A 41,463-nucleotide genomic window follows, 5' to 3' on the forward strand; every position below is an offset into this window, starting at 1 on the left:
TTCGCGAGCGCGGCCATGACGGTCGCGGGCAGCGGCCCGGCCGGCACGCGCGCCGCCGTCTTCGCGATGCGTTTGGACTTCGCGCCTCCGCGCGCGGCGCGTTCCGGCGCCTGCGCCTGCGATTCCGCTTTCGAGCCGCCGCGCGCGAAGGCGACGGGGACGTGGGCGAAAGCGACGGCAGCGAGCGTGACGGCGAGCGCGGCGGACGTCAGGCGTGCGGAGAGGAAGCGGAGAGCGGGAACGGCGAGCGGCATGTTTTGGTTGACGTGAATTCGCGGAACGGGCGACATGAATCGGCGCGACCGGCGCCGCGCAAAGCGGTCATTGTAGACAAGCTGGCTTGCGGTAGTCGTACGAATCGCCATCGCGCCGGCCGGCATCGTTAAGTCCGGTTTAAGCGCCGCGCGGATAAAATGGGTCGCGTCTGAAAAGACCGCACACCCAACCATAAAGGCAAAGCCATGCGAATCCTGCTTGTCGAAGATGACCGGATGATCGCCGAAGGCGTGCGCAAGGCATTGCGCGCGGACGGCTTCGCGGTCGACTGGGTCCAGGACGGCGAAGCCGCGCTGATGGCCGTATCCGGCGAGCCGTACGACATGATGCTGCTCGACCTCGGCCTGCCCAAACGCGACGGCTTCGAAGTCCTGAAGACGCTGCGCGCGCGCGGCAACGCGCTGCCGGTTCTGGTCGTGACCGCGCGCGACGCCATCGCGGATCGCGTCAAGGGACTTGACGCTGGCGCGGACGATTACCTCGTCAAGCCCTTCGATCTCGACGAACTCGGCGCGCGCATGCGGGCGCTGATCCGCCGTCACGCGGGACGCGGCGAGTCGCTCGTGCGTCACGGCGAACTGACGCTTGATCCGGTCGGCCATCAGGTGACGCTGGCGGGCAATCCGGTGGCCTTGTCGGCGCGCGAATTCGCGCTGCTCGAAGCGTTGATGGCGCGGCCCGGCGCGGTGCTCTCCAAAAGTCAGCTCGAAGAAAAAATCTACGGCTGGGGCGAGGAAATCGGCAGCAACACGGTCGAGGTCTATATCCACTCGCTGCGCAAGAAGCTCGGCGCGGACCTGATCCGCAACGTGCGCGGACTCGGCTACATGGTCGCGAAGGACGCCTGATGCGGTCGATCTGCCGCCAATTGCTGATCTGGCTGCTCGCGCTGGTGATCGTCGGCGTGGGCTTTGCCGGCTGGCTGATCTATCGTCAGGCGCTCGCCGAAGCCAACGAACTCTTCGATTACCAGCTTCAGCAGATCGCGGCGGCGCTGCCGTCGGAACCGTTTTCGTCGGTGCTCAGTTCGCGCAGCGAAAGCGACGAAGGCGTCGTCATCCAGATATGGAATCGCAACGGCGTGCTGATGTACTACTCGCATCCGCGCGTGCCGCTCGCGCCGCACGCGGAACTCGGCTTTTCCACCGAATCGACGCCGCGCGGCGAATGGCGCGTGTACAGCGCGATCGTCGGCGATAACGTCGTGCAGCTCGCGCAACCGCTGTCGATCCGCAATCGCGTCGCGGCGGGCGTCGCGTGGCGGACCTTGTGGCCGCTCGTCGTGCTGTTGCCGCTGCTGGGCGTCGCGATCTGGGTGATCGTCGGACGCGGGCTGATGCCTTTGCAACGCGTGACGCGCGCGCTCGATACGCGTCATCCCGAAGCGCTCGATCCGCTGTCCGATCAACGGCTGCCGCAGGAAGTGCGGCCGGTGGTGCGCGCGCTGAACGCGCTGCTGTCGCGTCTGTCGACCGCGCTCGATACGCAAAAAGCCTTCGTCGCCGATGCCGCGCACGAACTGCGCACGCCGCTCGCCGCCGTGCAGATTCAGGCGCAACTCGTCGCCCGCGCGCAGGACGACGCCACGCGTCGCGAGGCGCTGGAGGATCTGCACGAAGGCATCGCGCGCGCGACGCGGCTCGCCGAGCAATTGCTGGCGCTGGCGCGATCGGAACCGGACGGCAAGGCCGTCGACACGCAAGTCGATCTGAACGTGCTGCTCGACGACTGCGTGCGCAACTACGTGCTGGTCGCGCAGCAGCGCGGCGTCGATCTCGGCATCGAATCGAGCGAACCGGCGATGGTGACCGGCGACCCGGATTCGCTGCGCGTGATGTTCAACAATCTCATCGATAACGCGACCAAATACACGCCCAAAGGCGGGCGCGTGGACGTCGCCCTGAAAGTCGAAGATGGGCATCCGGTCGTCGATATTTCGGATTCCGGTCCGGGCATTCCTCAAGAAGAACGAGAAAGGGTGTTCGACCGGTTTTATCGCGTGGGGGAAGGGGAGAACCGCGCGCGGACGGATATCGGCGGCAGCGGGCTCGGTCTCGCGATCGTGAAGCGGATTGCGAGCCTGCACGGTGCCGAGGTGCAACTGGGTGAATCTCGCCGAGGCGGGCTGCAGGTGACGGTCGCCTTCGAGCCCGATGAACAGGCGTATCGAGCCGGCCGCGCCTGATTGGTCTTGCCGACACGGCCAATGTCGTGCCGATGCGACGATCAAAATCGATTCAAAAGCATCTCTTATTCGAGACTTGTCTTATTGACTGAAAATCTTCTGCGCTGACTGTGTGCCGCTGCAGCGAATGTTGGCTGAAAACATTCTGGAGAGAAGCAGAATTCAATCAGTCATGCCAACTTTTAAGAAAATATTGACGTATAAAGATTACCAATAGGCACGAATATGGGACTTCTCTCATGTTCTGGCTGGACGTTGTAACCGAATATTCGAATCCGCGTGATTACCCGCGTTCGAAGATTTGGCCCGTGTGGCTGAATTTGCATTTTTTGTCATACGTTCTCAGGCCAACATGACCAGCTTTTCTCGCAGTCCTGCATTCAAAAACGAATTTCCGATCAACAAGATTTTCAAGCGCAAGCACGCCGCTATCGGTTTGGCGGTGACGGCCGTGATGACGTCGAGCATTTCTGCATTCGCTGCGGGACCCACCGGCGGAGCGGTACAAGTTTGCTCACCTGATAGCAATGGCCAGTACTACGGTTCGACAGGTCTGTCAGCCGGCGCGCCCTGCGGCGCGATTGGGGGGCGTCCGTATAACACGAGCGGCGTGACCCTCGTCGGCGATACGAGCACCTGGGCCGATTATGTTTCCGTCGGCAATGGTCAAGTCGCGATTGCCGCGACGAACAAGATCACCATGAGCCAGTATCTCAACATGACTGGCAACAAGTTCACCGGCATCGCAAATGGTGATGTCACCGCGACGAGCACGGACGCGGTGAACGGCTCGCAGTTGTTCACGACCAACCAGAACGTTGCGCAGAACACATCCGACATCGCACAGAACAAGTCGGACATCGCGCAGAACACCTCCGACATCGCGCAGAACAAGACGGACATCGCCGGCAATACCACGGCGATCAACAACCTGAACAACGGCACGGCCGGTCTGGTTCAGCAAGCAGCGGCCGGCGCGAAACTGACGGTCGGCAAGGATACGGACGGCACGACGGTCGACTTCGCGGACAAGAGCGGCAACACGCGCTCGCTGGCGAACCTGTCGGCGTCGAGCCTCGACGCGGTGAACGGCTCGCAACTATATGCGACGAATCAGCAAGTCACGCAAAACACGACCGATATCGCCAACCTGAACGACCAGATCAACAGCGGCGCGCTGGGTCTCGTTCAGCAGGATGCAACGACGCGCAATATCACCGTGGCGAAGAACAGCGACGGCACGATCATCAACTTCACCGGCACGGCGGGCGCGCGCGTTCTGGAAGGCGTGGCCAATGGCGCAGTGAACAGCGCGAGCCAGCAAGCGGTGAACGGCTCGCAACTGTATGCGCTCGCCAACTCGACGGCGGCTTCGCTCGGCGGCGGCGCGACGGTCAACAGCGACGACTCGATCACGCAGCCTTCGTACTCGGTGAACGGCCAGACGGTGAATAACGTCGGCGACGCGCTGTCGAACCTCGACGGTCGCGTGTCGCAGAACACGTCGGATATCGCCGATATCAACAACTCGCTGAACAACGGCACCGTCGGTCTGGTTCGTCAGGATCAAACCACGCGCAATATCACCGTCGCGAAGGACACGGACGGCACGGTCGTCGACATGACAGGCACGCAAGGCACGCGCACGGTGACGGGCGTGACGGCCGGCGCGCTCACGGCCGACAGCACCGACGCGGTGAACGGTTCGCAGCTCTATCAAACGAACCTGAACGTGACGAACCTGCAGGATCAGGTGACGAACATCGCTTCGGCATCGTCGGTGATCGCTTCGCAGAAGACGGACACGCCGGCTATTGCTTCGGGCGCCAACTCGACGGCCATCGGCAACGGTTCGAAGGCGACGGGCAGCAACTCGGTCGCGCTCGGCAGCGGTTCGGTCGCCGACGAAGACAACACGGTGTCGATCGGTTCGGAAGGCAACGAGCGTCGTCTGACGAAAGTCGCGCCGGGCGTCAAAGGTACCGATGCCGCCAACATGAACCAGTTGAACGCGGTGCAGAACAGCGTCAACACGACCGCGCGTCAGGCATTCTCGGGCGTCGCGGCGGCAATGGCCATGCCGAACCTGACGCCGAGCCAGCCGGGCAAGACGGTGGCATCGGTGGGCGTGGCGAACTACAAGGGCTACACGGCCGTGGGCGTGGGCGCGACGTATCGCTCGGCCAACAACCGCTGGCTCGTGAACGCGGCTGCATCGATCACGCCGAGCGGCGACACGGGCGTGCGCGGTCAGGTCGGCTACGAGTTCTAAGCGCGTTTCAGCCGATCATCGCGACCGGCGCAAGCAGTTCGAAGTAAAACAGTAAGCAGCAAGAAGGGTGGCTTCCCGCAAGGGTGGCCGCCCTTTGTCGCTGGAAGTTCCCGCAGGATCGATCAACTTTTAAGAAAGCTTTAAGCGACGCCTCGTAATCTTCGTTCATCAGTCAAGCGTATGAAACCACGCGTACCCGTTCTCAGGAGCACACGATGAATTCGAAGATCCTCACCCGCAGCGCCGCCGCAGTGGCCGTTGCCGTCGCCGTGTCGGCGGGCTACGTGGCTGGCCATAACAATGTTCCTGCGCCGCAAGTCATCTTGCCCGCGCAAGCCGCGATGATGCCCGCCGAAGCCGCCGCGAAAACCGGCATCCCCGATTTCTCCGGCCTCGTCGAAACTTACGGTCCGGCCGTGGTCAACATTAGCGCGAAGCATGTGGTGAAGGAAACCGCCGCGCGTCGCGGCAATGCGAATCAGGTGCCGATGGATCCGGACGATCCGTTCTATCAGTTCTTCAAGCGCTTCTACGGCAACGTGCCCGGCTTCGGCGGCGGCGACGGCGGTCAGGGCGGCCCCGGCGCGGATCGTCCGAGCGAAGGGCTGGGTTCAGGCTTTATCGTCAGCAACGACGGCTACATTCTCACCAACGCGCACGTGGTCGACGGCGCGAACGTCGTCACCGTCAAGCTGACGGACAAGCGCGAGTTCCGCGCCAAGGTCGTCGGCTCCGACAAGCAATCGGACGTCGCGGTGCTGAAGATCGACGCGAAGAATCTGCCGACCGTGAAGATCGGCGATCCGAACGGCAGCAAGGTCGGCCAGTGGGTCGTCGCGATCGGCTCGCCCTACGGCTTCGACAACACGGTGACGTCGGGCATCATCAGCGCCAAGTCGCGCGCGCTGCCGAACGAAAACTACACGCCGTTCATCCAGACCGACGTGCCGGTGAATCCGGGTAATTCGGGCGGCCCGCTGTTCAATCTGCAAGGCGAAGTGATCGGCATCAACTCGATGATCTATTCGCAGACGGGCGGCTTCCAGGGCCTTTCGTTCGCCATCCCGATCAACGAGGCGATCAAGGTCAAGGACGCGCTGATCAAGACCGGTCACGTCGATCGCGGCCGGCTCGGCGTGACGGTGCAAGGCATGAACCAGACGCTCGCGAATTCGTTCGGCATGACTTCGCCTGCTGGCGCGCTCGTCAGTTCGGTCGAACCGGGCGGACCGGCCGCGAAGGCGGGCCTGCAACCGGGCGATGTGATCACCGCGCTCAACGGCCAGCCGGTCGCGGATTCGACCTCGCTGCCGTCGCAGGTCGCGGGTCTCGCGCCGGGCACGTCGGCCAAGGTGACGGTGTGGCGCGACAAGAGCTCGAAGGATCTCGACGTCACCATCGGCGCACTGAAGGACGCGAAGATGGCCAGCGCCAAGTCCGGCAACGGTGGCGACGACAGCGGCGCGGCCGCGCAGGACGCGCGTCTGGGCGTCGCGGTGCGTCCGCTTACGCCGGAAGAGAAGCAGCAGGCGTCGGTATCGCGCGGCTTGCTGGTGCAGCAGAGCAACGGCGCGGCCGAAAGCGCGGGCATCCAGCCGGGCGACGTGATCCTCGCGGTGAACGGCCAGCCGGTCACGTCGACGCAGCAATTGAAGACGATGATCTCGCACGCCGGCAACAGCATCGCGTTGCTGATCCAGCGCGACAACGCGCAGATCTTCGTTCCGGTCGATCTCGGATAAATCGTGAAGACACGCGATGCGGGCATGAAGCATGCTTTCGGCTTTTACGGCGCCCCATCGCGTGAATACCACGGATCGGGCCTTGATAACGATCGGCTGCCGCGCCTCGCTCGCGGCGGCATCGGAAAAAAGGAGCACACAATGAAAAGGACGACCACGGGAAAAATCGCCATCACGCTGCTGACGGCGGCGCTCACCGCCGGCATGGCGGGCGGCGCGTACGCGCAGGCCTCCGGCACCACTGGCGGCAGCACCAGCGACACGAGCAGCGCGGGCAATGAAAACGGCGGCGGCCTGCCGCAAATCCAGCAGCAGGGCGACGTCTCCTACACGTCGGGCGGCGTCGGACTCGACGAATCGCATGCATTGCAACGCGAACAGGCGCACTGGCCGCTGTCGATGCGCTTCACCGGCCCGACCGCGGATTATCTGTCGAACGTGCATTTGCGGATCGTCGGCAAGGGCGGCGAAGTGCTGAGCGCCGAAGCGATGGGCCCCTATATGCTCGTCAAGCTGCCGGCCGGCAGCTACACGGTGTTCGCGAAGTACAAGGATCAGGAAAAGAAACAATCGGTGAACGTGTCGGGGCCGGGCAAGGCCAAGGCGGCGTTCCACTGGAGCATCCAGTAAGTCGCGCGTGATGACCGCGACGGCCGCCACGGCCGAATAGGGCACGAACCGGCCGCCGAAACTTGTCTCATAATGAAGCCACGGGCATCGAGCCCGTGGCTTTTGGTTGTTCTGCGCACGCCGGAGGGCACCACGATGAGTACGGATCTGAACGAAGGTCACGAAGCGGGGCATCGCATCGCGATCAAGCCGAACGCCAGGCGCTGCCGCGTGATCCATCAGGGCGTCACCTACGCCGACACGCACGCGGCGCTGACGCTCGCCGAAACGGGCGCGCCCGACGTTCACTATTTTCCGCGCGCCGACGTGAACATGGCGCGTCTCGAACGCTCGATTCATACGTCGCACTGCCCGCACAAGGGCGACGCGACGCACTATCATTTACTGACCGAAGAGGGTCCGATCGAAAACGCCGCCTGGAGCTACGAGTCGCCGCTCGACGGCGAGGGGCAGATCAAGGGCTATCTGGCGTTTTATCCGTCGCGTGTCGATCGCATCGACGAGACTTCTTAGCGAGCCGCCGTACAGACGCATTCCGCTGCATATCCGATAACGCAAGCATGCAGTCCCGGCCCGGAGGCTCGGATGGAAGTCACCGAAGCGTTACGCGTTCCGCTCGATCCGGCGCAGGTCCGGACGGCGTTATCGGATCTCGCGCTGCTGCGCGCCAGCCTGGACAATTGCGAATCGTTCACACGCACGCCGAGCGGCGAATATGCGTTGACGCTGGTCATTCCGCTCGGCGCGTTGCGGGCGCGCTACGACATTCGCGCGCATCTGGCCGGTCATACGCGGCATGAGTCCGCACCTCGGTTCGACGATCACGAAGACGCCCAGACGCTGAGCTTCAAGGCGCGCGGCGAAGGCGTCGGCTCGTTGCGCGGACAAATCGCCGTCGCGCTGAGCGCGGAGGACGACGGGACGGTGACCTGCATCGAATACACGATCTGGGCGACGGTTGCCGGGCCGCTCGCCGCCTTGTCGCCGCGTCAGATCGAAAACGCGCTGCGCGAAGGCGCCGACGATTTTTTCGCGGAGTTCTGCGAAGTGGTGCGCGCGAAACACGGCTTGCCGGCGGATCGCGGCGTGGAAGAGCGACGCCATCTGTTTCTGCGGCCGGGGATGATGTCGGCGGCGTTTTCGCGTCGATCGGGCGCGAGCGCGCGAGCGCGCGGGCGCTCGGCGGGCCATCGGGCGATGCGGCGGCGAGCGGCGTGCTGCGGCATCGTCTGCCGAGACACGCGCTGTTGCGCCGCCGCGATCCGTCCGACGAGCGTCATCCGCTCGGGCTGCCCGGCTGGGCGTGGATGACGATGCTCGTGTGCGTCGCGCTGTTCGCGTTTCTGGCGCCGCGCATCGGCGTGCAATGACACCCGCGATCAGCGCCAATCCTTTAGCGCGGCGATAATCTCCGGCATCCAAACTAAATCGGGAATACGCCATGCCGCGCCGCGCCTTGATCGTCATCGACGTGCAGAACGAATACATCACGGGGAATCTGCCGATCGAATATCCGGACGTGAACACGTCGTTCGCCAATATCGGCCGCGCAATGGATGCCGCCGATGCCCACGGCGTGCCCATCGTGATCGTGCAGAATTTCGCGCCCGCCACGGCGCCGATTTTCGCGCGCGGCTCGAAGGGCGCGGAATTGCATGAATCGGTGGCATCGCGGAAGCGGGCGCATTACGTCGAGAAGAGCTTGCCGAGCGCGTTCGCGGGCACCGATCTGGCCGACTGGCTGAAGGCGAACGAGATCGATACGATCGTCGTCGCCGGCTACATGACGCACAACTGCGACGACTCGACCATTCGTCAGGCCGTCCACATGGGCTTGTCGGCGGAGTTTCTCGTCGATGCGACCGGCAGCGTGCCGTACGACAACCGCGCGGGACGAGCGAGCGCGGAGGAAATCCACCGCGTCTTCACCGTGGTGATGCAATCGCGCTTCGCGGCCGTCCTCACGACGGACGAATGGATCGCGGCGCTCGATTCCGGCGAGCCGCCCGCGCGCGACAACATCTACACGTCGAATCAGCAGGCGCGCTTCGGCGCACGCTGACGCGCTTATTTACGCCGCGTTCGCTTCCGCCAGCAACGCCGGACTGCATCGCAAGGCATCGAAACATGCGTCGATAAGCGATTCCGAGTCGCGCTCCGGCACGACGCGGTCGGGCAGCATCAGCGAATCGTGCAGGATGCCGGTGAACATGCAGTGGAGCATGACCATCGCGCGGCGCGTGTCGAGGCGGGCGGGCAATTGCTGTTTGTCGACGGCATTGCGCAGCGCGCACTCGATGCGCTCCATGCCGTCGCGCATGTTGTTCTGATGCCTCTCGCGAACCGGCCCCATTTCCTCGACGAACTCGCACTTCATGAACAGGATGTCGAATATCCGTCGCCGCTGCTCGTCCGACGTGATGTTCCGCATGCAGTAGATGAACAGTTCGCGCAGCTTCGCGAGCGGGTCTTCCTCCTTGCCGTCGAGCGTGCTCTCGATCAGTTCGTCGAGCGGCAGCAGGCTGCGATCGAACATCGCGTTGAACAGATCGCTCTTGTTGGTGAAATGCCAGTAAATGGCGCCGCGCGTGACGCCCGCCGCCTGCGCGATATCCGCGAGCGTCGTGCGCGACACGCCTTTCTCGTAAAAGACGCGCTCGGTCGCGTCCAGTACCTTGTTGCGCGTCTCCTGCGCTTCTTCCTTCGTTCGTCTGACCATGATGTGCGGCCCGATGGCCGGCTGCCCCGGTTTGTCGATATTTTGTCTAACTGGATACAACGTCAAGCAAATTTCGCCTAACACGCAGTAAGATTGGTTTGTGCCAGTTTTTTACATTCATTCGCGAATGTATATACAATACCACCCACCGATCAGTAGCCCAAGTACCAGCGGTTGCGTGGTTCGAACTGCGCCTGATTTTTGAGATGGCCCGTTTTCGCCGTCCTCGCGCTTCAGGCGGTGTGTTTCAGCGCCGCACGGACCTTTGAATAACCGGCCGATGGCCGGCGTCAGCTCCACTGGTTTCAATTGCTTTTGGTCAGCGTCAGCGTCTTGCGACGCACGTGTACGGCTTGCCCGGGGAAGGCCGCCGTGCACTCACTTCACTTCAGTCTTAGACAGAGGTCGCTCCATGCGCGTCGAACGGGTTCCATTCCGCTTAATTACCGCCGCGACGGCTGCCGTGTTCCTGGCCGCCTGCGGACAAAAACAGTCAGCACCTCCGCCGCAAATGCCCGAAGTGGGCATCGTCACTGTCCAGCCGCAGTCCGTTCCGGTCGTCGCCGAATTGCCGGGCCGCACCAGTGCCTTCCTGGTCGCGCAAGTGCGCGCGCGGGTCGATGGCATCGTGCTGTGCCGCGAGTTCACGGAAGGCGATGACGTCAAACAGGGCCAACGCCTCTACAAGATCGACCCGGCGCCGTATATCGCGCAGTTGAACAACGCGAAGGCGTCGCTCGCCAAGGCGCAAGCGAACGTCGCGACGCAGAACGCGCTGGTCCAGCGCTACAAGGTCCTGGTCGCCGCCAACGCCGTGTCGAAGCAGGATTACGACAACGCCGTGGCATCGCAAGGTCAGGCCGTCGCCGATGTCGCCGCAGGCAAGGCCGCCGTCGACACCGCGCAGATCAACCTGGGCTACACCGATGTCGTCGCGCCGATCACGGGCCGCATCGGTCTGTCGCAGGTGACGCCGGGCGCGTACGTGCAGGCGAGCGCCGCGACGCTGCTCTCGACCATCCAGCAACTCGATCCGATCTACGTCGACCTGACGCAATCGAGCGTCGACGACCTCAAGCTGCGTCGCCAGATTCAGGAAGGGCGACTGCAGACCGAAGGCATCCACGCCGCCAAGGTGAACCTCGTGCTCGAGGACGGCCGCACCTATCCGGAAGAAGGCAAGCTCCAGTTCTCCGACGTGAGCGTCGACCAGAGCACGGGTTCCGTGACGGTCCGCGCGATCTTCAAGAACAAGGATCGCGTGCTGCTGCCGGGCATGTTCGTGCGCGCGCGCATTCAGGAAGGCACCAACGATCACGCGCTCGTCGTGCCGCAAATCGGCGTGACGCACGATCAGAAGGGCCAGCCGACCGCGCTCGTCGTCGACAAGGACGACAAGGTGCAACTGCGCCAGCTCGTCACGAGCGGCACGTACGGCCAGAACTGGGTCGTCGATACCGGTCTGAACGCGGGCGATCGCGTGATCGTGAACGGCGTCGAGAAGGCCAAGCCGGGCATGCAGGTGAAGCCGGTTGACGCGAAGCTGCCGTATCCGGTCGCGGGTGGAGCGGGTGCATCGGGCGCGCAGGCTGCGTCGGCGCCGGCAGGCGCATCGGCCGCCGGCACGCAAGGTCAGAACGACACCGCGAACGGCGCGACTGGCGCGGCTCCTTCGTCGGCCACGGTCGCCTCCGCCGCGCAATAAAAGGGAGCCTGTTCAATGGCCAAGTTTTTTATCGATCGCCCGATTTTTGCATGGGTGATCGCCATCATTCTGATGCTGGCGGGTCTCGCGTCGATCTCCACGCTGCCGGTCGCGCAGTATCCGACGATCGCGCCGCCTGCCATCCAGATCAGCGCGACGTATCCGGGCGCATCGGCGAGCACGGTGGAAAACACCGTGACGCAGGTGATCGAGCAGCAGATGAGCGGTCTCGACCACTTGCTGTATCTCTCGTCCACCTCCGATGACTCGGGCACGGCGACCATCACGCTGACGTTCGCGGCGGGCACGAATCCGGACATCGCGCAGGTGCAGGTGCAGAACAAGCTGCAGCTCGCGACGCCGCTGCTGCCGCAAGTCGTGCAGCAGTTGGGCACGAAGGTCACGAAGTCGTCTTCGAGCTTCCTGCTGGTGCTGGCGTTCGTGTCGCAAAACGGCAGCATGAGCAAGTACGACCTCGCGAACTACGTGGCGTCGAAGGTGCAGGATCCGTTGTCGCGGATCGACGGCGTGGGTACGGTGACGCTGTTCGGCTCGCAATACGCGATGCGAATATGGCTCGACGCCAACAAGCTGACCAACTTCGCGCTCACACCGGTCGATGTGACCAGTGCGATATCGGCGCAGAACGTGCAGGTCGCGGCCGGTTCGCTCGGCGGCACGCCGGCGGTGCCGGGTCAGATGTTGCAGGCGACCATCACCGAAGCAACGCTTCTGCAGACGCCGGAGCAGTTCGGCAATATCCTGCTGAAGGTGAATCCGGACGGCTCGCAAGTGCGCCTGAAGGACGTCGCGCATATCGAGCTCGGCGGCGAAAACTATAACTTCGATACCAAGTACAACGGTCAGCCGACGGCGGGCTTCGGTATCCAGCTTGCGACCGGCGCGAACGCGCTCAACACCGCGAAGCTGGTGCGCCAGAAGGTCGACGAACTGTCGAAGTACTTCCCGAACGGTCTGGTCGTGAAGTATCCGTACGACACCACGCCGTTCGTGCGCCTGTCGATCGAGGAAGTGGTCAAGACGCTGATCGAAGGTATCGTGCTGGTGTTCCTGGTGATGTATCTGTTCCTGCAGAACTTGCGGGCGACGATCATCCCGACCATCGCGGTGCCGGTCGTGCTGTTGGGCACGTTCGCGATCATGTCGGCGGTGGGCTTCTCCATCAACGTGCTGTCGATGTTCGGGCTCGTGCTCGCCATCGGTCTATTGGTCGACGATGCGATCGTGGTGGTGGAAAACGTCGAGCGCGTGATGTCCGAGGAGCACTTGACGCCAAGAGAGGCGACCCGAAAGGCGATGGGCCAGATCACCGGCGCGCTGATCGGCGTGGCGCTGGTGCTGTCGGCGGTGTTCGTGCCGGTGGCGTTCTCGGGCGGTTCGGTTGGCGCGATTTATCGACAGTTTTCGCTGACGATCGTCGCGGCGATGGTGCTGTCCGTGATGGTCGCGCTGATTCTCACGCCCGCACTGTGCGCGACGATTCTGAAGCCGCATCCGGAAGGGCACGTCGAGGAGAAGAAGGGCTTCTTCGGCTGGTTCAATCGCAACTTCAACAAGAGCCAGGAGAAGTACCACAGCGGCGTGCAGCACGTGATTCGAAGGTCGGGACGCTGGCTGATCATCTATCTGGTGGTAATCGTCGCGGTGGGCATGCTGTTCCTGCGTCTGCCGAAGTCGTTCCTGCCCGACGAAGATCAGGGCACGATGTTCGTGCTGGTGCAGGCGCCCGCCGGTTCCACGCAGGAATACACCGCGCACGTGCTGAAGGACGTGCAGGACTACCTGCTGAACGACGAGAAATCGATCGTCGAATCGGTATTCACGGTGAACGGCTTCTCGTTCGCGGGTCGCGGCCAGAACTCCGGTCTCGTGTTCGTGCGGATGAAGGACTACGCCGAGCGTCAGCACGGCGACCAGAAGGTGCAGGCGCTGGTCGGGCGGATGTTCATGCACTTCGCGCCGTACAAGGACGCGATGGTGTTCCCGGTCAATCCGCCTTCGATTCCCGAACTCGGCACGGCGGCGGGCTTCGACTTCGAACTGCAGGATCGTGCGGGCGTCGGTCACGCGAAGCTGATGGAAGCGCGCAACATGCTCCTCGGCATGGCGGCGAAGGACCCGAATCTCGCGCAGGTTCGTCCGAACGGCCTGAACGATACGCCGCAGTTCAAGGTGAACATCGACCGCGAGAAGGCCAATGCGCTCGGCGTGTCGCCGTCGGCGATCGACCAGACGTTCTCGATCGCGTGGGCGTCGCAGTACGTGAACAACTTCCTCGATGTCGATAACCGGATCAAGAAGGTGTATGTGCAGGCCGATCCGCAGTTCCGCATGACGCCGGAAGACCTGAACAAGTGGTACGTGCGCAATACGTCCGGAACGATGGTGCCGTTCTCGTCTTTCGCGACGGGTGACTGGATCTACGGTTCGCCGAAGCTGGAGCGTTACAACGGCATCTCGGCGGTCGAAATCCAGGGCGCGGGCGCACCGGGCAAGTCCACGGGTCAGGCGATAGCGGCGATCGAATCGATCGCGGCGAAGCTGCCGGCGGGCATCGGCTACGAATGGACGGGTCTGTCGTATCAGGAACGTCAGTCGGGTTCGCAGGCGCCGATTCTGTACGGCATCTCGATCCTCGTCGTGTTCCTGTGTCTCGCGGCGCTGTACGAAAGCTGGTCGATTCCGTTCTCGGTCATCATGGTGGTGCCGCTGGGCGTGCTCGGCGCGCTGCTGGCGGCGACCTTGCGCGGGCTGGAAAACGACGTGTTCTTCCAGGTCGGCCTGTTGACGACGGTGGGTCTGTCGGCGAAGAACGCGATTCTGATCGTGGAATTCGCGCGCGAATTGCGGATGCATGGCATGTCGACGGTGGAAGCGGCGATCGAAGCCGCACGCCTGCGATTGCGCCCGATTCTGATGACTTCGCTCGCGTTCATTCTCGGCGTGCTGCCGCTCGCGATCAGTAACGGCGCGGGCTCGGCAAGCCAGCACGCGATCGGCACCGGCGTGATCGGCGGCATGTTGACCGCGACCTTCCTGGCCATTTTCATGATCCCGATGTTCTTCGTCGTGATCTCGAAATTCAGCAAGAGCAAGGACGTGCCGGCGCCGGGTTCGGACGGCAACATCGAAGGCCCGAATGGCGGTTCGCCCTCGACGGGCAAGGAAGGACATTGACATGCTTAAACATTCGTTGATCGCGGCCGCCGTGGCAGTGCTTGCCACCGGCTGCACCTTCGAGCCGAAGTACGAATGGCCCGCCGCGCCCGTCACGCAGGACTTTCCGGCGAGCGGTGTGTACGCGACGCAGCCGGATGCGAACTCGTCGGCGAGCAACGGCCGCACCGCGAGCGGCCAGGCCGCGCCGGATATCGGCTGGCGCGACTTCTTCGCCGATCCGCGTCTGAAGGAAATCGTCTCGCTGGCGCTGAAGAACAACCGCGATCTGCGCGTGTCGGTGCTGAACGTGCAGGCGGCGCAGGCGCAATACCGCATCACGCGTGCGGGCCTGTTCCCGACGATCGATGCGCAGGCGTCGCAGAGCAAGCAGCGCACGCCGCGCGATCTGTCGTTCTTCAACCAGACGATCTCGAATACCTACAGCGTCGGCTTGAACGCGTCGTGGGAAATCGACTTCTTCGGGCGCATTCAAAGCCTGAAGGATCAGGCGCTGGCGCAATATCTGTCGACGGCGCAATCGCGCAAGGCGGCGGAAATCTCGCTGGTGTCGTCGGTCGCGGATCAGTATCTGACGATGCTCGCCTATGACGATCAGCTCACCGTCACGCAGAACACGCTCAAGACGGCGCAGGAGTCGTATCGCATCACCAAGCTGCAATACGACAACGGCACCGGCTCGGAACTTGACTTGCGTCAGGCGGAAGGCGTGGTCGAGCAGGCGCAGGCGAATCTGCAATCGCAGGCGCGTCTGCGCGCGCAGTCCGAAAACGCGCTCGTGCTGCTGGTCGGCGAGCCGTTGCCGGAAGATCTGCCGAAGGGCATGCCGCTCGATACGCAGAACCTGCTGTCCGACATTCCGGCCGGTCTGCCGTCCGATCTGCTGACGCGTCGTCCGGATATCGCGGCGGCCGAGCAGACGCTGCTCGCGGCGAATGCGAACATCGGCGCGGCGCGTGCGGCGTTCTTCCCGAAGGTCTCGCTGACGGGCAGTTTCGGCACCTTGTCGCCGACGCTGGGCGGCCTGTTCAAGCCGGGTTCGGCGGCGTGGTCGTTCGCGCCGACGATCGATCTGCCGATCTTCGAAGGCGGCCAGAACGTGGCCAATCTCGATCTGGCGAACATCCAGAAGCGCGTCGAAATCGCCAACTACGAGAAGGCGATCCAGACGGCGTTCCGCGAAGTCGCCGATGGACTCGCCGCGCGCGGTACCTACGATCAGCAGATTCAATCGCTCGAACGTTTCGTCAATTCGCAAAGCCGCCGGCTGTCGCTGTCGGACCTGCGATATCGCAACGGCGTGGATAGTTACCTCACGGTGCTGACCGCGCAGACCGATCTGTATTCGGCGCAGCAACTGCTGATCACCGCGCGGCTGAATCGCCTGACCAACCTCGTCGATCTGTATCAGTATCTCGGCGGCGGCTGGATCGAAAACAACGGCGATACGCCGCGTCCGGCGGATGCGCCGGTCGATTACGGCGCGGCCAGCGCACCGAAGGCGGCATCGGCTGCATCGGCGGGATAAGCGCTTTACGCAGCAGCACGCTCCGATCTCATCGGGCCCGAGCGGGAAACCCCCTCGGGCCCGATTTTTTTGTATTTCGCCATTCGATTCGACCACGCGCACCGTTTGAAAAAATTGATCAAATGAACGGGCGAAGGGAAATGAAGGCGTGTGCCTTTCGTTAGAATTGCGGCGCACATTTGCGGGTCGCGGCAGATTGTTGTTGATGCTTTGAGGCGCAGCGATTACGTTCAAGCCTTGATGCGGTTCGCACAAGCGCTTGACGATCGTCCGGCAACTCTAACGATCATTTCGGATTCCTATTCGAATCGAATGATCGCTTCATAAAGGCGATCAAGCCACGGAATAGCTTGCCGTAGTCAGGCATCCGGTAGGTGAATTGCTTCGCTTTCGCGGCCATTCAGTCGCACTGTCTTGAATACGATGGAGATGCCCATTCTGCCGTTCGCCTTGCTTCTCAGCCTCGCCGGATGCACCCGAGCGCCCTCGATTCCGGTTCTGGGCGCCTATTTTCCCGATTGGCTCTTCTGTATCGCGGGCGGCGTCTTCCTCACCTGCGTGATACGCGCCTGTCTGTTACGCACGCGGCTGGGCGATCTCATCGGTTCGCCCATGCTCGCGTATTCCGCGCTGATTCTCCTGCTCTCGTCGTTGTGCTGGCTGGTCGTTTTCAGCTGACTTCATTACCCGGATCGCATTCATGAAGAATCAAGTCGTCACCGGTTGCCAAGAGTAAGTGGCTCGCCATTCTGCTAGTCGTCATCGCGATCGGCGCGCTGGTCGTCGTATCGCGGCGCGTGGCGAACGCGCCATCCACGGACGATGCCTACGCCTATGCGGACATGATCGACGTCGTCGCGGAAGTGCCCGGGCGCATCGTCGACATGCCCGTGCGCGACAATCAGGCGGTCAAGAAGGGCGATCTGCTGTTCCGCATCGATCCGCGTCCGCTGGAAGACGAACTCGCGCGGGCGCAGGCATCGCTTGCCGCGCTCGATGCGCAGATTGCACTAATGAGCCGCGCCGTCGACGCACAGCGATTCAATGCCAAGTCGGTGCTCGCGGTCAGTGAAAAAGCCCGCGCCGCCGCCGCGCTCGCGGCGCAAACGCTGCGTCGAACCGAACCCTTGCTCGCGCCGTGCTATGTCTCGGCGGAGGACGTCGATCGCGCGCGCACGGCGCACGAAGCGGCGCAGGCCGATCTTAAGGCGGCGCAGCTTCAGGTGCAGCAGGCATCGTCCGCGGTCGGCAGCGTGGATGCGCTGGTCGCGCAACGCGGCGCGGTCGAGGCGGAAATCGCGCTGGCGCAGCATCGGCTGGACATGGCCACGGTGCGCGCGCCGTTCGATGGCCGCGTGGTCGCACTCAAGACGACGGTCGGCCAGTTCGCCACCACGCTCAAGCCGGTCTTCACGCTGATCGATACCGAACATTGGTACGTCGTCGCGAACTTCCGCGAAACGGAACTGCGGCGAATCAGTTCGGGCGTGCCCGCCACGGTGTATCTGATGACCGATCCCGACAAGCGTTTCAAGGGCGCGGTCGAATCGATCGGCTACGGCGTGCTGCCGGACGACGGTGGGCTGGTGCTCGAAGGCCTGCCGCGCGTGCAGCGCTCGCTCAACTGGGTGCGCGTGTCGCAGCGTTTCCCTGTCAAGATCCGCGTCGATGCGCCGGACGGCGCGCTGTTCCGCGTGGGCGCGTCGGCGATGGCGCGGCTCGAGCTCGACGGCGATTCGCGCGGCGCATCCGCCGCCCGATGATGAAGCTCGCCACGTCGCGCAACGATCGCGAGCCGCCTTTCTACGAAAGGTGGGGCGAGTTTCTCGGCACCGAACTCGCGCCGTTTCCCGGACGCGCGCATTTCATGGTGCGCATGCTGGTCGCGAACTCGCTCGTCATCCTGATCGCGATGACGCTGCAGGTTCCCATGACGGCGCTCGCCGTCGTGTCCGTGATCAGCACGATCCAGTCGAACGTCGTGCTCACGCGCCTGACGGGCATTCTGACGCTGATCGCGCTGGTGCTGGCCATCGGCACCACGCTGCTGCTCGTCAAGTTCACTTTCGACTATCCGATGCTGCGCATCGCGTTCGCGGCGCTGATCTACTTCGGCTGCATGTATCTCATGCGCGCGATGAAGCTCGGCATCATCTTCTCGGGCGTGGGTCTGGTCGTGATCTACGCGCAGTCGATGGTCGACTCCATGCCGTACCCGGAAATCGTCACGCGCTACATCCTCTGGGCCATGATGGCCACCGTGCTCGGGACGGTGACCGCGCTGTTCGTGAACAGTTTCGTGCTGCAGCGCTCGCCCGGCGAGCAAATGGCCGAAGAAGCGCACGCACGTCTCGTCGCGCTCGGCGGCGGGCTTGCCGTGCCCGACGCGCCAGTCTCCGTGCGCGCGATGCGGCTCGGCATGGACAAGCTGCAGAAGCTGTTTCAGTTCGCGTGCATGAGCGCGCCGAAGGATGAAACGCTCAAGCTCTATCGGCAAAGCTGGATCGGGATCGTGTCGCGCGTGCGCTACGGCGTGAACGCGCTGAGCGCCGCCGATGCCCGCGCCGTGCCGGCATCGGCGCTGCTGGAGCTTGCCACGCAACTCGAAACGCTCGATGCCGCCATTGCAGGAAATGCGCCGTATCGCTTCGCATTGGAGCCGGCGCATCGCGCGGCGCTGGAAGGCAACGCGAACACCGTGGCCGTGCTGCACGCGCTCGACGCCTTCGCCGACTTCAATGCGGGCGATGCAGCCATCGCGTCACCGCAGCGCGCCGCCGCGAAAGAGCCGATGTGGCAGCCCGACGCGCGCACCAATCCCGTCTACGTGCAGTTTTCGCTCAAGGCGCTGATCGCATCACTGATCGGCTATCTCGTTTTCGTGTCGACGCAGTGGGAAGGTATCCACACGATCATGATTAGTGTATCGCTGCTGTTATTCCCCACGCTCGGCATGTCGCTGCAACGCATGCCGCTGCGCTTGATCGGTGTGATGCTGGGCTCGTTGGTGGCAATCGCCCTGACCGTGTTCGTGATGCCGCATCTCGACAGCATCGTCGGCCTGCTGTTGATGCTCGCGCCGGTGTTTCTGATCGGCGGCTGGATCGCGGGCGGGCCGGAGCGCACGGCGTATATCGGCGTGCAGATCATCGGCACCGGCTGTCTGCCGCTGCTGGAAGATTTCGGGCCGAGCTACGACCTGACCGAAGTGCGCGACCGTGCGATCGGCATCGTGCTCGGCATCGTCGTGAGCGCGGTGGTGTTTTCGTGCCTGTGGCCCGAAAGCGAGCGCGGCGCGTTGCGTCAGAAGCTGGCTGCCTTGCTGCGTCAGATCGCGGCGCTGGTGCGTGCCGAGCAACAGCGCCGCAGCGCGTCGGAACGTCAACAGGCGCTGGTGGGCGCGTGGTCCACCTTGAACGAATGCGAGGCGATGTACGGACGAACCGTCAACGAAGCCGACTTTCGCGCCGGATCGCAGGTGACGCGCGCAGGTCGCGCGCGGGCGCTGCTCGATCAGGCGCGCCGCATCCTGCTCGCTCAGGACGATGTTCATAGCGCGCTCGCCGCCGCGCCCGATGCATCGGAGGCATCGCGCGACGCCGGATCGGCGATCCGGCAAGTGCTCGACCAGACCGGCGATGCACTGTACCGCTACGCCGATGCCATCGCGCAGTCGGAAGATCCACAGCGGGTGCGCCCTCAGTTGCCCATCGCGGTCCTCGACGCCGTGCATGGCGGCACGGAATTGCCGGCGCGCCTGCGCCGGCTGCTGGACGAAGTCGCGGGACTGCCCGACAACGAGCACGCGTCGCATGTTCCCCTGCAGAGGATTGAAGGACCCGCATCATGATTGTCGAATCCCTCCGTTTGTCGATCTGCGCGACCGTCCTTGCCGCACTCGCCGGTTGCGCGCTGATTCGTGACGACAGCGCGCCGCATCAGCAAATCTCGTCGGCGGGTTTGTCGACGGCGATGACACGCGACATGCATCTTCCCGCCGGCGAATGGCCTTCCGCGCACTGGTGGACGCGTTACGGCGATGCGCAACTGAACGGGCTGATGGACCGCATGCTGAACGGCTCGCCGACCATTGCGGCGGCGCGTGAGCGGATCGCGTCGGCGCGCGCGCAGGCCGATCTGGTGAGCGGCGGTTCGTCGCCGCAAGTGGTGGCGGCGGCGCTGCTCAACGTGCAACACGAATCGGCGAACGGTCTGCTCGGTCCCTACGCGCAAAATCTGCCGCGTCTGGGTATCGACGGTCCGTGGTACACGGAAGGGCTGATCGGCGTGGGCGGCAGTCTCACGATCGATCTGTGGGGACGTCATCGCGCGCAGGTCGATGCCGCGATGGGCATGCAACAGGCCCACGAAGCCGAACTTGCCGCCGCCGAACTCGAACTGACGACCGACGCGGCACGCCTCTATTTCGCGATTCAGGCGGGTTATCAACTGCTCGATCTGCTGGAGGCATCGCGGCAGGCGCTGAGTTTCGCCGTACAGGCGCATCAGGGCAAGAAGGCGCAGGGCCTCGACGCGCAAACGTCGATCTTCGGCGCGCGCGGAGAGTTGCTGACCGTTGAGCGTCAGATCGTGGCGACGCAGGCGCAGATCGCGCAAGGCCGCGTGGCGTTGCGCGCGCTCGTCAACGCACCGGACGACGATGCGCTGGCCTTGCAGCGGGTCGCGCTGCCGTCGCCGTCCGCCGGTCTGCCGGACGATCTGCCGTATCAACTGCTGGCGCGCCGCCCGGATTTGCAGGCGCTGCGCTGGTACGTGCAGGCCTCGCTCAGTCAGGTCGATGCGGCGCGCGCGGCCTTTTATCCGAGTCTCGATCTCAAGGCGCTGTTCGCCTTCGACACCCTGCATCTGAACACGCTGCTGCGCGCATCGAGCCAGCAGATGAACTTCATCCCCGGTCTGTATCTGCCGATCTTCGACGGCGGGCGGCTCAACGCCAATCTGCGCAACGAGCGCGCGGCCAGCAATGCGCTCATCGAACAGTACAACCAGGCCGTGCTGAACGCGGTCAAGGACGTCGCGATCAACGGCAACCAGTTGCAGGCGCTCGGCCAGGAACGCGCGCTTCAGGACGACAAGCTGCGCGCCGCGCATTTCGCGCTCGATGCCGCTAACGCATCGCTCGAGCGCGGGCTGACCAGCCGGCTCGTCGCGACGCAGGCGCACCTGCCGGTCATCGTCGAACGGATCGCGCTGCTGGCGCTGGACGAACGTCGCGTCGGTCAGGAAATCGGGCTGATCAAGGCGCTCGGCGGCAGCTATCGCAGCGGGGCGGATCAGATCGCCGCAAACGCGCCGTCGGGCGCATCGGGCGCTGCGTCGACCGAGCGCTGACGGACCACTGACGGCGGCGGCGCATGAGCGCCAAGTCGTCGTTGCACGAAGGAGAAAGCATCGGGCGGTGCGCATCCGCCCGGTGAGCTCGTGATGAAGGCGCGGCACCGGCCTTCGACCCTTGGCTTCCTTTTCAATCCGGGAAGAGACGAATGAAACCAATACGATCCAAGAAAACCAGTCTGGCGGCGTTACTGAGCACGTTCGCGTTCGTCGTGCCGCTGGCACTGGCGCAAGGCGCGGTCGCGCCGGCCCCGGCGCCCGCGGCTCCCGCGGGCGGCGGCCAGACGCCGTCGGTGCTGCCGTATCCCGATTTCCATTTCACCGGCAAGATCGGTGAAACGTTCAAGGATTCGGACAAGCCGACCTTCCCGCAGCCGGTCCAGCCGCCGAAGGGCACGCCGAACGTGCTGCTCATCATGCTGGACGATGTCGGCTTCGGCCAGTTCGATGCCAGCGGCGGCACCGTGCCGTCGCCCGCGATGGACAAGCTCGCCCACGAAGGCCTGATGTACAACCGCTTCCACACGACCGCGATGTGCTCGCCGAGCCGCGCGGCGCTGTTGACCGGGCGCGATCCGCACGTCGTCGCCAACGGCATCCTGACGGAAATGAGCACGGGCTACGACGGCTACACCAGTCTGATTCCGCGCTCCGCCGCGACGGTCGGCGAAATTCTGCGCCAGAACGGCTACTCGACGGCATGGATCGGCAAGAACCACAACACGCCGCCGTGGGAAACCAGCGAAATCGGACCGTTCGATCACTGGCCGAACGGCTGGGGCTTCGAGTATTTCTACGGTTTCAACGCGGCCGATTCGAGCCAGTTCCAGCCGAATCTCTATGAGAACCGCACGCGCGTGCCGGCATCGACGGATCCGAACTATCACCTGACCACGGACTTCGCCGATCACGCGATCGACTGGATCCACAAGGAAAAGGCGATCGCGCCGGACAAGCCGTTCTTCCTGTACCTCGCGCCGGCCGCGACGCACGCGCCGCATCAGCCGCCGAAGGACTGGATCGACAAGTACAAGGGCCAGTTCGACATGGGCTGGGACAAGTACCGCGAGATGACGCTCGAGCGTCAGAAGAAGCTCGGCATCGTGCCTCAGAACACGGATCTGACAGCACGTCCGGCCGAAATTCCGGCGTGGGATTCGCTCGAACCGAAGCAGAAGCAACTGTACGCGCGCATGATGGAAATTTTCGCCGCGTACGGCGCGCACGCCGACTACGAAATGGGCCGCGTGATCGACGCCGTCAAGAAGCTTCCCGACGCCGACAACACCATGATCATCTACATCATGGGCGACAACGGCGCGTCCTGCGAAGGCGGTCTCGGCGGCATCACGAACGAGCTGATCACCGTCAATGGCATGAAGCAGGACTGGCAGGACGTGTACAAGGTCATGAACGAACTCGGTGGCCCGAAGCACTTCAACCATATGCCGATCGGCTGGGCGCACGCGATGGACACGCCGTTCCAGTGGACCAAGCAGGTGGCGTCGCACTTCGGCGGCACGCGTAATCCGCTCATCATCGACTGGCCGGCGGGCATCAGGCAGGGCGGGCAGATCCGCTCGCAGTTCAGCCATCTGACGGACATCATGCCGACCATTCTGGAAGCGGCGCACGTGACGATTCCGACGCGCGTGAACGGTGTCGATCAGACGCCGCTCGACGGCATCGCGATGAACTACACGTTCAACGATCCGAAGGCACCCGAGCGCCGTCACGAGCAGATGTGGGAACTGCTGATCAACCGCGGCATGTACAAGGACGGCTGGATGGCGTCGTCGCTGGCGTCCAATCCGTTGCAGGTGCAGCGTCACGACGTCGACATCAACAAGGTGCCCTGGGAACTGTACAACGTCGATCAGGACTTTTCGCAGGCGCACAACGTCGCGGACAAGTATCCTGAAAAGCTGAAGGAACTGCAGGCGCTGTGGTGGGAACAGGCGAAGACGCATAACGTGCTGCCGCTCGACTGGCGCGGTCCGGAGCGTTTCTCGGACGAACTCACGGGCCGTCCGAACCTCGCGAACGGACGCACGAAGTTCGTGTAAGACTTCCCGCTCGTGGGCCTGCCGGAAGGATCGGCGCCGGACCTGAAGAACAAGTCGTTCACCGTCACGGCGGAAACGCAGGTGCCGTCTAAGGGCGCGAACGGCATGATCTTCACGCATGGCGGCTTCACGGCGGGCTGGGGTTTCTACACGCAGAACGGCAAGCTCGTCGTGTCGCACAACTTCCTCGATATGGAGCGTTATCGCGTCGTGTCGACGAGCAACGTGCCGACCGGCAAGGTCACGCTGTCGTTCCACTTCCAGTACGACGGCGGTGGTCTCGGCAAGGGCGGCGTCGTGACGATGTTCGCCAACGGCAAGCAGATCGGGCAGGGCCGTATCGAGAAGACGGTGCCGATGAAGTACACGTCGTTCGAATCGCAGGATATCGGTCAGGACGCCGGCACGCCGGTCGACAACACCTATAAGCCGCCATTCAAGTTCGACGGCAAGATCGACAAGCTGACGGTCGAGCTGCAATAAGCGGTACGCAGCACGCTTTGGCGTGAGCGAAGCAGGGTGGCGCGCTGTCTCGGCAGCGCGCCACCCTTCACTGTTTCTGGAAGGAGAGCGACATGTCCGCCAACGCCGGTTTTCATGCCATGGCCAAGCCCAGCGGCCCGGACTGCAATCTCGATTGCGCGTACTGCTTCTATCTGGAGAAGGCCGCGCTGTATCGCGACGAGGCGCGGCATCGCATGAGCGACGACACGCTCGATGCCTACGTGCGCCAGTACATCGAAGCGACGCCGGCGGATCACGAAGTCGTGTTCACATGGCAAGGCGGCGAACCGACGCTGCTCGGCCTCGAATTCTACGAACGCGCGGTGCGTTTGCAGCAGCGCCACGGCGCGGGCCGGCGCATCGCCAACAGCTTTCAGACCAACGGCCTGCTGATCGACGAGACGTGGTGCGCGTTTTTCAAGGAGCACGATTTTCTGATCGGCCTGTCGCTCGACGGACCGGCGGAGATTCACGACGAATATCGCGTGACGGTAGGTGGACGGCCGTCTCACGCGCTCGTCATGCGTGCGCTTCGGCTGTTCCAGTCGCATGGCGTGCGATACAACGTGCTGGCCTGCGTGAACCGTCGCAGCGCGCAAGCGCCGCTGGAGGTGTACCGGTTTCTGCGTGACAACGGCGTCGAATACGTGCAGTTCATTCCGGTGGTCGAGCGTCTGCCCGCATCGCGGGAGCGCGGGATCGGCCTGACTTTGCGCGCGCCGGACGGCAAGGTGCTAGCCGCCGCCGCGCCGGCCATCGACGGCGAGGTGACGGAATGGTCGGTGCGCCCGGAAGACTACGGCACGTTTTTGAGCGCGATCGTCGACGAATTGGTCCGTCACGACGTCGGCACGATGCACGTGATGAACATCGAATGGGCGCTGGCGAATTTCATGGGACGCCCCGGCGCGTCGTGCCACCATCAGCCGACTTGCGGTAAGGCTGTCGTCGTCGAACACAACGGCGACGTCTACGCCTGCGATCACTATGTCTATCCCGATTACCGTCTCGGCAATCTCGGCACCGACGATCTGACCTCAATGATGGCGCTGCCGCAGCAGACGCGCTTCGGTCAGGACAAGTTCGATACCTTGCCTGCGCAATGCCGGCGCTGTTCGATGCTCAAGGGCTGCTGGGGAGGATGTCCGAAGCATCGTTTTGCGATGTCGGAAGACGGCGAAGCAGGGCTGAATTCCTGTGCAAAGGCTACTTTCATTTCTTCAGTCACAGCGTGCCGTGGCTGAAAGCCTTGTCGCAGATCATCTTGAGCGGGCGGCCCGCGAGCGATATTCTTCGCACGAACGTGGTCTTTTCGCGCAAACCTGGTTGACTGTACGGCGCGTATATTTTGAGCAGTTTTGAAACAAACGCTCGCTGATCGTCAATTTACGTAGGCATTCGAATCGATCGGATTGGCCCGATCGGATCGATATCTATAATCGGCAGGCGGACAGGTGCGGCTGTGCCCGACCTCATGGTTCCGACACGCAGAGCGGGACGTCATCCGCCCGAGACTTTCCGCGTTCGGAATTGTAAAAATAAGTTATCCAAAACGTAAGAGACATGGCGCTGTCAGGACATCGTTCTGACCGGCGCGGCCGTCCCTTGCCTTTTTCATTTGCGTCGATGGCGAGTTTGCATCCGTCACTGGCTCACGCCATGTACGCACGCCTTCATCGTCAGTTTCGTCAGCTACTAAAGGGGTTTGCACTCAATGCGTTTCGAACGGATTCCAACCCGCCTCATTACCGTTGCGACGGCCGCCATGTTGCTGGCCGCGTGCGGCGACAAGCATCCCGCCATGACGCCGCATACGCCGGAAGTCGGCGTCGTGACCTTGCAGACGGCGTCCGTGCCGGTCGTCAGCGAATTGCCGGGCCGCACCAGCGCGTTCCTCGATGCGCAGGTGCGCGCGCGTGTCGATGGCATCGTGCTGCGTCGCGAGTTCACCGAAGGCGGGCTCGTCAAGCAGGGTCAGCGGCTGTACAAGATCGATCCCGCGCCGTATATCGCGCGGCTCGAACCGGCCAAGGCGTCGCTCGCGAAGGCGAATGCATCGCTCGTGTCGGCGCGGGCGCTGGCCGAACGCTACAAGGTGCTGGTCGCGGCGAACGCGGTGAGCAAGCAGGACTACGACAACGCCGTTGCCGCGCAAGGCGAAGCGCTCGCGCAGGTCGCATCGGCGAAGGCGGATGTGCAGACCGCGCAGATCAACGTCGGCTATACGGATGTCGTCTCGCCGGTGACCGGTCAGGTGGGCATCTCGCAAGTCACGCCGGGCGCGTACGTGCAGGCCGCGCAGGCCACGCTGATGGTCACCGTGCAGCAGTTCGATCCGGTCTATGTCGATCTGACGCAATCGAGTCTCGACGGCCTCAAGCTGTGCCGCCAGATTCAGGAAGGCCATCTGACGACCTCCGGTCCCGATGCCGCCAAGGTCACGCTGATTCTCGAAGACGGCCGCGAGTATCCCGAGAAGGGCCGGCTCCAGTTCACCGACGTATCAGTCGATCAGTTGACCGGTTCGGTCACCGTGCGCGCCGTGTTCGAGAACAAGGACCACATGCTGCTGCCGGGCATGTTCGTGCGCGCGCGTATCGAGGAAGGCGTGAATCCGCAGGTGCTCGTCGTGCCGGTGGTGGGCGTCACGCACGACCAGAAGGGCACCACCATCGCGATGGTGGTCGATAAAAACAACAAGGTCGCGCCGCGTCCGATCGTGACGTCGGGCACGTACGGTCAGAACTGGATCGTCGAAAGCGGCGTGCAGCCTGGCGATCGCGTGATCGTCGAAGGCATCGACAAGGTGCGGCCGGGCATGGAAGTGAAGGCGGTCGCGGCCAATCTGCCGCAGGTCGCCGGCTCGCCCGCGGCGGCATCGGGCGCATCGGACGTGAAGGCGGATGCGGCGCCGCCGCGCGCGTCGTCCGGCGTCGGCGCGTAAGCACGGGAGTCAGGCCACATGGCAAAGTTCTTTATCGATCGCCCGATCTTCGCGTGGGTGCTCGCCATCATTCTGATGCTCGCGGGCGCGGCGTCCATCAAGACGCTGCCGATCGTGCAGTATCCGACCGTCGCGCCGCCGAACGTTCAGGTGACCGCGACGTATCCGGGTGCATCGGCACAAACGGTCGAAAACACCGTCACGCAGGTGATCGAGCAGCAGATGAGCGGGCTCGACGGCCTGCTCTACATCTCGTCCACTTCCGACGACACTGGCACGTCCACCATCACGCTGACGTTCGCGCCGGGCACCAACGCGGATATCGCGCAGGTGCAGGTGCAGGTGCAGGTGCAGGTGCAGGTGCAGGTGCAGAACAAGCTGCAACTCGCCACGCCGAATCTGCCGCAGATCGTGCAGCAGTTGGGGTTGTCGGTGCCGAAGGCGGGCAATAGCTTCCTGCTGGTGCTGGCGTTCGTGTCGGAAGACGGCAGCATGGACCGGAACGATCTGGCGAATTACGTCGCATCGAACGTGAAGGATCCGATCAGCCGTCTGAACGGCGTGGGCACGACCAACCTGTTCGGCACGCAGTACACCATGCGTATCTGGCTCGATCCGAACAAGCTCACCAACTACGGCCTGACGCCGGTCGACGTGCAGCAGGCGCTGCAGTCGCAGAACGTGCAGGTCGCGGGCGGGCAGCTCGGCGGCACGCCGGCGGTGGCCGGCCAGTCGATGCAGGCGACCATCACCGAAGCGACGCTGATGCGCACGCCCGAGCAGTTCGGCAACGTGCTGCTGAAGGTGAATTCGGACGGCTCGCAGGTGCGCATCAAGGATGTGGCGCGCGTCTCGCTCGGCGGCGAAAACTACAACTTCATGACGCAGTACAACGGCAAGCCGGCGGCGGGTTTCGGTATTAACCTGGCCACGGGCGCGAACGCGCTCGCCACGGCCGATGCCGTGCGCGCCAAGGTCGACGAACTGTCGAAGTACTTCCAGCACGGGCTGGTCGTGAAGTATCCGTACGACACCATGCCGTTCGTCAAGCAGTCCATTTCGGACGTGATCAAGACGCTGATCGAAGCGGTCGTGCTCGTGTTCCTCGTGATGTACCTGTTCCTGCAGAACATCCGCGCGACGCTGATTCCGACCATCGCGGTGCCGGTGGTGCTGCTCGGCACGTTCGGCGTGATGGCGGCAATCGGCTTTTCCATCAACACGCTGTCGATGTTCGGGCTCGTGCTCGCGATCGGCCTGCTGGTGGACGATGCGATCGTGGTGGTCGAAAACGTCGAGCGGGTGATGGCGGAAGAAGGATTGCCGCCGAAGGAAGCCACGCGCAAGGCGATGGGCCAGATCACCGGCGCGCTGATCGGCGTGGCGCTGGTGCTGTCGGCGGTGTTCGTGCCGGTGGCGTTCTCGGGCGGCTCGGTGGGCGCGATTTATCGGCAGTTCTCGCTGACCATTGTTTCGGCGATGGTGCTCTCCGTGCTGACCGCGATGATCCTCACGCCGGCGCTGTGCGCGACCATCCTGAAGCCGTTGCCGCAGGGCCACGAGGAAAAGACCACGGGCTTCTTCGGCTGGTTCAATCGCACGTTCAATCGCAGCCGCGACAAGTATCAGACGGGCGTGAAGCACGTCATCCGCCATTCGGGGCGCTGGCTGATCATCTATCTGGTGGTGATCGCCGCCGTCGCGATGCTGTTCGCGAAGCTGCCCAAGGCGTTCCTGCCCGACGAGGATCAGGGCACGATGTTCGTGCTCGTCTCGACGCCGGCCGGCTCGACACAGGAAATGACCCAACGCGCGCTGGACGATGTCGCGAACTATCTGCTCAAGGATGAAAGCGCGGTCGTCGATTCCGTGTTCACGGTGAACGGCTACAGCTTCGCGGGCCGTGGCCAGAACTCGGGTCTCGCGTTCGTGCGCCTGAAGGACTACGCGCAGCGTACCAAGGCGGACGACAAGATTCAGGCGCTGGTGGGCCGCACCTACGGCCGCTTCGCGGGCTATCGGAACGCGATGGTGTTCCCGGTCAATTCGCCGTCCATTCCCGAACTCGGCACGGCGTCGGGCTTCGACTTCGAACTGGAAGATCGCGGCGGCGTGGGCCACGAGAAGCTGATGCAGGCGCGCGCGCAACTGCTCGGCATGGCCGCGAAAGATCCGATGCTCGCGCAGGTTCGTCCGAACGGCCTGAACGACACGGCGCAGTTCAAGGTGAACATCGATCGGGAGAAGGCGCTGGCGCAAGGCGTTACGGCGTCCGCCATCGACCAGACGTTCTCGATCGCGTGGGCGTCGTCCTACGTCAACAACTTCCTCGACACCGACAGCCGGATCAAGAAGGTCTACATGCAGGGCGATGCACCGTTCCGCATGAGCCCGGAAAACATCAGCAGCTGGTACGTGCGCAACACGTCCGGTTCGATGGTGCCGTTCTCGTCCTTCGCGTCCGGCGAATGGAGCTACGGTTCGCCCAAGCTCGAGCGCTACAACGGCGTGTCGTCGATCGAAATCCAGGGCACGGCGTCGCCGGGCAAATCCACCGGCCAGGCGATGGCCGCGATGGAAGCGATCGCCGCGCAGCTGCCGGAAGGCATCGGCTACGAATGGACGGGTTTGTCGCTGCAGCAAATTCAGTCGGGCAATCAGGCGCCGATTCTTTACGGCATCTCGATTCTCGTCGTGTTCCTGTGTCTCGCGGCGCTGTACGAGAGCTGGTCGATTCCGTTCTCCGTGATCATGGTCGTGCCGCTCGGCGTGATCGGCGCGCTGCTCGCCGTCACCTTTCGCGGGCTCGAGAACGACGTGTACTTCCAGGTCGGCCTGCTGACCACGGTCGGTCTGTCGGCGAAGAACGCCATTTTGATCGTCGAGTTCGCGCGCGATCTGCAGATGTCCGAAAAGATGGGCCCGATCGAACCCGCGCTCGAAGCCGCGCGTCTGCGCCTGCGTCCCATTTTGATGACCTCGCTCGCGTTCATTCTCGGCACGATACCGCTCGCCATCAGCAACGGCGCGGGCGCGGCGAGCCAGCACGCGATCGGTACGGGCGTGATCGGCGGCATGGTCACCGCCACGTTCCTCGCCATTTTCATGGTGCCGATGTTCTTCGTCGTCGTGCGCGCGCACTTCGGCGGCGACAAGGAAGACGTCGATACGGCGCTGGCGAATTACGAACGGCTGAGGTCCGCGTCGGATGCTCATGGCTCGGGTCATGGCTCAGTTGACGGCTCAGGCAAGCAAGGACATTGAGATGCGCAGACTTTCTTTGATTGCAACCGCCGCAGCCGTGCTGATGTCCGGCTGCACGATGGCCCCGAAATACGAGCGTCCCGATGCGCCGGTTCCATCCGCCTATCGGAGCGACGGCGTGTACGGCGCGCAGCCCGGCGCGGCATCGCAGGATCGCAGCGCGAAGGGCGTCGCGGCGGCGGATATCGGCTGGCGCGATTTCTTCGCCGATGCGCGTCTGCAACGGCTGATCGGCATCGCGCTCAGGAACAATCGCGATCTGCGCGTGGCGGTGCTGAACGTGCAGGCGGCGCAGGCGCAATATCGCATCGTGCGGTCGGATCTGTTTCCGAGCTTGAGCGCGGGCGCGAGCGAGTCGAAAACGCGCACGCCGAGGAACATGACGCTGTTCAATCAGACGATCTCCACGCAGTACAACGTCGGGCTGAACGGTGCGTGGGAAATCGATCTGTTCGGACGCGTGCAGAGCCTGAAGGATCAGGCGCTGGCGCAATATTTCTCCACGGCGTACGCGCGCAAGGCGGCGGAAATTTCGCTGGTGTCGCAGGTGGCGTCGCAGTATCTGCAGGTGCTTGAGGCGGACGATCTGCAGAAGGTCACCGTGCAGACGCTCAAGACCGCGCAGGATTCGTACAAGCTGATCAAGCTCCAGTTCGATAACGGCACCGCGTCGGAACTCGATCTGAGCCAGTCGCAGACGGTCGTCGAAACGGCGGCGGCGAATCTGCAAAGTCAGCAGCGCGCGCGGGCGCAGGCGGTCAATGCGCTGGTGTTGCTGCTCGGCGAGCCGATGCCCGACGATCTGCCGGGCGGCGCGCCGCTCAACGGGCAGAATCTGCTGACCGATATCCCGGCGGGCTTGCCGTCCGATCTGCTGACGCGTCGTCCGGACATCATGGAAGCGGAGCAGAATCTGCTCGCGGCCAATGCGAATATCGGCGCGGCGCACGCGGCGTTCTTCCCGAGCATTTCGCTGACGGGCAGCTTCGGCACCATAAGTCCGTCGCTCGGTGGTTTGTTCAAGGCGGGATCGGCGGCGTGGAGTTTCGCGCCGGCCATCACGTTGCCGATTTTCCAGGGCGGCCAGAACATGGCCAATCTGGATCTCGCGAACATTCAGAAAAACATCCAGATCGCGCAGTACGAGAAAGCGATCCAGACGGCTTTCCGCGAAGTCGCCGACGGTCTCGCCGCGCGCGGCACGTACGATCAGCAGATCGACGCGCTCCAGCGCGACACGGCGGCGCAACAGCGTCGTTTCGATCTGTCGATGCTGCGTTATCGCAACGGCGTCGACAGTTATCTCGGCGTGCTGAGCGCGCAGCGGGATCTGTACGCGTCGCAGCAGACGCTGATCACCGCGCGCACGCAGCGCTGGGCGAATCTGGTGAGTTTGTATCAGGCGCTCGGCGGCGGATGGATCGAGCACACCGGCGATACGCCGCGTGCGGTCGATGCGGCAAGCGCGAAAGACGCGCAGCAGGCGTCGTAGCCGCGGCGTCGTCCGATGTAAAAAACCCCGGTTTCCCGGGGTTTTTTTATTGCGTTACTGCGGTTCGTACCACGAGTAAGTCGCGAGCGAACTGACCGGCGAGCCGATCTGAATCGTGATATCGCGATGCGACTGCAAGACGATATTGCGCGGATCGCCGATATAACGACGCGAGTCGCCATTGTCGTTGATATACACCACGACATCGCTGGTGCTGGTGATGCCGGCCACGTTGGTCGTCGACAGCGGCTGACCCCAGATATCGAAGAACATGCCGAGCGTGTACTGCTTGTACGCGGGCGTTTCGACGTGGATGATGCCGGTCGAGTCGTGCGTGTGCATCTCGTAGTTGCAACTCGACAGAATGCCGATCTGCGCGGGCAGCGCGAGCCACTGGCCGTCCTTGATGATCGCGAGGTGCGGATGGACGTGATAGTTCTCGGCCATGCCCGCCGCGCAGGTCGCGCCGTCGACCGGCGTTCCGGTGCCACCCGAACTCGTGTTGCCGGTCGGCCAGAACGAGCTGCCCACCACGCCGCCGTAGTTGAGCGCGATGACGTTGGTGGTATCGAACGCTGGCGGATCGGTCCACGTGTAAGTGGGAATCTGCGTCAGCGGCGTGCCGATTTCGAGCGTGATTTCACCCTTCGCGGTGAGCGGAAGGCTCGCCAGATCGCCCGTGTACTGCGTGAGCGTGCCGCCGTTGTTGACCCACGCCGTCACCGTGCCCGCGATGCCCGTGACGTTCGACGACGACAGCGTCTGGCCCCACACGGCGAAGAACTGACCCAGCGTGTACGACGAGCCTGCCGTCGTCACGTCCATGCGGATCTTGCCGGAAGCGTCGTCGGTGTGAATCGGATAGACGCAGCCGGTCTGCAACGTGAGCGAGGGCGTGACCGCGCCGATGTTGGTCGGCACCGTGAGCTGCTGGCCGTTCAGGTAGATCGACAGATGCGAGTACGTGTAGCTGTTGCCCGCCACCTTGCAGTTCAGCCCGCTCACGGCCTGACCGGTGCCGCTGGTGGTCGTCGAGCCGTCGCTCCAGTGCGCGGTGCCGAGCGGCGTGCCGTCGAGGATGCCGGTCGCGGCGGCCAGCGTCGGCGTGGTGTTCGCGGCGGCCGCGCACCAGTTCGTTCGCCGCGCGATGCAGCCGCAAGCGATGCACCGTCGCCGCCGCCGTCTCGCCGAAAAAGCCGTGGTAAATCCGGTGCCAGTGATACGGCGACAGACACGCAACCTCCGCGAGCCGGTTGAGGTCCAACTCGTCGTCGAGATGATCGTGGATATACGCGACCACCCGCGCCAGCCGCGCTTCGTAAGGCTTTTCGCTCATCGTCCGCTCCCGTTCGCCGGATGAAACCAAGGTAGCATGACCCGCTTTAGCTTTTCTTGCGGACTTGGCCGGACCGCGCCGTCGCCGGAGACGCGTACACTCTCGCCTTTGAACCGATGAAACGCGTCCGCCCGGCGCGCGACATCACGCAACAACGAGAATCTTCACATGTTCATCTGCCGAAACCAGTCCTGCGGGGCGGAATGGGCGCTATCGGACGTCGTTATCAAGAACGAAGGCCAAGGCCTGCTGTTCCGCTGTCCGATGTGCGGCGCGCGCAATTATGTCGAGCGCCACGACTCGCCCGAAGGCGAAGTCAGCTACGAGCAGATCGCCGACATCGACCCGAAAACGAAGCGCTGAAGCCATGACGACCGACACCTCCTTCAGCAGCCTGCCGCTCGCGCCCGCAATGCAGGCGAATTTGCAGCAACTCGGCTATCTCACGATGACGCCGATTCAGGCCGCAAGCCTGCCGCACGCGCTCGCCGGCCACGATCTCATCGCGCAGGCGAAAACCGGCAGCGGCAAGACGGCGGCGTTCACGCTGCCGCTGCTCGCCAAACTCGATGCACGCCGCTTCGACGTGCAGGCGCTCGTGCTCTGCCCGACGCGCGAACTCGCCGATCAGGTCACGCAGGAAATCCGCCGTCTCGCGCGCGCGGAAGACAATGTGAAGGTGCTGACGCTGTGCGGCGGCACGCCGATGCGTCCGCAGATCGCGAGTCTCGAGCACGGCGCGCATGTCGCGGTCGGCACGCCGGGGCGCATCATGGATCATCTGGAGCGCGGCACGCTCTCGCTTGACGCCGTGCGCACGCTCGTGCTCGACGAAGCCGATCGCATGCTCGACATGGGCTTTTTCGACGATATCGTCTCGGTCGCGCGCCGTTGTCCGACGGATCGGCAGACGCTGCTGTTCTCGGCGACGTATCCCGAAGGCATCGCCAAGCTGAGCCAGCAGTTTCTGCGCAAGCCGCGCGAGATCAAGCTCACCGAAACGCATAGCAACGCCAAGATCAAGCAGCGTTTCTATCAGGTCGAAGATCACGAACGGCTGCACACGGTCGGCTTGCTGCTCGATCACTATCGGCCGGTGAGCACCATCGCGTTCTGCAACACGAAGAACCAGTGCCGCGATCTGCTCGACGTGCTGCGCGCGCAAGGTTTCGAAGCGCTCACGCTGCACGGCGAACTCGAACAGCGCGAGCGCGATCAGGTGCTCGTGCAGTTCGCCAATCGCAGTTGCTCCGTGCTCGTCGCGACCGATGTCGCCGCGCGCGGGCTCGATATCCAGCAGCTCGAAGCGGTGATCAACGTCGATGTGACGCCGGACCCGGAAGTGCATGTGCATCGCATCGGACGGACGGGGCGCGCGGGCGAGGAAGGCTGGGCGCTATCGCTTGCGAGCATGGACGAGATGGGCCGCGTCGGCGCGATCGAGGAAGCGCAGAAGGCGGAAGTGGAATGGCATCCGCTGGCCGAACTGACGTCGGCGGAACCGGGTCATCTGAAGCCGCCGATGGCGACGCTGCAAATCCTGGGCGGCCGCGAGGACAAGATCCGCCCCGGCGACGTGCTCGGCGCGCTGACCGGCGAGGCGGGTTTCAAGGGCGAGCAGATCGGCAAGATCAACGTGATGGACATGGTCACCTACGTGGCCATCGAACGTGGCATCGCCGACGACGCCATGCGCAAACTGAGCGCGGGCAAGCTCAAGGGCCGCAAAGTGAAAGTGCGGCGCATGTAATCCGTGCAGGCGGGCTCAGGTGTCCTGCGAGACGCCGCCCGCCGCCGTTTTCGCGGTATCGCGCTTCACCAGCCGCATGCCGCTCGCGATACTTCCCGCCCCCGCGAACGCCGCGCCCAGCGACAACGCCAGCGTCGACCCATGCTTTCCCGCGATGCTGAAGCACAACGCGACCAGCGCCGCGCCCGACGCCTGCTCGATCAGACGCGATGTCGCGATCATCCCGCTGGCGCCGCCGCTGCGTTCGCGCGGCGTGCTCGACATGAACGCCTTCAGATTCGGCGACTGAAAAAAGCCGAAGCCCGCGCCGCAAATCGCCATCCGGATGCAGATTTCGAGCGCGTGCGGTTGCGCCGGAAGCAGCGCGAGCGACACCATTCCCGCGCACAGGATCGCCAGTCCGACGCCGCCGAGCAATCCCGGCGGATGCCGATCGGAGAGACGTCCAGCGATCGGCGCCATCAGCGCGACCAGCGCGGACCACGGCGTCATCAGAAAGCCGGTTTCGACCTGACTGCGGCCGAGCACGCTTTCGAAGAAAAACGGCAGCGACACGAAGGCGAGCCCTTGCGCGGCGAACGAGCAGATCGCCGTCGCGGTCGATAGCGCGAACATCGGCCGGCGAAACAGATCGACGGGCAGCATTGGCGCGGGATGGCCGTGCTCGCGCTTCAACAGCAGCACGCCCGCGACGAGCGCGACCGCCAGCGAGCCGAGCACCATGCTTGCGGGCGCGCGCTGGGCCGCTTCGCCGAGCGCGAAAATCAGCGCCGCGAAGGTGATCACGTTGAGCGCCGCCGCGATCCGGTCGAAACCGTGCGCGCCGCGCTTGGTCTGCGGCAACGACGGCCACGCGATGAACAGCGCCACCACGCCGACCGGCAGATTCACCGCGAACAGCCACGACCACGTGCCGAGCGACAGCACGATCGACGCCACCGTCGGCCCGACCGCGAACGCGATGCCGACCACCAGCGCGTTCAGCCCGACGCCGCGCCCGAGCCGATGCGGCGGAAAGATCGCGCTGATCAGCGCCGCGTTGACGCTCATGATCGCCCTCGCGCCGAGTCCTTGCAGCAGGCGCGTGGCGACCAGCGACGGCAGCGACCACGCGAACGCGCACACCGCCGACGCGATCAGAAACACGACCAGCCCGCCCAAGTACACGCGCCGATGCCCGAGAATCCCGCCGAGCGCCGCGAACGGAAGCAGCGTGGCGACCATCGCGAGCTGATACGCGTTGATGATCCACACCGATGCGGCGGGCGTCGTATGCAGATCGGCGGCGATGGCCGGCAGCGCCGTGTTGGCGATGGCGGTATCGAGCGTCGCCAGCGCGACCGACAGCAGGATCGCGGCCATGCCGCGGCGTTCGAGCGGCGTCATCGGCGCGTCGGGATCGCGGGGCGAGGTGGGTTTGCGTTCTTCTTGGGGCACGGCGGAGATTCCGGTTGTAAGCGGAAGGAGAATAATCCGAAACAATACGGGATGGCGACGCATTTCGCTGGAGCGCCGCGCGCGGGCTTTCAAACAGATGTCGGCGGCGGCATCGAGCACATCACGGCAAGGAGAGCGACATGACGATACGAATCGTGCGATTGGGCGCATCGCGCGCGGCGAACGAAGGTTTGCGCATCGGCACCGTGCGACGGCCGCCGCGCGGCGTGCCGAAAGCCGAGTTCGCGAAGCGCGATTTCTACGACGTGTGGTATCCGAACCTGTCGCCATCGGCGGAACTCGTGGCCGAAGCGCTGAGCGCCGAGACCGAGCAAGCTTGGCGCGCGTTCGTCAGAAAATTCAAGGCCGAAATGGCGATGCCCGACGCCGGCAAATCGCTCGATCTGCTCGCGGCGCTCTCGCACACGACGAATCTCTCGGTCGGCTGCTATTGCGAGGACGAAGCGCGCTGTCATCGCTCGATCCTGCGCGAATTGCTCGACAAGCGCGGCGCGGCGATCGAGCCGTGAAGATCGACCACTAAGCGACGGGCATAATGCGGCGAGATGACCACGACACCGCCCACACTCGCCACGCGCCCGCCAACGGGCCTCGAATCGCTGCACGAACTGTCGGGCGTGTTGAGCGAGCGCGTCCGTCAGGGCGTGGAAGGGCTGATCAGCGCATCGCATGCGGCGATCGGGCGGGCGCGGCGCGAAGGCCGCGGCTACGACCACAAGGATTTGTATGTGGCGGGATCGCGCATCGTCATGCGTTGCGTCATCACGTTGTTCGCCGAAGCGCGCGGACTGTTGCCGATGGAGAACCGCGTCTATCGGCGCGCGTTCAGTCTGGAGACGCTGCGCGAGCGCGCGAGTCGTGATGTGTGGCCGCGACTGATCGCGCTGTTCAGGTTGATCCACGCCGGATCGACGCACGCGCGCATGTCCGTGCCGCGCTACGGCGGCGCGCTGTTCGAACCGGGCCGCGCCGATAGCGACGATGGCATTTCCCGCGCGCTCGCGTTGCTGGAGAGTCCTGACAATCGCATCGACGATCAGGAAGTGATGAAGCTGCTGCGTCTGCTGACGCGCGTTCGCATGAGGCCGGGCCGCGCGCGCAACGGCGCGTGGATCGACGTGCCGGTGGATTTCGCGCGGCTGTCGTCGGAGTACATCGGCGTGCTGTATGAAGGCCTGCTCGATTTCGAACTCAAGCAGGCAGCGGACGACGACCCAGTGATCTTTCTCGCGGTCGGCAATCAGCCCGCGTTCACGCTGTCGCAACTGGAAAGCCTGAGCGATAAGACCATCGCGCAACTGTTCGACGCGCTGAGCAAAAGAGACACGCGCGCAATCGACGAAGTCGAAGACGACGAAGCGCCGGCCGACGACATCGAAGACGATGCCGAAGCGGAATCGCCCGCGCCACCGCAAACGCTGAATCCGCATCACGCGATGCGCGTCGACGCCTGGCTCGCGCGCGCGGCCGCGCTGAGCGGCGTGACGAACGGACAAGCGAACACGCTATGCGCGCGGCTCGTCGCGCCGGGCGAGTTCTATCTCGTGCGCTGGGGCGGCACGCGCAAGGGCGCGGGCACGTTCTTCACGCGGCCGTCGCTCGCGGAGCCGACGGTGCGTCGCACGCTGCAACCGCTCGCCTACGACGCGGTGCGCAGCGAAATCGATGCGCGCACGGGACTGGAGACCGTCGTCGAATGGACGCCGAAAACGCCCGAGCAGATTCTGTCGATCAAGGTCTGCGATCCGGCGATGGGTTCCGGCTCGTTCCTCGCCAGCGCGTTGCGTTATCTGACCGACGCGCTGGTTGTATCGCTGCATCGTCACGGGATGCCGAACGCGCTGTTCAACGACGACCTCGTTCGGCTCGATCCGCGCGATGAACGCTTCGAGCAGGCGTTGCGCGCGCAGTTGAAACGCCATGTCGTCGAGCATTGCCTGTACGGCGTCGATATCGATCCGCTGGCGGTGGAACTCGGCCGCATGGCCTTGTGGGTCGAGACGCTGGATCGCGGCCTGCCGTTCGGCTTCGTCGATCACAAGCTCAAAGTGGGCAATGCGCTGGTCGGCGCGTGGTTCGACGCCAGCCGCGATTATCCGGCGATGGCGTGGGCGCGCGAGGGCGGCGACAAGGATTATCAGAAGGACAAGCCGGGCAATCTCGGCAATCACGCTTTCGTCGATGAAAAAGGTCGCACGCGCGGCGATGTGTTCAACGAAGCGATCAAGAAGCGGGCGCGGCTCGTCACCGAACAGTTGCGCGAACTGCTCGACGCGCCCGATGCCGCACACGACACCGACGCCGATCGCGCACACGACGCGCTGCGCGATGTCCTGAGCACGCTGCATCGTCTGCCGTTGGGTGAGTGCGAGCGGCGGGCGCGCGTGTATCGCACGGAATGGCTCGACAGCGCGCCGTATCGCGCGCTGAAGGCGCGGCTCGACCTGTGGTGCGCGTTGTGGTTCTGGCCCGGCGACAAGATCGCGCATGCGCCGCTGCCGTTCGATTTCGCGCGTCCGAACGTCGACGCGATGTCGATTGCGAGCGAGGTCGCGCGTCGTCACGTCAGCGCTTCTTTCATTGGGAGCTCGAATTTCCCGATGTCTTCACGTCCGCGCATCAGGGCTTCGATGCGCTGCTGGGTAATCCGTCATGGGAAACCGTTCAGCCCGATTCGAAGGAGTTCTTCGCGCATCACCATCCGCTTTATCGCGCTTACGGCAAGCAGGAAGCGTTGGCGAAGCAACTCGAATACTTCCGGCGCGCGCCGTCGATCGAGCGCGAATGGATCGCGTATCGGGCGCGTCTGAAGGCGTTCGCGAACTGGATGAACCATTGCGGCGCATCGCATCGGGCGATCGCGTGATCGAGGACAAGGACGGCAAGCGCAAGCACGATTTCCCTCTCGGCGGACGCGGGCGCAGCAGCTTCGAGGCGTCGAGCCGTCTGCACGAACTTTGGCGACGCCGGCGCGAAATGCGTCGCGGCTTTGCGGATCGGGCGCATCCGTTCGTGCATCAGGGGCAGGGCAAGCCGTATCTGCACAAGATGTTTCTCGAATTGAGCCACGCGCTGCTGCGCCCGCAAGGACGGCTCGGCATGATCGTGCCGGGCGGCATTCTCGGCGATAAAGGCTCGACGGAATTGCGCACGCTCTTCTTCGAACGATGCGACTGGCAATGGCTGTTCGGCTTCGAGAATCGCGCGGGCATTTTCGATATCCATCGCTCGTTCAGGTTTTGCGTGCTGATCGTGCAGAAGGGTGGCGAGACGCACGCGATGCGCGCGGCCTTCATGCATCGCGATGCGGCGGATTGGCAGCATGCCGAACGTCACGCGATGGCGTATCCGCGTGCGCGCGTGGAGGCGTTTTCGCCGCGTTCGAAGGCGATTCTGGAGATCGGCGGCGCGCGATCTGCGCACGCTGCAGACCATCTACGATAACGGCGTGCTGTTCGGCGATCGGAGCGAACGCGCCTGGGGCATTCGGTATCGGCAGGGCGATTTCAACATGACGTCCGATTCCGCGCTGTTCGCGCCGCGTCCCGATTGGGAGGACCGGGGCTATCGCGCGGACGAGTACGGTCACTGGCTCAAGGGCGCGTGGTTCGACTACGACGGACCGATGGAGATTCTCGCGCGCGTCGACGGACTCGTGCTGTCGTGCGACGGACGGCAGTCGATCGCCGTCGATTCGATCGACGACGTGGCGTTGCCGCTGCTGGAGGGCAATATCATCGATCAGTTCCGGACGTCGGCGAAGGGCTGGGTGTCGGGCAAGGGACGCGCGGCGGTGTGGCTCGACATCGCGCCGGGCGAGGGCGTGGTCGAGCCGCAATATCTGATCGGCATGAAGACGGCGGCGGCGCGCATCAGCAAGATCGGCGACGATGCCGGCCAGCCGAAGTGGCGGCCGGTGCCGAAGGTGGTGTTCATCGACGTGACATCGGCGACCAACGTGCGCACCGCGCGCGCGACCTGCACGCCGTATTTCCCGTGCGGCAACACGGCGGCCGTGCTCGGCGCGCGCGAAAGCGTGTTCGCGCTGGCAACGGTAATGAACTCCTTCGTGTATGACTTCGTCGCGCGCGCGATGCGGCGGCTTGCATCTGAACGGCTTCGCGGTTGAGGAGTCGGTTCTGCCTCGATGCACGGATTTGTCCGCACTCGATGCGATCGGGCGTCGGTTGATCTGCACCTTGCGCGCGTTTTGCGGATCGCAGGACGCGTCGCCCGCCATCGGCGATGCCGAGCGATTGCGTCTGCGCTGTATCGCCGATGCGCTCGTCGCGCATTATTTCGGGCTATCGGTCGATGACTTCGCGCATGTTCTCGCCGAGTGCGATTTCGCGGCGTCCGCGCTGACGGACGAATTTGCGTCGACGCTGAATGCCAAAGGTTTCTGGCGCGTGGATCGGGATAAGGATCCGGAGTTGCGGCAGACGGTTTTGGCGTATGTCGCGTTTTGGGATTTGAAGGCGGGGGGTGTGGAGGCGTTTTTCGCGCAGAACGATGGCGCGGGCTGGATGATTCCGGAGCGCTTGCGTCTGGCGGATTATGGGTTGGGGCGGGACGAGCGGGCGCTTGTTGCGCAGCCGGTCGCGTCTCGTCTCGTCGATACGGATGTCGCCGTGTAATGGTCGCAGGAAGCGGCCGTTACGCATGGCGCGTTGGTGCGGCGGATCGTGGCGGTGGAGGTTTAGAGCTCAGCCCTGGCCCGGTGCAAGAAAGCAAAAAGCCCGATCACGAGGACCGGGCTTTTCACATGAATCTGGTGGTGGGGCGTGAGTGACTCGAACACTCGACCTACGGATTAAGAGTCCGCTGCTCTACCAACTGAGCTAACGCCCCAACAGAAGTGAAATTATAGTGTGAGAATTTCGAAACGCGCAAGTGTTTTCGGCATAAATTTTAAGTGCGCCGGTAGACCGGCAAGGAGTAGGTGGTGAAAGTCCACTGCGATGAAGGAGTAGCGAACCACATCGGCCCCGAGCCGTGCGCAGGTCACCGCGAGGTGATCGGCGAAGCGTCGGCAGGGG

General features: G+C 63.9%; 31 protein-coding genes, 1 tRNA gene and 1 pseudogene. 27 read left to right on the forward strand and 6 right to left on the reverse strand.

The window, feature by feature from the left end; genetic code table 11:
• Nucleotides 1-254: pseudogene (locus BVER_RS07145) on the reverse strand (D-alanyl-D-alanine carboxypeptidase); the annotation flags it as partial.
• Between the two features lie 207 nt (nucleotides 255-461).
• On the opposite strand from BVER_RS07145, the gene BVER_RS07150 reads away from it, so the two are divergent.
• Both BVER_RS07150 and BVER_RS07155 read left to right on the forward strand, forming a co-directional pair.
• A complete protein-coding gene (locus BVER_RS07150) occupies nucleotides 462-1,124 on the forward strand; it encodes a response regulator (protein ID WP_050452696.1) in 663 nt (220 codons plus the stop codon).
• Nucleotides 1,124-2,461: an ATP-binding protein gene (locus BVER_RS07155; RefSeq protein ID WP_050452697.1), complete on the forward strand. Its 1,338-nt coding sequence runs from the start codon at nucleotides 1,124-1,126 to the stop codon at nucleotides 2,459-2,461. Before BVER_RS07150 ends, BVER_RS07155 begins: the two co-directional genes overlap by 1 nt.
• A 342-nt stretch (nucleotides 2,462-2,803) precedes the next feature.
• Here the strand turns inward: BVER_RS07155 and BVER_RS35130 are convergent, their stop codons facing one another.
• Nucleotides 2,804-2,929, reverse strand: a complete 126-nt coding sequence (locus BVER_RS35130) for a hypothetical protein (protein ID WP_269750745.1) — start codon at nucleotides 2,927-2,929, stop codon at nucleotides 2,804-2,806.
• 142 nt (nucleotides 2,930-3,071) lie between these two features.
• Between BVER_RS35130 and BVER_RS07160 the strand changes: the two genes are divergently transcribed.
• From BVER_RS07160 to BVER_RS07185, 6 genes are all read left to right on the forward strand, one after another.
• Nucleotides 3,072-4,733, forward strand: a complete 1,662-nt coding sequence (locus BVER_RS07160) for a YadA family autotransporter adhesin (RefSeq protein ID WP_198155188.1) — start codon at nucleotides 3,072-3,074, stop codon at nucleotides 4,731-4,733.
• Nucleotides 4,734-4,948: 215 nt separating this feature from the next.
• The gene (locus tag BVER_RS07165; RefSeq protein ID WP_050452699.1) at nucleotides 4,949-6,475 is read left to right on the forward strand and encodes a DegQ family serine endoprotease; all 1,527 of its coding nucleotides are present in this window, start codon (nucleotides 4,949-4,951) and stop codon (nucleotides 6,473-6,475) included.
• Between the two features lie 141 nt (nucleotides 6,476-6,616).
• Entirely contained in the window at nucleotides 6,617-7,105 is a 489-nt protein-coding gene (locus BVER_RS07170) for a hypothetical protein (protein WP_050452727.1), read from the forward strand.
• Between the two features lie 135 nt (nucleotides 7,106-7,240).
• The gene (locus BVER_RS07175; RefSeq protein WP_050452728.1) at nucleotides 7,241-7,618 is read left to right on the forward strand and encodes a DUF427 domain-containing protein; all 378 of its coding nucleotides are present in this window, start codon (nucleotides 7,241-7,243) and stop codon (nucleotides 7,616-7,618) included.
• Between the two features lie 72 nt (nucleotides 7,619-7,690).
• Nucleotides 7,691-8,416, forward strand: a complete 726-nt coding sequence (locus tag BVER_RS07180) for an SRPBCC family protein (protein WP_157055953.1) — start codon at nucleotides 7,691-7,693, stop codon at nucleotides 8,414-8,416.
• A gap of 130 nt (nucleotides 8,417-8,546) precedes the next feature.
• Entirely contained in the window at nucleotides 8,547-9,167 is a 621-nt protein-coding gene (locus BVER_RS07185) for a cysteine hydrolase family protein (RefSeq protein WP_050452700.1), read from the forward strand.
• Nucleotides 9,168-9,176: 9 nt separating this feature from the next.
• Here BVER_RS07185 and BVER_RS07190 read toward each other — a convergent pair whose 3' ends face one another.
• A complete protein-coding gene (locus tag BVER_RS07190) occupies nucleotides 9,177-9,824 on the reverse strand; it encodes a TetR family transcriptional regulator (RefSeq protein ID WP_050452701.1) in 648 nt (215 codons plus the stop codon).
• Between the two features lie 412 nt (nucleotides 9,825-10,236).
• Between BVER_RS07190 and BVER_RS07195 the strand changes: the two genes are divergently transcribed.
• From BVER_RS07195 to BVER_RS07255, 13 genes are all read left to right on the forward strand, one after another.
• Complete coding sequence (locus tag BVER_RS07195) at nucleotides 10,237-11,529, forward strand: efflux RND transporter periplasmic adaptor subunit (protein ID WP_050452702.1); 1,293 nt, start codon at nucleotides 10,237-10,239, stop codon at nucleotides 11,527-11,529.
• Nucleotides 11,530-11,544: 15 nt separating this feature from the next.
• A complete protein-coding gene (locus BVER_RS07200) occupies nucleotides 11,545-14,727 on the forward strand; it encodes an efflux RND transporter permease subunit (protein WP_050452703.1) in 3,183 nt (1,060 codons plus the stop codon).
• 1 nt (nucleotide 14,728) lies between these two features.
• A complete protein-coding gene (locus tag BVER_RS07205; protein ID WP_050452704.1) occupies nucleotides 14,729-16,255 on the forward strand; it encodes an efflux transporter outer membrane subunit in 1,527 nt (508 codons plus the stop codon).
• A 423-nt stretch (nucleotides 16,256-16,678) separates the two neighbouring features.
• A complete protein-coding gene (locus tag BVER_RS07210) occupies nucleotides 16,679-16,933 on the forward strand; it encodes a YtcA family lipoprotein (protein WP_083452074.1) in 255 nt (84 codons plus the stop codon).
• Between the two features lie 29 nt (nucleotides 16,934-16,962).
• Nucleotides 16,963-18,018 carry a multidrug transporter subunit MdtN gene (gene mdtN / locus BVER_RS07215; protein ID WP_050452705.1) on the forward strand — a complete coding sequence of 352 codons (1,056 nt, stop codon included), beginning with the start codon at nucleotides 16,963-16,965 and terminating at the stop codon, nucleotides 18,016-18,018.
• The gene (locus BVER_RS07220; RefSeq protein ID WP_198155189.1) at nucleotides 18,018-20,105 is read left to right on the forward strand and encodes an FUSC family protein; all 2,088 of its coding nucleotides are present in this window, start codon (nucleotides 18,018-18,020) and stop codon (nucleotides 20,103-20,105) included. Before mdtN ends, BVER_RS07220 begins: the two co-directional genes overlap by 1 nt.
• Complete coding sequence (locus BVER_RS07225) at nucleotides 20,102-21,607, forward strand: MdtP family multidrug efflux transporter outer membrane subunit (RefSeq protein ID WP_050452708.1); 1,506 nt, start codon at nucleotides 20,102-20,104, stop codon at nucleotides 21,605-21,607. The genes BVER_RS07220 and BVER_RS07225 overlap by 4 nt, the downstream gene beginning before the upstream one ends.
• Nucleotides 21,608-21,759: 152 nt before the next feature.
• Nucleotides 21,760-23,676: an arylsulfatase gene (locus BVER_RS07230; RefSeq protein ID WP_050452709.1), complete on the forward strand. Its 1,917-nt coding sequence runs from the start codon at nucleotides 21,760-21,762 to the stop codon at nucleotides 23,674-23,676.
• A 12-nt stretch (nucleotides 23,677-23,688) separates the two neighbouring features.
• Entirely contained in the window at nucleotides 23,689-24,159 is a 471-nt protein-coding gene (locus tag BVER_RS07235; RefSeq protein WP_050452710.1) for a hypothetical protein, read from the forward strand.
• 92 nt (nucleotides 24,160-24,251) lie between these two features.
• Complete coding sequence (locus BVER_RS07240; protein ID WP_232316427.1) at nucleotides 24,252-25,424, forward strand: anaerobic sulfatase maturase; 1,173 nt, start codon at nucleotides 24,252-24,254, stop codon at nucleotides 25,422-25,424.
• Between the two features lie 470 nt (nucleotides 25,425-25,894).
• Complete coding sequence (locus BVER_RS07245) at nucleotides 25,895-27,124, forward strand: efflux RND transporter periplasmic adaptor subunit (protein ID WP_050452711.1); 1,230 nt, start codon at nucleotides 25,895-25,897, stop codon at nucleotides 27,122-27,124.
• A gap of 18 nt (nucleotides 27,125-27,142) precedes the next feature.
• The gene (locus tag BVER_RS07250) at nucleotides 27,143-30,388 is read left to right on the forward strand and encodes an efflux RND transporter permease subunit (protein WP_050452712.1); all 3,246 of its coding nucleotides are present in this window, start codon (nucleotides 27,143-27,145) and stop codon (nucleotides 30,386-30,388) included.
• Nucleotide 30,389: 1 nt separating this feature from the next.
• Complete coding sequence (locus BVER_RS07255) at nucleotides 30,390-31,880, forward strand: efflux transporter outer membrane subunit (RefSeq protein ID WP_050452714.1); 1,491 nt, start codon at nucleotides 30,390-30,392, stop codon at nucleotides 31,878-31,880.
• A 54-nt stretch (nucleotides 31,881-31,934) separates the two neighbouring features.
• On the opposite strand, the gene BVER_RS07260 is transcribed toward BVER_RS07255, so the two are convergent.
• Entirely contained in the window at nucleotides 31,935-33,119 is a 1,185-nt protein-coding gene (locus BVER_RS07260) for a hypothetical protein (RefSeq protein ID WP_232316428.1), read from the reverse strand.
• 265 nt (nucleotides 33,120-33,384) lie between these two features.
• On the opposite strand from BVER_RS07260, the gene BVER_RS07270 reads away from it, so the two are divergent.
• Both BVER_RS07270 and dbpA read left to right on the forward strand, forming a co-directional pair.
• On the forward strand, nucleotides 33,385-33,579 hold the full coding sequence (locus BVER_RS07270) for a hypothetical protein (protein ID WP_050452718.1): 195 nt from the start codon (nucleotides 33,385-33,387) through the stop codon (nucleotides 33,577-33,579).
• A 4-nt stretch (nucleotides 33,580-33,583) separates the two neighbouring features.
• Nucleotides 33,584-34,966 carry an ATP-dependent RNA helicase DbpA gene (gene dbpA, locus BVER_RS07275; protein WP_050452719.1) on the forward strand — a complete coding sequence of 461 codons (1,383 nt, stop codon included), beginning with the start codon at nucleotides 33,584-33,586 and terminating at the stop codon, nucleotides 34,964-34,966.
• 15 nt (nucleotides 34,967-34,981) lie between these two features.
• On the opposite strand, the gene BVER_RS07280 is transcribed toward dbpA, so the two are convergent.
• Nucleotides 34,982-36,352 carry an MFS transporter gene (locus BVER_RS07280; protein WP_050452731.1) on the reverse strand — a complete coding sequence of 457 codons (1,371 nt, stop codon included), beginning with the start codon at nucleotides 36,350-36,352 and terminating at the stop codon, nucleotides 34,982-34,984.
• Nucleotides 36,353-36,543: 191 nt separating this feature from the next.
• On the opposite strand from BVER_RS07280, the gene BVER_RS07285 reads away from it, so the two are divergent.
• From BVER_RS07285 to BVER_RS07305, 4 genes are all read left to right on the forward strand, one after another.
• On the forward strand, nucleotides 36,544-36,933 hold the full coding sequence (locus BVER_RS07285; protein WP_050452721.1) for a DUF488 domain-containing protein: 390 nt from the start codon (nucleotides 36,544-36,546) through the stop codon (nucleotides 36,931-36,933).
• A 36-nt stretch (nucleotides 36,934-36,969) separates the two neighbouring features.
• Nucleotides 36,970-39,234, forward strand: coding sequence for a hypothetical protein (locus tag BVER_RS07290; protein WP_050452723.1), 2,265 nt, complete (start codon nucleotides 36,970-36,972; stop codon nucleotides 39,232-39,234).
• Between the two features lie 512 nt (nucleotides 39,235-39,746).
• The gene (locus BVER_RS07300) at nucleotides 39,747-40,553 is read left to right on the forward strand and encodes a hypothetical protein (protein WP_157055954.1); all 807 of its coding nucleotides are present in this window, start codon (nucleotides 39,747-39,749) and stop codon (nucleotides 40,551-40,553) included.
• Between the two features lie 28 nt (nucleotides 40,554-40,581).
• Complete coding sequence (locus tag BVER_RS07305; protein ID WP_157055955.1) at nucleotides 40,582-41,061, forward strand: hypothetical protein; 480 nt, start codon at nucleotides 40,582-40,584, stop codon at nucleotides 41,059-41,061.
• 138 nt (nucleotides 41,062-41,199) lie between these two features.
• On the opposite strand, the gene BVER_RS07310 is transcribed toward BVER_RS07305, so the two are convergent.
• Nucleotides 41,200-41,275: transfer RNA gene (locus BVER_RS07310), tRNA-Lys, on the reverse strand.
• Nucleotides 41,276-41,463 lie beyond the last annotated feature (188 nt).

It is taken from the genome of Candidatus Burkholderia verschuerenii, assembly GCF_001189365.1.
In the GTDB taxonomy this organism is placed as follows: Bacteria; Pseudomonadota; Gammaproteobacteria; order Burkholderiales; family Burkholderiaceae; genus Caballeronia; species Caballeronia verschuerenii.

Bases quoted from the DNA above. Each gene is read 5' to 3' on its own strand.
- BVER_RS07150 (WP_050452696.1), top strand. From the start codon at position 462: ATGCGAATCCTGCTTGTCGAAGATGACCGGATGATCGCCGAAGGCGTG.
- BVER_RS07155 (WP_050452697.1), top strand. From the start codon at position 1,124: ATGCGGTCGATCTGCCGCCAATTGCTGATCTGGCTGCTCGCGCTGGTG.
- BVER_RS35130 (WP_269750745.1), bottom strand. From the start codon at position 2,929: ATGCTCGACGTCATCACGGCCGTCACCGCCAAACCGATAGCGGCGTGC.
- BVER_RS07165 (WP_050452699.1), top strand. From the start codon at position 4,949: ATGAATTCGAAGATCCTCACCCGCAGCGCCGCCGCAGTGGCCGTTGCC.
- BVER_RS07170 (WP_050452727.1), top strand. From the start codon at position 6,617: ATGAAAAGGACGACCACGGGAAAAATCGCCATCACGCTGCTGACGGCG.
- BVER_RS07175 (WP_050452728.1), top strand. From the start codon at position 7,241: ATGAGTACGGATCTGAACGAAGGTCACGAAGCGGGGCATCGCATCGCG.
- BVER_RS07180 (WP_157055953.1), top strand. From the start codon at position 7,691: ATGGAAGTCACCGAAGCGTTACGCGTTCCGCTCGATCCGGCGCAGGTC.
- BVER_RS07185 (WP_050452700.1), top strand. From the start codon at position 8,547: ATGCCGCGCCGCGCCTTGATCGTCATCGACGTGCAGAACGAATACATC.
- BVER_RS07190 (WP_050452701.1), bottom strand. From the start codon at position 9,824: ATGGTCAGACGAACGAAGGAAGAAGCGCAGGAGACGCGCAACAAGGTA.
- BVER_RS07195 (WP_050452702.1), top strand. From the start codon at position 10,237: ATGCGCGTCGAACGGGTTCCATTCCGCTTAATTACCGCCGCGACGGCT.
- BVER_RS07200 (WP_050452703.1), top strand. From the start codon at position 11,545: ATGGCCAAGTTTTTTATCGATCGCCCGATTTTTGCATGGGTGATCGCC.
- BVER_RS07205 (WP_050452704.1), top strand. From the start codon at position 14,729: ATGCTTAAACATTCGTTGATCGCGGCCGCCGTGGCAGTGCTTGCCACC.
- BVER_RS07210 (WP_083452074.1), top strand. From the start codon at position 16,679: ATGGAGATGCCCATTCTGCCGTTCGCCTTGCTTCTCAGCCTCGCCGGA.
- BVER_RS07220 (WP_198155189.1), top strand. From the start codon at position 18,018: ATGAAGCTCGCCACGTCGCGCAACGATCGCGAGCCGCCTTTCTACGAA.
- BVER_RS07225 (WP_050452708.1), top strand. From the start codon at position 20,102: ATGATTGTCGAATCCCTCCGTTTGTCGATCTGCGCGACCGTCCTTGCC.
- BVER_RS07230 (WP_050452709.1), top strand. From the start codon at position 21,760: ATGAAACCAATACGATCCAAGAAAACCAGTCTGGCGGCGTTACTGAGC.
- BVER_RS07240 (WP_232316427.1), top strand. From the start codon at position 24,252: ATGTCCGCCAACGCCGGTTTTCATGCCATGGCCAAGCCCAGCGGCCCG.
- BVER_RS07245 (WP_050452711.1), top strand. From the start codon at position 25,895: ATGCGTTTCGAACGGATTCCAACCCGCCTCATTACCGTTGCGACGGCC.
- BVER_RS07250 (WP_050452712.1), top strand. From the start codon at position 27,143: ATGGCAAAGTTCTTTATCGATCGCCCGATCTTCGCGTGGGTGCTCGCC.
- BVER_RS07255 (WP_050452714.1), top strand. From the start codon at position 30,390: ATGCGCAGACTTTCTTTGATTGCAACCGCCGCAGCCGTGCTGATGTCC.
- BVER_RS07270 (WP_050452718.1), top strand. From the start codon at position 33,385: ATGTTCATCTGCCGAAACCAGTCCTGCGGGGCGGAATGGGCGCTATCG.
- dbpA (WP_050452719.1), top strand. From the start codon at position 33,584: ATGACGACCGACACCTCCTTCAGCAGCCTGCCGCTCGCGCCCGCAATG.
- BVER_RS07280 (WP_050452731.1), bottom strand. From the start codon at position 36,352: ATGACGCCGCTCGAACGCCGCGGCATGGCCGCGATCCTGCTGTCGGTC.
- BVER_RS07285 (WP_050452721.1), top strand. From the start codon at position 36,544: ATGACGATACGAATCGTGCGATTGGGCGCATCGCGCGCGGCGAACGAA.
- BVER_RS07290 (WP_050452723.1), top strand. From the start codon at position 36,970: ATGACCACGACACCGCCCACACTCGCCACGCGCCCGCCAACGGGCCTC.
- BVER_RS07300 (WP_157055954.1), top strand. From the start codon at position 39,747: ATGCCGAACGTCACGCGATGGCGTATCCGCGTGCGCGCGTGGAGGCGT.